This window comes from Oryzicola mucosus (assembly GCF_014534685.1).
GTDB lineage: Bacteria > Pseudomonadota > Alphaproteobacteria > Rhizobiales > Rhizobiaceae > Oryzicola > Oryzicola mucosus.
Genome location: NZ_JACVVX010000006.1, coordinates 1 through 55,038 on the forward strand (window position 1 = coordinate 1; position 55,038 = coordinate 55,038).

The 55,038-nt window shown below is 59.8% G+C and carries 62 protein-coding genes and 1 tRNA gene (1 of these 63 only partly in view); 15 read left to right on the top strand and 48 right to left on the bottom strand.

What is annotated here, in order from left to right; translation table 11 throughout:
* Positions 1–710 precede the first annotated feature (710 nt).
* The 4 genes from ICI42_RS17685 to ICI42_RS17700 are packed head-to-tail and all read right to left on the bottom strand — an operon-like array spanning position 711 to position 2,482.
* Positions 711–1,199 carry a hypothetical protein gene (locus ICI42_RS17685; protein WP_188165935.1) on the bottom strand — a complete coding sequence of 163 codons (489 nt, stop codon included), beginning with the start codon at positions 1,197–1,199 and terminating at the stop codon, positions 711–713.
* Positions 1,196–1,477 (bottom strand): hypothetical protein, encoded by a 282-nt coding sequence (locus ICI42_RS17690; protein WP_188165936.1) that lies wholly within the window; start codon positions 1,475–1,477, stop codon positions 1,196–1,198. The genes ICI42_RS17685 and ICI42_RS17690 overlap by 4 nt, the downstream gene beginning before the upstream one ends.
* Before the next feature lie 26 nt (positions 1,478–1,503).
* The gene (locus tag ICI42_RS17695; protein ID WP_188165937.1) at positions 1,504–1,677 is read right to left on the bottom strand and encodes a hypothetical protein; all 174 of its coding nucleotides are present in this window, start codon (positions 1,675–1,677) and stop codon (positions 1,504–1,506) included.
* Between the two features lie 22 nt (positions 1,678–1,699).
* Positions 1,700–2,482 carry an N-acetylmuramidase domain-containing protein gene (locus tag ICI42_RS17700; protein ID WP_188165938.1) on the bottom strand — a complete coding sequence of 261 codons (783 nt, stop codon included), beginning with the start codon at positions 2,480–2,482 and terminating at the stop codon, positions 1,700–1,702.
* 197 nt (positions 2,483–2,679) lie between these two features.
* Between ICI42_RS17700 and ICI42_RS17705 the strand changes: the two genes are divergently transcribed.
* Genes ICI42_RS17705 through ICI42_RS17715 form a run of 3 tightly spaced genes read left to right on the top strand, consistent with a single transcriptional unit; the run spans position 2,680 to position 6,803 of the window.
* Entirely contained in the window at positions 2,680–2,847 is a 168-nt protein-coding gene (locus tag ICI42_RS17705; protein ID WP_188165939.1) for a hypothetical protein, read from the top strand.
* A 57-nt stretch (positions 2,848–2,904) separates the two neighbouring features.
* Complete coding sequence (locus tag ICI42_RS17710; RefSeq protein ID WP_188165940.1) at positions 2,905–4,899, top strand: acyltransferase family protein; 1,995 nt, start codon at positions 2,905–2,907, stop codon at positions 4,897–4,899.
* Positions 4,900–4,943: 44 nt separating this feature from the next.
* Positions 4,944–6,803, top strand: coding sequence for an acyltransferase family protein (locus ICI42_RS17715; protein ID WP_188165941.1), 1,860 nt, complete (start codon positions 4,944–4,946; stop codon positions 6,801–6,803).
* An 11-nt stretch (positions 6,804–6,814) separates the two neighbouring features.
* On the opposite strand, the gene ICI42_RS17720 is transcribed toward ICI42_RS17715, so the two are convergent.
* From ICI42_RS17720 to ICI42_RS17830, 23 genes are all read right to left on the bottom strand, one after another.
* Positions 6,815–7,627, bottom strand: coding sequence for a hypothetical protein (locus tag ICI42_RS17720; protein ID WP_188165942.1), 813 nt, complete (start codon positions 7,625–7,627; stop codon positions 6,815–6,817).
* An 80-nt stretch (positions 7,628–7,707) separates the two neighbouring features.
* Positions 7,708–10,152, bottom strand: coding sequence for a hypothetical protein (locus ICI42_RS17725; RefSeq protein ID WP_188165943.1), 2,445 nt, complete (start codon positions 10,150–10,152; stop codon positions 7,708–7,710).
* A 22-nt stretch (positions 10,153–10,174) separates the two neighbouring features.
* Positions 10,175–12,769 carry a phage tail protein gene (locus ICI42_RS17730; protein ID WP_188165944.1) on the bottom strand — a complete coding sequence of 865 codons (2,595 nt, stop codon included), beginning with the start codon at positions 12,767–12,769 and terminating at the stop codon, positions 10,175–10,177.
* On the bottom strand, positions 12,762–13,169 hold the full coding sequence (locus ICI42_RS17735) for a DUF6950 family protein (protein WP_188165945.1): 408 nt from the start codon (positions 13,167–13,169) through the stop codon (positions 12,762–12,764). The genes ICI42_RS17730 and ICI42_RS17735 overlap by 8 nt, the downstream gene beginning before the upstream one ends.
* Positions 13,170–13,182: 13 nt before the next feature.
* Positions 13,183–13,767, bottom strand: a complete 585-nt coding sequence (locus tag ICI42_RS17740) for a hypothetical protein (RefSeq protein ID WP_188165946.1) — start codon at positions 13,765–13,767, stop codon at positions 13,183–13,185.
* Positions 13,764–14,453 (bottom strand): hypothetical protein, encoded by a 690-nt coding sequence (locus ICI42_RS17745; protein ID WP_188165947.1) that lies wholly within the window; start codon positions 14,451–14,453, stop codon positions 13,764–13,766. Before ICI42_RS17745 ends, ICI42_RS17740 begins: the two co-directional genes overlap by 4 nt.
* On the bottom strand, positions 14,453–17,836 hold the full coding sequence (locus ICI42_RS17750) for a tape measure protein (RefSeq protein WP_188165948.1): 3,384 nt from the start codon (positions 17,834–17,836) through the stop codon (positions 14,453–14,455). Before ICI42_RS17750 ends, ICI42_RS17745 begins: the two co-directional genes overlap by 1 nt.
* An 18-nt stretch (positions 17,837–17,854) precedes the next feature.
* Complete coding sequence (locus ICI42_RS17755) at positions 17,855–18,013, bottom strand: hypothetical protein (RefSeq protein ID WP_188165949.1); 159 nt, start codon at positions 18,011–18,013, stop codon at positions 17,855–17,857.
* A gap of 32 nt (positions 18,014–18,045) precedes the next feature.
* A complete protein-coding gene (locus ICI42_RS17760; protein ID WP_188165950.1) occupies positions 18,046–18,528 on the bottom strand; it encodes a gene transfer agent family protein in 483 nt (160 codons plus the stop codon).
* A gap of 2 nt (positions 18,529–18,530) precedes the next feature.
* Positions 18,531–18,968: a phage tail tube protein gene (locus ICI42_RS17765; RefSeq protein ID WP_188165951.1), complete on the bottom strand. Its 438-nt coding sequence runs from the start codon at positions 18,966–18,968 to the stop codon at positions 18,531–18,533.
* 55 nt (positions 18,969–19,023) lie between these two features.
* Positions 19,024–19,458: a DUF3168 domain-containing protein gene (locus ICI42_RS17770; protein WP_188165952.1), complete on the bottom strand. Its 435-nt coding sequence runs from the start codon at positions 19,456–19,458 to the stop codon at positions 19,024–19,026.
* A complete protein-coding gene (locus ICI42_RS17775) occupies positions 19,455–19,877 on the bottom strand; it encodes a hypothetical protein (protein WP_188165953.1) in 423 nt (140 codons plus the stop codon). Before ICI42_RS17775 ends, ICI42_RS17770 begins: the two co-directional genes overlap by 4 nt.
* A complete protein-coding gene (locus ICI42_RS17780; RefSeq protein ID WP_188165954.1) occupies positions 19,874–20,212 on the bottom strand; it encodes a phage head completion protein in 339 nt (112 codons plus the stop codon). Before ICI42_RS17780 ends, ICI42_RS17775 begins: the two co-directional genes overlap by 4 nt.
* Positions 20,196–20,516: a hypothetical protein gene (locus ICI42_RS17785; RefSeq protein WP_188165955.1), complete on the bottom strand. Its 321-nt coding sequence runs from the start codon at positions 20,514–20,516 to the stop codon at positions 20,196–20,198. Before ICI42_RS17785 ends, ICI42_RS17780 begins: the two co-directional genes overlap by 17 nt.
* A 14-nt stretch (positions 20,517–20,530) precedes the next feature.
* Entirely contained in the window at positions 20,531–21,046 is a 516-nt protein-coding gene (locus ICI42_RS17790) for a head-tail connector protein (protein WP_188165956.1), read from the bottom strand.
* Positions 21,047–21,107: 61 nt separating this feature from the next.
* Positions 21,108–22,286 carry a phage major capsid protein gene (locus tag ICI42_RS17795; RefSeq protein WP_188165957.1) on the bottom strand — a complete coding sequence of 393 codons (1,179 nt, stop codon included), beginning with the start codon at positions 22,284–22,286 and terminating at the stop codon, positions 21,108–21,110.
* A gap of 25 nt (positions 22,287–22,311) precedes the next feature.
* Positions 22,312–22,962: an HK97 family phage prohead protease gene (locus ICI42_RS17800; RefSeq protein ID WP_188165958.1), complete on the bottom strand. Its 651-nt coding sequence runs from the start codon at positions 22,960–22,962 to the stop codon at positions 22,312–22,314.
* Positions 22,925–23,998: a phage portal protein gene (locus tag ICI42_RS17805; RefSeq protein ID WP_210317342.1), complete on the bottom strand. Its 1,074-nt coding sequence runs from the start codon at positions 23,996–23,998 to the stop codon at positions 22,925–22,927. The genes ICI42_RS17800 and ICI42_RS17805 overlap by 38 nt, the downstream gene beginning before the upstream one ends.
* Positions 23,999–24,123: 125 nt before the next feature.
* Positions 24,124–25,908 carry a terminase large subunit gene (locus tag ICI42_RS17810; protein ID WP_188165959.1) on the bottom strand — a complete coding sequence of 595 codons (1,785 nt, stop codon included), beginning with the start codon at positions 25,906–25,908 and terminating at the stop codon, positions 24,124–24,126.
* Entirely contained in the window at positions 25,868–26,275 is a 408-nt protein-coding gene (locus tag ICI42_RS17815) for a hypothetical protein (RefSeq protein ID WP_188165960.1), read from the bottom strand. The genes ICI42_RS17810 and ICI42_RS17815 overlap by 41 nt, the downstream gene beginning before the upstream one ends.
* Before the next feature lie 80 nt (positions 26,276–26,355).
* Complete coding sequence (locus ICI42_RS17820) at positions 26,356–26,670, bottom strand: hypothetical protein (RefSeq protein WP_188165961.1); 315 nt, start codon at positions 26,668–26,670, stop codon at positions 26,356–26,358.
* The gene (locus tag ICI42_RS17825) at positions 26,667–27,059 is read right to left on the bottom strand and encodes a hypothetical protein (protein ID WP_188165962.1); all 393 of its coding nucleotides are present in this window, start codon (positions 27,057–27,059) and stop codon (positions 26,667–26,669) included. Before ICI42_RS17825 ends, ICI42_RS17820 begins: the two co-directional genes overlap by 4 nt.
* Before the next feature lie 11 nt (positions 27,060–27,070).
* The gene (locus ICI42_RS17830) at positions 27,071–27,265 is read right to left on the bottom strand and encodes a hypothetical protein (RefSeq protein WP_188165963.1); all 195 of its coding nucleotides are present in this window, start codon (positions 27,263–27,265) and stop codon (positions 27,071–27,073) included.
* A gap of 562 nt (positions 27,266–27,827) precedes the next feature.
* Between ICI42_RS17830 and ICI42_RS17840 the strand changes: the two genes are divergently transcribed.
* Both ICI42_RS17840 and ICI42_RS17845 read left to right on the top strand, forming a co-directional pair.
* A complete protein-coding gene (locus ICI42_RS17840) occupies positions 27,828–28,319 on the top strand; it encodes a hypothetical protein (protein ID WP_188165965.1) in 492 nt (163 codons plus the stop codon).
* 118 nt (positions 28,320–28,437) lie between these two features.
* Positions 28,438–28,764, top strand: a complete 327-nt coding sequence (locus ICI42_RS17845; protein WP_188165966.1) for a GrlR family regulatory protein — start codon at positions 28,438–28,440, stop codon at positions 28,762–28,764.
* A gap of 404 nt (positions 28,765–29,168) precedes the next feature.
* Here the strand turns inward: ICI42_RS17845 and ICI42_RS17850 are convergent, their stop codons facing one another.
* The 8 genes from ICI42_RS17850 to ICI42_RS17880 form a co-directional block, all read right to left on the bottom strand.
* Positions 29,169–30,029: a hypothetical protein gene (locus ICI42_RS17850; protein WP_188165967.1), complete on the bottom strand. Its 861-nt coding sequence runs from the start codon at positions 30,027–30,029 to the stop codon at positions 29,169–29,171.
* Positions 30,030–30,088: 59 nt separating this feature from the next.
* On the bottom strand, positions 30,089–31,198 hold the full coding sequence (locus ICI42_RS17855; protein WP_188165968.1) for a hypothetical protein: 1,110 nt from the start codon (positions 31,196–31,198) through the stop codon (positions 30,089–30,091).
* The gene (locus ICI42_RS24265) at positions 31,195–31,473 is read right to left on the bottom strand and encodes a DUF6074 family protein (protein WP_188165969.1); all 279 of its coding nucleotides are present in this window, start codon (positions 31,471–31,473) and stop codon (positions 31,195–31,197) included. The genes ICI42_RS17855 and ICI42_RS24265 overlap by 4 nt, the downstream gene beginning before the upstream one ends.
* On the bottom strand, positions 31,473–32,306 hold the full coding sequence (locus ICI42_RS17865; RefSeq protein ID WP_188165970.1) for a hypothetical protein: 834 nt from the start codon (positions 32,304–32,306) through the stop codon (positions 31,473–31,475). The genes ICI42_RS24265 and ICI42_RS17865 overlap by 1 nt, the downstream gene beginning before the upstream one ends.
* The gene (locus tag ICI42_RS17870; RefSeq protein ID WP_188165971.1) at positions 32,306–32,467 is read right to left on the bottom strand and encodes a hypothetical protein; all 162 of its coding nucleotides are present in this window, start codon (positions 32,465–32,467) and stop codon (positions 32,306–32,308) included. Before ICI42_RS17870 ends, ICI42_RS17865 begins: the two co-directional genes overlap by 1 nt.
* Positions 32,464–32,823, bottom strand: coding sequence for a winged helix domain-containing protein (locus tag ICI42_RS23715; RefSeq protein WP_230980432.1), 360 nt, complete (start codon positions 32,821–32,823; stop codon positions 32,464–32,466). Before ICI42_RS23715 ends, ICI42_RS17870 begins: the two co-directional genes overlap by 4 nt.
* A 70-nt stretch (positions 32,824–32,893) precedes the next feature.
* Positions 32,894–33,088 (bottom strand): helix-turn-helix domain-containing protein, encoded by a 195-nt coding sequence (locus ICI42_RS17875; RefSeq protein WP_210317346.1) that lies wholly within the window; start codon positions 33,086–33,088, stop codon positions 32,894–32,896.
* A 183-nt stretch (positions 33,089–33,271) separates the two neighbouring features.
* Entirely contained in the window at positions 33,272–34,618 is a 1,347-nt protein-coding gene (locus ICI42_RS17880; protein ID WP_188165973.1) for a tyrosine-type recombinase/integrase, read from the bottom strand.
* Between the two features lie 446 nt (positions 34,619–35,064).
* Between ICI42_RS17880 and ICI42_RS17885 the strand changes: the two genes are divergently transcribed.
* Positions 35,065–35,466: a DoxX family protein gene (locus ICI42_RS17885; RefSeq protein ID WP_188165974.1), complete on the top strand. Its 402-nt coding sequence runs from the start codon at positions 35,065–35,067 to the stop codon at positions 35,464–35,466.
* A gap of 39 nt (positions 35,467–35,505) precedes the next feature.
* Here ICI42_RS17885 and ICI42_RS17890 read toward each other — a convergent pair whose 3' ends face one another.
* Positions 35,506–35,811 (bottom strand): hypothetical protein, encoded by a 306-nt coding sequence (locus tag ICI42_RS17890; RefSeq protein ID WP_188165975.1) that lies wholly within the window; start codon positions 35,809–35,811, stop codon positions 35,506–35,508.
* Between the two features lie 349 nt (positions 35,812–36,160).
* On the opposite strand from ICI42_RS17890, the gene ICI42_RS17895 reads away from it, so the two are divergent.
* From ICI42_RS17895 to radC, 3 genes are all read left to right on the top strand, one after another.
* Positions 36,161–36,667, top strand: a complete 507-nt coding sequence (locus ICI42_RS17895; protein ID WP_188165976.1) for an SH3 domain-containing protein — start codon at positions 36,161–36,163, stop codon at positions 36,665–36,667.
* A gap of 145 nt (positions 36,668–36,812) precedes the next feature.
* Positions 36,813–37,640 (top strand): type I methionyl aminopeptidase, encoded by an 828-nt coding sequence (gene map, locus ICI42_RS17900; protein ID WP_188165977.1) that lies wholly within the window; start codon positions 36,813–36,815, stop codon positions 37,638–37,640.
* A 48-nt stretch (positions 37,641–37,688) separates the two neighbouring features.
* A complete protein-coding gene (gene radC / locus ICI42_RS17905; RefSeq protein ID WP_188165978.1) occupies positions 37,689–38,453 on the top strand; it encodes a RadC family protein in 765 nt (254 codons plus the stop codon).
* 83 nt (positions 38,454–38,536) lie between these two features.
* On the opposite strand, the gene tig is transcribed toward radC, so the two are convergent.
* Positions 38,537–40,021 (bottom strand): trigger factor, encoded by a 1,485-nt coding sequence (tig, locus tag ICI42_RS17910; protein WP_188166150.1) that lies wholly within the window; start codon positions 40,019–40,021, stop codon positions 38,537–38,539.
* 344 nt (positions 40,022–40,365) lie between these two features.
* On the opposite strand from tig, the gene ICI42_RS17915 reads away from it, so the two are divergent.
* Both ICI42_RS17915 and ICI42_RS17920 read left to right on the top strand, forming a co-directional pair.
* Positions 40,366–40,450 (top strand) — tRNA-Leu (locus ICI42_RS17915).
* Positions 40,451–40,746: 296 nt separating this feature from the next.
* Positions 40,747–41,541 (top strand): SAM-dependent methyltransferase, encoded by a 795-nt coding sequence (locus ICI42_RS17920; RefSeq protein WP_188165979.1) that lies wholly within the window; start codon positions 40,747–40,749, stop codon positions 41,539–41,541.
* On the opposite strand, the gene ICI42_RS17925 is transcribed toward ICI42_RS17920, so the two are convergent.
* Both ICI42_RS17925 and ICI42_RS17930 read right to left on the bottom strand, forming a co-directional pair.
* A complete protein-coding gene (locus ICI42_RS17925) occupies positions 41,538–42,116 on the bottom strand; it encodes a GDYXXLXY domain-containing protein (protein WP_188165980.1) in 579 nt (192 codons plus the stop codon). The two genes, ICI42_RS17920 and ICI42_RS17925, sit on opposite strands and share 4 nt — an antisense overlap.
* Positions 42,116–43,216 (bottom strand): DUF2157 domain-containing protein, encoded by a 1,101-nt coding sequence (locus ICI42_RS17930; protein ID WP_188165981.1) that lies wholly within the window; start codon positions 43,214–43,216, stop codon positions 42,116–42,118. The genes ICI42_RS17925 and ICI42_RS17930 overlap by 1 nt, the downstream gene beginning before the upstream one ends.
* A 222-nt stretch (positions 43,217–43,438) precedes the next feature.
* Here ICI42_RS17930 and ICI42_RS17935 point away from each other — a divergent pair, with 222 nt between their 5' ends.
* Complete coding sequence (locus ICI42_RS17935; RefSeq protein WP_188165982.1) at positions 43,439–43,579, top strand: DUF1127 domain-containing protein; 141 nt, start codon at positions 43,439–43,441, stop codon at positions 43,577–43,579.
* 37 nt (positions 43,580–43,616) lie between these two features.
* Positions 43,617–43,757 carry a DUF1127 domain-containing protein gene (locus ICI42_RS17940; protein ID WP_188165983.1) on the top strand — a complete coding sequence of 47 codons (141 nt, stop codon included), beginning with the start codon at positions 43,617–43,619 and terminating at the stop codon, positions 43,755–43,757.
* Positions 43,758–43,922: 165 nt separating this feature from the next.
* Here the strand turns inward: ICI42_RS17940 and ICI42_RS17945 are convergent, their stop codons facing one another.
* Positions 43,923–44,618: a hypothetical protein gene (locus ICI42_RS17945; RefSeq protein WP_230980433.1), complete on the bottom strand. Its 696-nt coding sequence runs from the start codon at positions 44,616–44,618 to the stop codon at positions 43,923–43,925.
* Here ICI42_RS17945 and trmFO point away from each other — a divergent pair.
* The gene (gene trmFO, locus ICI42_RS17950; RefSeq protein ID WP_188165984.1) at positions 44,617–46,029 is read left to right on the top strand and encodes a methylenetetrahydrofolate--tRNA-(uracil(54)-C(5))-methyltransferase (FADH(2)-oxidizing) TrmFO; all 1,413 of its coding nucleotides are present in this window, start codon (positions 44,617–44,619) and stop codon (positions 46,027–46,029) included. The two genes, ICI42_RS17945 and trmFO, sit on opposite strands and share 2 nt — an antisense overlap.
* A gap of 4 nt (positions 46,030–46,033) precedes the next feature.
* Here the strand turns inward: trmFO and ICI42_RS17955 are convergent, their stop codons facing one another.
* Genes ICI42_RS17955 through yajC form a run of 4 tightly spaced genes read right to left on the bottom strand, consistent with a single transcriptional unit; the run spans position 46,034 to position 50,213 of the window.
* Positions 46,034–46,891 (bottom strand): phytoene/squalene synthase family protein, encoded by an 858-nt coding sequence (locus ICI42_RS17955; RefSeq protein ID WP_210317348.1) that lies wholly within the window; start codon positions 46,889–46,891, stop codon positions 46,034–46,036.
* Positions 46,878–47,267 (bottom strand): Mth938-like domain-containing protein, encoded by a 390-nt coding sequence (locus ICI42_RS17960; protein WP_188165985.1) that lies wholly within the window; start codon positions 47,265–47,267, stop codon positions 46,878–46,880. Before ICI42_RS17960 ends, ICI42_RS17955 begins: the two co-directional genes overlap by 14 nt.
* 6 nt (positions 47,268–47,273) lie before the next feature.
* A complete protein-coding gene (gene secDF, locus ICI42_RS17965; protein WP_188165986.1) occupies positions 47,274–49,826 on the bottom strand; it encodes a protein translocase subunit SecDF in 2,553 nt (850 codons plus the stop codon).
* Positions 49,827–49,874: 48 nt separating this feature from the next.
* Positions 49,875–50,213 carry a preprotein translocase subunit YajC gene (gene yajC, locus ICI42_RS17970; RefSeq protein WP_188165987.1) on the bottom strand — a complete coding sequence of 113 codons (339 nt, stop codon included), beginning with the start codon at positions 50,211–50,213 and terminating at the stop codon, positions 49,875–49,877.
* 169 nt (positions 50,214–50,382) lie between these two features.
* Between yajC and ICI42_RS17975 the strand changes: the two genes are divergently transcribed.
* A complete protein-coding gene (locus tag ICI42_RS17975; RefSeq protein ID WP_188165988.1) occupies positions 50,383–51,255 on the top strand; it encodes an ATP-binding protein in 873 nt (290 codons plus the stop codon).
* 74 nt (positions 51,256–51,329) lie between these two features.
* On the opposite strand, the gene ICI42_RS17980 is transcribed toward ICI42_RS17975, so the two are convergent.
* The 4 genes from ICI42_RS17980 to serS form a co-directional block, all read right to left on the bottom strand.
* Complete coding sequence (locus ICI42_RS17980; RefSeq protein ID WP_407945183.1) at positions 51,330–52,550, bottom strand: peptidoglycan DD-metalloendopeptidase family protein; 1,221 nt, start codon at positions 52,548–52,550, stop codon at positions 51,330–51,332.
* A gap of 216 nt (positions 52,551–52,766) precedes the next feature.
* Positions 52,767–53,420 carry a protein-L-isoaspartate(D-aspartate) O-methyltransferase gene (locus ICI42_RS17985; protein ID WP_188165990.1) on the bottom strand — a complete coding sequence of 218 codons (654 nt, stop codon included), beginning with the start codon at positions 53,418–53,420 and terminating at the stop codon, positions 52,767–52,769.
* Entirely contained in the window at positions 53,417–54,175 is a 759-nt protein-coding gene (gene surE / locus ICI42_RS17990) for a 5'/3'-nucleotidase SurE (protein ID WP_188165991.1), read from the bottom strand. The genes ICI42_RS17985 and surE overlap by 4 nt, the downstream gene beginning before the upstream one ends.
* A gap of 4 nt (positions 54,176–54,179) precedes the next feature.
* On the bottom strand, positions 54,180–55,038 hold the 3' portion of the coding sequence (gene serS / locus ICI42_RS17995) for a serine--tRNA ligase (RefSeq protein ID WP_188165992.1). It continues 446 nt past the right edge of the window; only the last 859 of its 1,305 coding nucleotides appear in the window; its start codon lies beyond the right edge, outside the window — the gene reads right to left on this strand; it ends in the stop codon at positions 54,180–54,182.

Sequence of the window (55,038 nt, forward strand, 5' to 3'; positions counted from 1 at the left end):
TCTCGATCACGGAGAAGCACCCTATTGGGCGCTCTTCTCATCGGACGAGGAGTTCAACCCGGTCGAGTGGCGGCCTTCCTATCTGACGACCGACGAAATCTTGAAAAGGTATGGATAGCCATGACCGAAGTCGCGCAGCCGGAAAAGATGCCCGACGAAAAATCGTAAAAAGAAACGCGCCTTAAACCGAGGCGCGTTTTTAGTTAGTTCGCCGATAACGTCTCAAATCGGTCCATATTCGTTCCAAAACCACCCTCGGTTTGCGCTGCTACCTGCGTGGCTACTCGCAGGACCTGCTGATCTCCCGCCTCCGCCGCCAATATCGTGCGAAAAGGAGAGCACCGGCGGCTGCCCGGTATCAGGGGCAGTACCTGCTTGATGGGGGTTCGTTACCGGCTGCTGCTCGACAGGTGAAGCCTTACCCGGCACAACTGGATTGTTGTCGATGCGACTGTTTTCTGCCGCGTAGGATCCCGCAGCCGAAAGCGAAACGGCTGCCGCTAAAACTGTCCGGAGATATTTCATCTGAAAGCTCCCGAGAAACCGCCTTTGTTGGCGGAGTTTCAATCGAACATGTACCAGTGCCGATTTCGAGACAAAAATATGTTCAATTTGCGCCAACGCGGGGAAGCCATGCTACGGCTTAGGACCTTAACGAAAAAAGCCCGCCCCACCGAAGCGGGACGGGCCTGTTGCCTGAGATTGGATGCTTAATCACCTTCGCCCGGCGGTGGCAAGCCGAACGGCACCATCGAGACAGCAGCGGTCACACGAAACGGCACAGGCGGGCTTTCGACCTTAATCGGCCACCCCAACTGCTGGGCCAGATTGCAGATGTATTCGAGCCGCACGAAGTAGATTGCAGGCCCAACTGCAGCGTTCTGGGGAACGGTGATGGTGCGCTGATAGACCTCCCTGCCCTTCTTGCTGTTCGATCCCACCGTGTAGTTGGTGATAGCGTGCTGCACATCGTCGGCATCAACCAGATAGCGACGGACAGTCGAGGGGCAAATCTTGGTGCGGTAGACCTCGAACTCGACATCGATCGCTCCACCTTGGGGAACTGACGACTGAAGGGCACGAGCGCCCTCATAGGTGAGCGGTGGGACACGATCTGAAATCAGCAGCGCGAGCGACACTGACCCCAGCCAGGCGAGCGCGATAAACACCACGCCGAGACCTTTGTAGAGAACCCTCATTTTGCACCTTTGAACAGGACGATGAAGCGGATGACGCCTTCCCACAGCGCGACGGTTCCGAGGAACAGAGCGATGCAGCCCACGATCAGCCACTTGGTGAACTTGCCGACCGTTTGAGCGGCCTTGACCATCTCAAAGCCTTTCCGCACGTCATCGGCCGGAAGCTCGACAACGACCTTCAGGGTTTCGAGCTCGTCATCCCGGAGACCTGCGAGAAACTTTCGCGTGGCTTCTGGGAGTTCCGCCAGTCGAACGGCGGCTTCTGCGTTTTCGTCCATTCACTCGGTCCCCGCCGCTCTTGGGATTAGTTCGCGTTCTTGGGCGCGAGGTAGGTCAGAACGGCCGGCAGGCCGATGGTGATAGCGTAGAGCGCCAGATAGCCGTACCAGGGCGTCCCCTCAGGCATGAACGGGATGCCGAGCGTCCCGGTGGCTGCACCGCCGGCAGCGGCGGCAATGGCTTTCGATATCTTTTCCATGGGCAGTTCCTTTCGTTGAAAATCAGGGGTTGGTGTTCAGCGCGGCCCAGGTTGCCGACCCGGCAATGCCGTCGACAACGAGCCCCTTGGCCTTCTGGAAGGCGCGGATTGCTTTGTCGGTGGCTGGGCCTCTGATGCCGTCGACGGTGATCCGGTAGCCATGCACGACGAGGCGCTGTTGCATGGTGCGAACGGTGCGGTCCTCGACGGCGGGCATGGGTGTGGAAGCATGGCGCTTGTAGGCGGATGCCATCTTCGTGTCGTAGGCATTGGCCTTGTAGCCCGGCCCGTTGTAGCCGCGCGCAAAGGTGGCCCACTGCTTGGCCCGCAGCGCGCCGGCCAGTCCGGCCTTGTCGATGAAGCGCGCCATGACCTCGATCTGCCCGGCCACGTCGCGGCGGCACAGGTTGACCATCTCCGTCACGCTTCCAAAGCCGAGCCATGACCAGTGCGCGCCCATGACCTGGCCGAGCCCCCACGACACGCTTTCGAACGCGGCCTTCGCGTCGATCAGCGACGCGGCATTGAGCAGGCGCCAGCGCGTTGGCTGGGTGCGCGGGTTGGCGACGCCGCCGACCTTGGGCGAAGACAGACCTTGCGCCCTCGCCTTCTCCCGATCCTCGCCGGACAGACGGCGGTCGAAGTAATGGCCCTCGAAGCGGATCAGCGGTTCGCGCCGGCCGTCGATAATTGCGAAGGCACGGCCCGCGCTTTCGACTTCGGCCACGGCGAGCAGTGCGGCAGGATCTACATTCAGCCGTGCAGCAATAGCCGCCACGGCCAGCTTGGTAGGCTGGTCGAACATGGTGGTGCCTTTCCCCGGTCTCCCGGTGATTGCAGGGTGGTGGATTGGTGGTAGGTTGCGCCCGATGGAGGGCGCTGAATGAACGAAAAGCCGCTGCACTTCGACCGGTTGATATTGCGCTGCTGCTATGCCGCAATTGCTATAGCAGGGGTATGTTCGGCGCTCATTCTCGTAGCGGTGGCGATGAGATGGATTTGATGAACCGCTACGACGATCTAAACGACGACCCGGATTTCAACCCGGATGGAACCCCGGTCGAGCCGGACGAGTCGCCGTCACGCATGGGCAACCTCTTCGCCGCCGTCATCATCGTCTTCGTGATCGGCGGCGCGATTGGAGCGCTGGTGTTGCGCTGGGTGTATTGACGGGCAAGCAGGCTGGACTTACGGGAAACCCTAACGCTTTTACTTGGGGTTGCAGCATTGTCGTCCATCCGTGTTTTTCGCCCTGAAGTACAGGGGCTGAGAGCTCTCGCCGTTTTAAGTGTCGTCTTCTATCATCTCGGCTGGACTTGGATCGAAGGCGGCTTCGTCGGCGTCGATGTGTTTTTTGTCATCAGCGGGTTCCTGATCACCGGCATCATCAAGCGCGGGACAGAGGCCGGCAGGTTTGACTATTGGCAATTCAGCGTCGGGCGCGTGCGGCGGCTTTACCCCGCCCTTGTGGTCACCCTTGCGTTGACCTTCACGGTTGGCGCCTGCCTGCTCAGTCCAGCGCACTTACAGGAGTTCGGTCGCTCCATGGTTTGGGCGCTGGGCTCGTTGTCGAACTGGTTCTACCTGATGAGCAACGGTTACTTTGGAACCGAGGCCATCTATCAGCCCTTGCTGCATACTTGGTCGCTCGGCGTCGAGGTCCAGTTCTATGTGGTCTGGCCGGTCTTTATCTGGGCCGCTGTTAAGTTCTTGCCGACCCGCTTGGCGTTTGCGGCTGTCGGGCTCGCCGCGCTCGCTTCGCTTGGGCTCGCTGAATTCTGGATTATTTCGGACCACGCTGACGCCGCTTTCTTTCAGATGCCGGCCCGAATTGTTGAATTTGCCATAGGCGGGTTGCTGGTGTGGTTCATCGACCGGAAACCGGCTGACGCTCGCATTCTGGAGCCTTTGGCGACAGTCGGTGCAGCGATGATCATTTATTCCGTGCTAACCTATCGCGAGGAAATGCGCTTTCCGGGCCTGACCGCTCTTATCCCTTGCCTTGGATCTGCATTGATCATCTACGCAGGTAGTGCGCGCTGGGCAGGCTGGCTGTTCAGAACTCGTCCCGCCGTTTACATCGGCAACATCAGCTACGCATTGTACCTCGTGCATTGGCCCGTCATTGTTTTCTATAGCTATTACAAGTTTTTACCGCGCACGTTGGGTGACGACGCTATCATCTTAGCAATCTGCATTGCCATGGCAGCCGTTCTGCACGCTCTAGTCGAAAAGCCATTCCAGCAGAATACCGTGGGACGGCTGCACCTGAGCCAACCGGTTCTCTTGGGCGGTTTGGCTGCCCTCATCGTCGCCCTCGCCGTCCCTGCGCAAAGTGCCGGACACAGTGGATGGGGGTGGCGCCTTTCGGAGCAGCAGAACAAATGGCTGTCGCAAGTGGGAAGGCCTCCGACACATAAGAGCCCGAATGTCCGAGGCGACGTTACGAGCACAAAGCGTATTCTGGTTATTGGCGACAGTCATGCGATGCATTTGCTGCCCATGATTAGCCAATATTTCGGCAAGAAGAAGTATCAAGTCGTTTACTTAGGTTACCGGTGCGTTCCGCTTCCAGAAGTGACACGCTGGGTCGACGGACGACCTATGGGGCAATGTACAACCTTCCATCGAGATCTCACGAAAATCATCAAAGGCAAAAAGTATGACGCCATTATCGCCGCCGCACGATGGACCAGTTCTTTAACCGGGCGGCTAGATGATTTTGAGAAAGGCGTTGAAGGTCGCTCGTTCTTCCTTACAGATAAAAAAAATCCTCAAAAAACGGTCGCCAACTCTCACAGAGTTTTTGAAGATGGAGTGAGGCGACTTATTAAGGCTGTAGATCAGGCCAAAGTCCCTCTTTTGATTTTTGGTCAAGTGCCTCCAGCGGGTATAAACCTTGCCCCGTGTCTTCCACGAGCCGGTACAGGCTGCAAGCCGGCTTACTCAAAACAGCAAGTGTCAAAACGTCTACAATATTCGAATGCTTTTCTTTTCCGGGCCGCAAGAAAGAGCAAATACGCTTCATTTGCAAACCCATTGAAGACCATGTGCTCTAAAAGCAAAGATTATTGTCCGGTTTTTTTCAATGACGTTTTTCTCTTTTCTGACGCGCATCACCTGAGTTACGCTGGTAGCGTCGCTCTAACGCCTAAATTCTCCCACTACTTTGATGCGCTGCTGAAGCGCGTCCGGAAAACTCATAAAATCCCGCTAAATTAGATCGTTTTCAACGAAAATGAAATTCTTATTGGAGTATTAAATTGTTGTCTGCCAATACCTACAGGCCTGAAGTTGACGGATTGCGCACCATCTCGGTCATGGCGGTTTTGCTCTATCACTATGGACTTGGTCCGTTCCCGGGCGGCTTTGTTGGTGTTGATGTTTTCTTCGTCATCAGTGGTTATCTAATAACATCAATCCTATTTGCAGATATGCAGAAGGGTCGCTTCTCGGTTCTTGGATTCTATGACCGCCGCGCTCGCCGCATCCTACCTGCATCGCTCGTTACTATCCTGGCTACCGGAGTTGCCGGCTACTTTACCCTACTCCCGCGCGACTACGCGGCGTTCGGCTGGAGCGCTATCGCATCAGCCTTTGGTCTCGCCAACTTCCACTTCCTCGCCGACAGCGGCGGCTACTTTGACAGTGCTGCCGACCTTATGCCGCTGCTTCACATGTGGAGCCTCGGCGTTGAGGAACAGTTTTACGTCATCTGGCCGCTTGTGTTGTGGGCAGTCTTCGCGCTGTCAAAAGGTTCAGCCAAAGCAGCCGTAGCGACACTTGCGGTCATCGTTGCAGTAAGTTTCGCGGCGTCCGTTGCCATCACCAAGTCCGACCAGCAAGTCGCATTCTACATGCTGCACACCCGCGCATGGGAACTGGCTCTTGGTGCGGTCCTCGCCTTCGCGCCGACCATTCGAAACCGCACCCTCGGCGAGGCCATGCCTGTCGCTGGACTGGCGCTGATCGTCTATGCCATCTTTTTTCTAAGCTCCAAGATGCCATTCCCCGGTTGGAATGCGCTCTACCCTTGCATCGGGGCGGCTCTGATCATCTGGCCAAAAACCGCGGCGCCTCTTGCAGAATGGCCTTTGCGAACCCGCCCCTTCACCTTCATAGGCCTGATCAGCTTTTCGCTATACCTCTGGCACTGGCCTGTGCTGGTGCTGTATCGGCAGATTGGCATTGGCGAGATGCCGCCGCTACTCGATAGAGTTCTGCTCGCATGCCTCGCCTTCACCTTGGCCGTGCTGACCTATCGCTTTATCGAGACGCCGTTCCGCAATTGGCGGCCGGCCCATAGGATTTCCGTCAGTTTTGGCGCGGCTTCCATGGCTGCGGTCGCAGCAATCGCCTTTGGCCTGGTGTTCTTTGGGGGCCTGCCCCAGCGGCTGCCGGCAGAAGCGCGGTCTTTTGAGCAATTCAGGAACCACAAAGTCTCCGACACGGTCGATCAATCGTGTTTCATAATAGCGAGGACAGCGCACGATTATGATGCGAAGAAGTGCATTCTTCAGGATGACGGCCGCACCAGAGTGCTTGTCCTTGGCGACAGCCATGCAGCGCACTTTGTCTCCAGCCTCCGTCGGAATTTTCCTGAGACAGCATTCTCCGTGGCAACGACGTCCGGCTGCAAGCCTTTCGCGGGTGGCTACAACGACGATCGATGCGGCCGCATGCGAAAGATGGTCTTCGAAGACATTCTTCCGCGTGAACATTTCGACGCTGTCATCATCTCGGCGCGCTGGGGAAAGTTGAAGTCCGAGCGCATCACCAAGACGATCAAAGCCCTGAAGAAACGCGCCGACCGCGTAATCGTCTTCGGCTCATCCCTCGAATACGGCCATGAGTTGCCGCTCCTTCTGGCAAAGAGCGCCATCACCGGTCGAAAAGAACTCCTTGAATTTCACAATCTAGAACTGATCCGCAAACGCGAGCAAAACCTGCTGAAGAGCCTAGAGGGCGCCGAGTTCGTATCAATGATATCGGAGCAGTGCAAAGAAGCCTGCACCGCTTTGACACGCGACGGAGCGCCGATGATGTTCGACGGTACCCACTTCACCGAAGAGGGCGCAGACATGATTGTAAGAGGATTGAAAGAGGCGGGAAAGCTCAAGTTTTAATGGTTGGCTCCTCACGCCATGGGCGTGAAAGTTCCGCCGCCCACCGCCTGCCGCTCGGCCATCAGGTGGTTGTACCGCGCCTTGTACCAGTCCGATGATACGTCACCCAAAATCCAATCGTAGGCCCGCAGCTCCAGGTAGGCGACCTCGGCTGGGAAGCGATTGGTTTGGCTCGGAAGCAACTCTCCGAGCACGTTGGTCAGCAGCCGATTGAACAGGGTCAGATGAAAGCCGTCCTCGGCCGACCACGTTGGGATCGTGGTGCCGGTCAGGAGCGCGCTGGTCGCGATAGGTGAGACGCTGTTCAGCACCTTCGACTGAGCGAAGTTCTGCGTGTAGGAAAAGCCGAAGATGCCGGCATGCCAAGCGTCCTGGCCGGTGCTGCCCGTGATGGAAGTCACGTTGCTTTCTCCATCACCACGCCGCATCGTCGCGCGATGCTGCCCACCATTCTGGATTTGAGCAGCCAAGAGCGGCACACTGTCACCGTTCTTGGTGAGCGAGATGATGTCCTTCGTCGACCCGGTCTCGACGTACTTATGAACGACGCCTGCCGTCAGTCCGCCGATACCGGATATGATCTCAGGACGAAGAGCGATGCCGCCTGTGGAGATGTTGAAGGCCGTTGTGTTCAGCACGAGCTCGCCGTTTGCCAGCGACAGCGTCAGATGCTGTTCGCCTCCCGCCGAGACGAACGGGTCCATTTCCTCGCCGCGAGCCATATCGCGAAGGCCGGTGACGAGCCCACCTTCCAGCACCTGGCCGTGGCCTCGGAACATCAGGATGGTATCGAAGTAGCGGTCCAAGTCTTTTTCCTGCGGCATGGGGCATGTGACGGGATGCGCGGTTGGAGCGTCCTGTTTGCGAAAGGTTTGATCGGCCATTAGATTCGCTTTCTATGAGGTCAGAAGGAGAGGTCGACGATCTGGGAGACGCCAGTGTTCGCGGCGAAGCCGTTGTAGCGGCTGCCAATCCAGACGGAGGAAAGGTGGTCGGGCCGGCTGCGCTGATAGACGCCCGAGCGGTAGTGGTAGCGACCGGATTGCGGACGGGCGATGAACTTGTCCCGCACACAGATGATCTCACTGCGTACCCACGGCGCACCAACGGCGGCGCGGTTGTAGAGCGCGAGAATCGTCTTGTCCGGCAGTTCAGTGCCGCTGTAGACGGCCGAGATGGCGCGGTTGGCGTTGCCGCCGCCGCCATTGCCGGCCCAATAGGACGGGTTGGAGGTGGCCGGCGATCTGATCGTGATGCCGCCGTCCGCCGTCATCAGTGTTTCCGTCACAGCCGGGATTTGAAGCCCAGGCACGTACGGAGACTCCATGCGTGCGCCCAGATCGATGTCCAGCGTGAATTGCTGGCACGGGTGGTTGATGTTGGTGCCGCCCGTGTTGTCGCCGTCCGGCGACCTGCACAGATAGGCCGTGATCTTTCCCTGGCTCCATTCCGCCGCCTCGCACTGGCGGATCACCCAACCGGCCGGAGCCTGATAGAGTTTGCGGCCGAAGGCGAGCGGGTCGAGCATGGTTGTCCATGTGCGAATGTTGGCATTTGGCACCGGGACGTAGGCGTTAGGAATGGCCGGATCATCGACGTGCCACTGCCCGTCCCAATCGAGCACCGCCGTGACGAGGTAGTTGTGCGTCGTCTGCTGGGCAGGATTGGGGTAGCAGGTGAAACGGATACCGAACTGGTCGATCTGGTCGAATGGATCGAAGTAGAGTTGCGGCACGACCGAATCCATGCACATGGCCTGCCAGGCGACCTGACGCAGGATGAGATCGACCACGGTCAGCATCCACTGGCCATTGGTGTTGATCCGCGTCAAAACGTAGAGCAAATTCTGCTGAACCGGGTGCTGGCAAGCATAGGCATAGGTGGAACGCGGCCCGGCGATCCGCAGCGGCTTCGACGCGTTCCGGGCATCCTCATTGCTGCAGAACTGAATTTCCAGATAGTCGGTCAGCTCATTGTGGCCACCATAGATGATGACGCCCGACAGTCCGATTGTGCCGTCGCGATCGAGGATCGGGTGCTTGATTGCCTTATCATGGTCGTCATCGGCCCAATCGGTGCCATGCCGAATGATGGTCGCGAGCCCCGTCTCATAATTGAGGTATTGCGTGGCCAGCCGCATCTTATGGAGGCCGGTCTCCTCCTGCTGGGTCGACACCGACATATGATAGACGTGACCGCTCTGGGTCCGCACCAGGTGCTTGCCGTGCCAGCTTTGAATGGAGCGCGGGGTGTAGGGGTAGCGGAACCGCTGGGCGTAGTTCGGCCCGCGCCCTTGGTTGTCCAGGCCGAAGCCCAGCAGTGAGACCGGCAGGATCGAAAGCAGGTCGGTAAGATTAGGTTCAAGGATTGCCGAGTTCGTTCCAAGAACCGGCCAGTTGCCAGAGGCGGCAACATCAACCTCGGGAGCCGGTGCTGAATTTGTTGTAGCTGCCAGCTTCTGGCGCACTGTTTCAAAATCGATTACCGCCCCATCCGCACGCTTCCGCGCGCGGCTTACCCGCATCTTGCCCTTCGTGTCTGGCACACAGATGTAGTGCGAAAAATACTTAGAAGTCGGCGCCGGCTGCCATTCCATGTTGTCGACTGCCCATTTGAGTTTGGACAGTGACGTGGTGCTGTTGAAGACGATCTCTTTCCCGTTGTCGCGGCGGATCGCCTTGGTGATTCGGTACTTGCCAACTGTGTCGACCACACGCTGCTGGGCCAGAAAGAACGGGGACGCCGGGGTAATCTCCTCCCAGCCCTGGGAAGCAACTCCGGCCCGAATGGTGTCCAAGTTCGCCGCCAGATTAGGCTGACCCTGCCGGGCGGTCACAACCTCACCACTCACAGCGGGAGCGTTCGCCACCTTTTTGATGACAATCGCCGTAGCGCCTATCGTGATCTCTGTGTTTTCAACGAACCACGTCGAGCCGAGGTTACTGCCTGCATCGACGGTAAAGGAGGCCCGCGCCAACTCGGCACCTGTGTCGGCATCGGATCGGCGGATCGCTGGGCCGGTCGGTTGAAACTCAAAGATGCCACTGCCATTGGATCCGCCAGGCACCGCAACCGCCAAGCTTTCCCCGGCTGCAATCACCACTCCGTCATGAGTAGATCCTGCTGTCATCGCTGCCGGCGCCGTCGCGACAGTCACAAGAACCTTTACCGGGCTCTTTTTCTGGTCGCCCGCCGCAACAATGCCTTCGATGCGCGAGACTTCTGCATCGACAGCATCCACGAACGGAATGATGTCCGTCTTTTGCGGCTGGTTGAGCGGCGTGGCGGTATTGCCGTCAGTCTCATGTTTGCGCCACGCATAGCGGCCAAGGTCACGGATCAGGCCCATGAGTTTCTCCGTTTCAGAATTTTCAGATGACGAGGACGGTGACGGGGGGCGACATAGGACCCGGCAGGCCGGATGGGTTGATGCCTCGGGCGCGGTAGTCCCAGAGCCCAGGGGCGATACAGGTGTCGCTCTGGATGTAGGCGTACAGATATTCGAACGTTGCCGTCCGAGTTGACGATGAGGCAATGCCGATCTGGGTTTGAACGCTCGTTATCGGCAACGCGCCCAGCTTGACGCCGACCGCTGTTCCCAAGTCCTGTGTGTTGCCGCCGCTGGACGAAGGCGTTGTCCGGTTCAAAAGGAACATCGCGCCGGAGCCGTTGTTGGCGATGATGTTCGTGCCGTAGCGAACCACATCCCCGACCTGCGGCTGAATAGTCAGTGGCTGATAGATGCGCGATGTGGCACCTGCCGTGAGGACCGCTTGCCCGGCCGTCAGAGCGAAGTTTCCGTTGATCGTCCAGGCCGGCGCGGACAGGAACTCCGGGTCGTTGATCAGATTGACCCGCGTGCCGTCGCCGTCGATCCAATCGAAAGTCGTGCTTGGCGCCGCGCCGATAGGCGGCCCGATTACATCAGCATCCGTGTCGACAGCGGCACCGGACGGCGTGCGGAAAATCTGAATACGAGACAGGTTCGGGTCTGCGCGCGTGCCGAAACGCATCGCTACGCTGCCCAGATGAACGCCGGGCAGAATGTTGAACGAGGCGAGCGACAGCGGCGGTGTCGGGTTGAGGAGGATCGCGACCGTCAGCGGCGGCACGGGCTGCCAAGGCGAGCCGCGTCCGGTCGCAAGCATCGAGCGAACCTGCACCTCATAGGTTTCGTGGTCGCTGATGCCAACGATGTTCTGGAAGTTCTGCCCCACCGGAACGCTCATCGTCGTCCAGTTCCCCACCGGAAACTTCACGCGATAGCGGACCTGATGCAGGATGGTGTCGCGCGGTGGCGCATCCCATGTGACCTTGATCGAGACGGAGCCGTAATAGGGCTCGACGGTCGCCGCAATGTTCGCAGGGGCAGGGAAAGCGTCGTCGACCTCGATGCCGGTGCGCGCTGGCTTGGCGGGCTCTTCGACCGCCGAGTTGAACGCGAAGTCGGCAGCCTTGACCGAATGCGCTTCGACGGCCCAAGAGATACCATCGTCGGCGCGCTTGAGCTTGTCGATCTCAAACACCTCGTCGACGCCGGCCTCGACATGGCGGAGGCGGAAGAACCGCTTCTTGCGCAGCTTCACCGCGTGATACTTGGCAATGATCGATACGCGGTACTTGGCGCGGGACACCTCCAGCAGCCGCTTGGCGACGCGGACCGCCTGGTTATGGTTCGGTATCCAGTAGGCGGAAAGGCTGTCTTCCTCGTAGGGTTCGTTGGGTGCCTCGATAACGTAGGGAGCGCTGGCGTTCTCGCGATAGCCGTTCTCCGGCTCGCTGTACTCTATGGAAAACGCGTTCGTGATGTCGGTGCCGGACTGCCCTTCGGCATAGGAGATCGACAGGATGTCGTCGTCGGTGAGTTCAACGTCCGGTTCCATGTAGCGGCCGACATGGAAGCCGACGATGCCATCCTCGCCCTCATAGAAAAACGTGTCCGATGCAACGCCCATCTGGGCGCGGACGACTTCACGTTCATCCGCCGATGAATAAGCGCCGCCCAACTGCCACTTTTTGACCGGGTTGCCGTTGCGGTCGAGGATATCGATGTCAGACGCATCGGCCTCGACCTTCACCTGTTCCCAATCGACACGCCGGTTGAGACCGTCACGAGAGACAATCCAGTCCGCGATGATCAGCGCCGCATTGGTGGTGAACTTGTGGGTGAGCGGGTCGGTTTCCGATTGCGTGGGGTCACGCGGATCGAAGCACAGATAGCCTTCGATGATTGGCGCGATAGCCGGCTCGCGGCTGGTGGGCCAGACCTGATTGAAATCCTCCGCCTTGACGTTCTCGGCCACGGCAACAACATGGGCCAGGCCTTCCATGTCATGAGCCGCCGTCCACTGAGAAAAGTTGTCCATCAGAATGGCGGGAGCCACCTGTCCGACCGCGCCGAGAAAGGCAAAGAGCCTCAGTCGCGAGCGCCCCTCCGAATAGAAATCGCCGTTGAGTGCGTAGCCGTTCTCGTTGATCTCTGTGGTTCGCTCGTCGGCCATCCATTGGCGAATGCCGTTGATGCGTCGTGCCGCCAGAATGACATCGTAGAAGCGCTTGCCGTCCTTGGCCTGCCAGAAGGCAATCGGTCCGCCTTTGCGCACGACGCCGTAAGCGTGCTCGAACCAGGATACCGGCTGCCGGATGTTGACGAGGCGCGCGCCTGGATTGGCCGTCGGGATGGTCGGTTTCGGGCGCAGCAGAGAGACCAGCGCGGAGATTCCGATTGATATGGCAGCATTGAGGAGCGCGCCACCGATGGCCGAGACGGCAAAGCCCCAGCCGGCCGCGAAACCGCCAAGGGCACCCGCCCCACCAAGACCGACGATAGCCCCACCGATGCCCGTCGCCCCCAGCGCCGAGATGATGCCGCCGATGAAGCCCAGAACGGGCGGCATGGCATTCGCATGCGTCGGATAAAGCGCCGTACTGGCGAGCAGGATTGCGCCATACAGCAGTTTACGCATGGAACACCCGCCATGCTGCCACGACGCTGATCGGGGCGCCGATCACCAGGCGCTGTTCGCCGCGCACCGCCCAATTGTTGCCGAGACAGATCGCGCCGGTGGAAACCACCTTGCCGTCATCGGTAAACCGGATCACGCCGATATCGCCGCGTTCCGCTTGCTGGACGCGGGCAAAGCCAAGCGGTGCGACGCCCTCCTCGATCAGTCGGACCGGATCGTTGAGAAATCCGCTCACCCGCTGACACGTCAGGGCGCTGTCATAGGTGCCGCGCCACTTCGCTGCCGGGTCCGGGTGGCCGAGCGACATCACATAGTCGGCGAGCGACAAGATGCAGTCGGACTTGCCCCAGACGAATGGCTCCGCCATCCACCGGTGGAGGTGCGCGTAGAGATGATCCATGATGTCCTGATGCCTAGAGACCGAACAGGGATTGTTCGTCGGAGTTGTTGGTCGGCATGAACTCCAGTGACGGGTTCGGATGCCCGCAGCGGCGCGAGTGGTCGGCCGTATTGTAACGCCCGCCGACTGCTTTGCTCCGCAGGTTGAATGCACCCTCGACCGTCAACGAGAGCCGCCTGATCTGCGGTCCCTCAAAGGCGTAGCCGATGTTTTGCATCACGCGTGTCGTCAGCAACTGCGGCGCTGCGACCGGACGGAAGAACTCGCTCGTCGTCTCCAACGTCTGGATATAGAACCGGGCGTCCCTGCCCTGCACCGCCGCGACGCCCATCGCCTTGACCTGGGCAATCAGATCTTCCTCTTCCGGGTCTTGGATGAAAGAGAAGGTCAGTTCGGTACCGGGCGCTGTGCCGTTGATCGAGAACTCGATTTCAGAGCAGGCCGTCAGTTTCGAGCCTACCCAGATATTGCCATTGACATCCTTGAACCATCCATCTTGCCCCAAGATGAAACGGCAGATGCCCTCGGTGGTATCGAGCTCAATCAAGTCGATCACGCCGATGACTTCGGCGCGAAAATCGGTGTCGTCGATGCTCATGGCCGGTTGACCCATTCGACGAGGTTGAGCGTGGCGACACCGCGCTTGCCCATGTCGAGAGACATGCGACCCTCATCGTCTTTCGAGAACGCCATGAGCGCGGTCGCGGCCAGCTTGACGATACCGCCGGCGGGGATGTCTCGCCTCATGGGCGGTTCGATGGTATAGCGCGTAAGCCCGCCCGGCTCGTCGAATATACCCGTCACCAGATAGGGCCAATCGTTGTGCGAAAACCACTGCCCCACCTTCAGCGCATCGTTGAACAGCGAGGCATTGAACGTGACATCTTCTGCCCCGGCCTCAATGGTCGCCGGCGCGAAGAAGTAGTTCTCCGGCTCGTAACCGGTGCCGTCGCTGTGCAGCGTACCGTCACCGTAGGGCAAGCCCGGATCGAGCGGCGCGGCGATGCCGAGCTGCTTCCATGTCGTGCGGTGCATGTCGCAGAGCGGGACGCGCAGAATGTTCACGCGACCGCGCATCTGGGCCTTGATCGCCCGCCACGCCAGCACCTGGGCAGGCCGAAACCCACTCAGGTTCAAGGTGGCCTCCCACCGTGGTTGAACGCCGTAGTTGACCTGCTCCGAACCGGTGACGCCTTCGCCGGCCGAGCGACCGCGCGGATTGATGTTCCATTCCGAAACCAGCGGACCGAACATGCGAGGCAGGTCGATAATCTTCCGCTGCATCACATCGTCCCGCGCTTCTGATGGTTCTGGAGCTGGTTCGGCAGAGCCTTGCGTCCGACCTTGGTGCTCTGGACAACCGAGAACTCGACCAACGGTCCCGATGCCGTCTGGATACGCCGGTCGGCAATGTCAGCCATACGGCCTGTGTCGTCCTGAAGCTCGATCCGCAGCACCTCGCCAAAGCGGCCGGACCTGGCCGGCAGGGAAGGAATGGAGGGAGCCCGCACACCAGCCCAGCCACCCGCGCGCATTTTCGGGATCAGGCTATCGGGGAGAGTGCCGTTGTTGATGGCGTCAAGCAGCGGGGCGTACTTCTTCGCCATCGCAGCGCGCGTGACATGTTCGCCGTCGCTCAGAAGAGTGAGGATTTTGTCGCCGGTCGGGCCACCGGGGCCGCGTACCCTGCCGCCGCCCTTCATGCGTCGAGCCGGAGCGCCACCGGCGCGCTCATCACCCTTGCGGACAGTACCCCCGTCCCTTGCGAACAGCCACTTGAACAATCCGCCGAGCAAGCCGCCGCCCGATCCGGCGACACTGCCGTCAAAGATGCTGTTGAGTGCGACATCGAGCAGCCGGTCGGCCACCTTTTCGAGAGCGTCGGCCAGCGCCTCGGATGCTTTCTTGCCGGCCTTCAGGTCGCTGATGAACCCGCCGAGAATGTCCTTGCCGAACTGAGACGACTGCTTGAGGCTTTCTTGCAGCTTGCCTTGGCTCTCTGCAAGTTGGACGCCTGCGGCTTCCGCCTCGCCCGTCTTCTGGGCCAAGGTGCGCATGGCCTCGGCCTGGCTGCGCGCCTCCGCCGACAGCTTCGACAGATCGCCATAGAGAAGCTGTTGAACGTCCTTGAGTTCGCGGCCCGCTGCCGTGCCTTCGCGCTGCGCTGTCGTGAGCAGGTATTGCGCGGCCTCGACCGTCGACATGGCCTGCCCGTAATCGTTGATCAGCGGGTTGAGCGTCGTCCTGATCGCGGTCTCGGCCTGAAGCGAAGCGATATACTGCTTTTGCTCCTCGAGCGACTGCTGGAAGCTTTCGCGCCGCGCAACGCTGTCCTGCGCCATCGGGGACGCACCCGACAGGTAAAGCTCTGCCTCCTGGGTTCGCCGGTCGCGATTAACGCCTTTGTTGTCGCTTCCGAGCCCTTTGATTGCGGCATAGACCTGCTCGGATGAGCCCGTCCGGATTGCAGCGACGATGCGGTCGGGAAGAGAGCCGTAGTTATATGCGATGGATGTCAGCGCGGCTTGCTGATTATCCGACATCGCATCGAAGGTGCCGCCGCCGATCTTGGCGCGGATACCATCCTGAAACTCTCCGATGCGCCGAACAAGATCACGATTGGCATCGTTCACGGAAACGGAGATACCCTGCACGACCTTCTGGACCGTGCCGTCCGCCAAGGTGATGGTGTCGGAGCCGTAGCCAACCCGGTAGGCGTTCACATCCCAATACGGGTTTTCGCGAAACCCCTCAAATTTCTTGATGATGTCCGAGGCGGAACCGACTGCGGCAGTCGTCGCCTTGACCTGGGCTTCCGCAGCTATCTCGCCCTGCGCCTGTATGCGGGCAGCGGCTTCCGTCAGATTGACGCCGATGTCGTCGGCAGCCTTGAGAATGGCCTTGGTGCGCGTGTCGATGTCGCGCTGAAGGTCCGTGCGCATGGCATCAGCGTCGCGCTGGTCCAGAAACTCCTTCGTCTTGCGCTGATCTTCCGCCAGCGCGCGCCGGTCGGCCAGAAACCTGCCGCGCTCGTCGTCATTGACGCGGATCGATCCGACAGTCTTCAGCGCGTTTGCGGTGCCCTCGGCGTGCTTGCGCAAGCCCTCCATGTAAGGAAGAACCTTTCGCAGAACGCCGAACAGGCCTTCCATGCGGTCGGACACTTCGATCTTGGCAATCTCGTCGAGCTTCGCCCGCACCTCTTCAGAGGTCAGCGAGCCCTCTTTTGCTGCCTTGATCAGGTCTCTCAGACGGCGTGCAGCATCCTTGTCCGCCGCAGAGGCACGGCTCTGGGGCAAAAGGGTCGATCCGATACGGGTTTCCGCATCTGCCAAGGTCTCGATGCCGCCAGTGAAGACATTCGTCCAGCTTCGATCGTTCATCCGATCAAGCTCGTCGTTGATGTCCTTCAACTTCTTGCGGAGTTCATCAGCGGCCAAATCTTCCAGCGACTTGGTGACACCATCAATCTTCGGAGAGGTTTCCTCGGACAGGAGACCGAGATCCTTCATTTCCGTAGTCAGGCGCTCGGTGCGGTCGGCTGCCTCCAGGGCTTCCGATCCGAAATACATCGCAGCACCCGCCGCAACGGTGCCCAGCACGATCCCGATAGGACCAGCAGCGGCGGACAGTCCGCCGATGGCCGTGGCGGTCTGAGCGACCGTGCGCGCCGCGATCATCGCCTTCGTGAAGCGAAGGATTGCCGCTGTGCCCAAGCCCAAGCTGGAGATCATGCTGGCGATGGAACGACCGACCAGAGCGCCAGCAATGATGCCCGCGACGATCAGCGTGACATCGGCAACCTCGTCGAAGTTGTCGGCGAGAAGGTTGAGGCCGGCAACCAGGCGCTGCGAAGCGCCAAGCGCGCTGTCGGTCTGGCCGATGTACTTGGTGAGCGCGTTGGCCACCTTCGTCATGCCCTGGTCGATGGTTTGCGTGGCATTCGCCGCCATCTTCTCGACGACCGGCAGCCCGCGCAGAAAGGCTTGGAAGAACTGCTTTCCCGAGACTTCCCCGTCGTTGACCAGTTCCTTCAGCTTGGAGACTGATCCGCCGGCCGCATCGAGCCCGGCCGCGACAGCCATCAGGATCGGCCGTGCGCCCTCATTGACCGAGTTGAACTCTTCAGCCTGTACGCGAGCCTGCCCGAGCAACTGGCCCAGCTGCGTCAGCGCGCCGGACGCCTGGGCAGCACTCTTGCCCTCGACGCGCAGCGACGTTGCTACGCCGTCCGAGAACTTCAGCAGATCGCTCTGAGAAGCTTGAAGGTTGTCGGACGCCTGGGCGGCTTTGCCATAAAGTCCGGCCAAGGCGCTGATCGGCGCGGCATTCTTCTGCGCCGACTGATAGAGGCGGTCGAGAATGTCAGCCTGCTTGGTGCCTGTGACGCCGGCGACGGCAAGGCTGTTCTTCGCGCCCGTCCATGCGTCGGCGTAATTCAGGACTTCCCGAACCGACATTGCAGCCGCGACACCCGTCAACGGAACCACGAGACTGCGCGCCATGCTTTTGCCGACGCTGTTGAGCCTCTGGTTTGTCGCCCGCCATGTCGCTTCGACCTGGCGCGCCGACTTCGAGTTGACGCCCTGCAATTTCTGCAGTTCACGCTCGTAAGGCTTAAGCTCCAGGCGGAGCGTCGCGCGGAGTTCTTCGACGGTGACGCCCATCATGGTTTCCTTGGAGGGTCAGACTTTGACGGTCATTTTGTTGACCATCGCCTGGTGTTCGGCGAGCGAGGGTGCCTCTGGTTCCTGTTCGGGACCGTTGGCCTTCATCCATGCCGACTGGCACGCGGAGAATTCCCAGAGCGACATCCGGTCGATTTGATCGGGCGTGTAGCCCATCACGGCGCCCCAGCCGTAATAAGCGGAGAAGACTAGGCGCCCGTCGCCTTCGTCTCGGTCGTCTCCGCCGCCGATTTTCCCACCTTGTCGTCCTGCTCGCCCATCAGCGCGTGCAGAAGGATCGAGGCTGACAGGCCGATATTGGAGGTCCACTCGTCGGCCTGGTCGATGTAGCGCATCACCAGCCCGACAGCCTCCGTGGTTGTGGTGCCCGCGCCGATCAGCCCAAGCCGGATCGGTTCGCGCACATCGTCAACACGCCAATCGCCGCCGATCTGACGGGTGAGCGCGAAGATGTTCTGATCCGCTATGAAATCGGGGTCGGCCTCGCCCAACTGGTAGTTCTCGGGGCGCGGCCGCAGTGCGTCTGCGGCCTGGGGCTGGAAGGACATGAGCCGCGCGAGGACCGTTGCCGGCCCAGCGTTGCATTTCTCCTGCATCTCCCGAAGTTCGCCGATGCCAAGGCGGAAACTGCGCATGTCACCGGCGAAGGGAAGCTTGATGGTCTTTGCCATGATCAGGCCGCAGCATCCACCCAGACGATTTCGCCGTCGCTCTGTGCCGCGACCGACGAGGTGATATAGCCCTTGCCTTCCTTGGCGACGCCAAGCGAGGTCATGACATACCGGCCAACGTAGTAGCCGCCACCGGCAGCGAGCGGGAGATCGATCCGGACGCGGACGTTGAACGGTTCGCCGGAAAGCATGTGCTGCCGAAGCACGGCGTAGCTCAGCGGGTCAGTCGTGCCGGCGCCGTTGAAATTCGCCGACAGGGTGTCGACCGAACGCAGAACCCAGCCAGGCGCGTCGGGGAATTCGCAGTTCGGATCGGTCGCCTCGACGGTCGTCGCCTCGACGGTGAAGTCCTGTGACGTGTTGATCGTGCAGTTGTACTTAAAAACTTCCGGCGAAGCACCGTCGCCGAACTCAATAAAAAGCTTCTTCGTGGTGGCCATGGTGGCTCTCCAAGTCAAAGGCCGTCCACGCGGCCGGGTTGATGTGAGGTAGGCGTTAGGTGGCGGGCTGCGTTTCCGTCAGCACGAGCATGCGGGCTCGATGGGTGAGCCCATCCCGATCAATCAGATAGTCGATGCTCTCGACCCTGATGCGATCAAGGACGTGGCCGGCAATGGTCAGCGCCTGCTCGTTCTCATGCAGGGCGGACCGGATTTCGCCGGCGATTTTCTTAGCTTCCGGAAAGCCTGGTTCGCGGGACCAGACATCGATCTGGTGATAGAACTGCGACCGATCCCAGCATTCCTCGTCGATGGGAATAAGCTGCCCCGGCCCGACACTGATGTAGGGGAACGCAGCACCTGTATCGGCCGCGCGCTCTTCCGCTTCCGGAATGTCGTCATAGACCCGCTCGCCGGCTTCCGTTCCGAGACCGGTCAGAAGGGTGACGAAGGCCACTTGCAGCCGAAATTCGAGAAGCGGATCGCTCATTTACCGCCCTTTTTGAGCGTCATGCGCATGCCCTCGACCATCCGTTTCCGCGCCTGCTTTTTGCGCGCACGGTAGCCAGGCCAGAAGTAGGCGTTCGCCTTCATGTGCTCGTTGCCGTATTCCTGCTCGACCGCGTAGTCGATCTCGGGTGAGGTGCCCTTTTCAGAATCGCGGACCGGCTTTGTCGTCTCTGGCCCACCGGCGCGGATCGCGACGGCAGGACCGATGGCGTCGTTGATCGGCTCGGTTCGAATGGTGCCGCGCAGAACGCCGTCATCCTGCGGTGCAAGGGCGCGCTGGAGCATGTTGATCTCCCGGCCGGCAAGCATCAGGTCGGCCTGGGCACGTTTCTTGATGCTATCGGGGATGCGCGCCATTTTCCGGCGGAGACGTTCGAAGCCGACGAACTTCATGCTCATGGGGCAGACCCTCGCTCTACGACGAGATAAACCCATCGGCGATCTGTCTCGAAATCGACCTGCTTGACGTTGTACTCGGCGCCGGTCCGAACGTCTCTCATGCGCCAGTCCGACCGGATTGAGCGGGTTTGCGAACTAGACCGCAAACGAACCTTGACGACGCCGCGTCCTTCCAGCCGCGCGGCCATAACCGCCTCACCGCCGCCAGCGTACACGTACCCCGCCAGTTGCTTGAACTGCTCCTGCCAAGCGCCGCGCTTATTGCCCGCGCCGTCATCTGCCTTCGGTCGTTTGTCGAAGGCGACACGGTTTCGAAGCTCACTGGCTTCCGGCATCGTTGCCTTCCTCTGGGCTCAGAGGCGGCTCAGGTTGCCAAACGGGCTGCCCGACCTTTTCGTGTTGAACCCAGCCGTCTGGCCCCACCTTCTCTTTTGTCGCCTGGACCAGCGTTCCTTTGCCTGCCTTCGCCTTGGCTTTTCGCTCACGACGCGGCGGATTGATCTCCTTGGCGACGCCTTTGGCAATGGCCTCATCGGCGCACTCGCGGCGGACCGTTTCTTCCATGCCCTTCTTGTAAGCGATGGTCACGCCGAACCTGGGCCGATAGTCGAAGTCGTCAGTAAATCGAACGCGTGCCATGGTGTGGCTCCTCGTTAGAATGCAAAGCTGCGATGGTGGGCAACCATGGCTTTCACCCCGGCCGGAATGCCGTCGCCCGATTTGTCGTAGAAGGCCTCGGCAAGTTGAAGTGCTGCCTGGACCAACTTTGTCGGAATGTTGCCGGCGCCCAGGCCAGCCTCGAATAGGATGGTCACGGCGGAGACGGTCGGCGCATTCTCGACGATCAGGTATCCGTCCTTGATCTCAAAACCGCTGACTGTTCCCGGCGCTCCGAGTTCGTCGAGATAGGTGATCGAGGAAACCACGGGGTCGGGGTAGCCCTTGAAGTCGAGGGCGAAATCGGTGCCGGTCGCCTTAAACGCGGTCCTCAAGAGAACCTGCCCGCACACGTCCTGCACCCACTCAACGGCAGCATCGAGATACTGCTGAAGCAAGCCGTCATCATCCTCGGTGTAGACGCCTGCGTCGTCGGCGTTGCGCACCTGTTTCCGCAGTAGTTCGAGCGAGACAACCTCGCCCACCGGCTCACCGGACTGGACAATCTTCATGGGCTTGCCTCGCTGGGAGAGAAGAAGGGGGCCAAAACCCCCTTCCATATCCGTTCGTGACTTACGGAGTCGCGTCGGTCAGATCGCCGTAGACGATGCCTTCGGGGCGGAGCGTTTCAAGCTGGATACGCTCCTCCACGAGGATCGTGACCTTGTTCGCGATGAAGTTGTCGCGGTCTTCGGTCGAACGGCGGACCTCGATACCCTTGCGCTGCCACAGGATGGTGTTGCCGACGAAGCCGCCGACAATGAACTTGCCCTGTGCGAGGCCCTTGGTGCGCACTACAGGCAGGCCCCATGCGGTGTTGCCGGCAAAGGCCGGGTGCAGGTAGCGTCCGTCCGCATCCTTGGACAGGTCGAGCGCGGCGGCGTCTAGGTGGTTCATCACCACGGCGGTCGCCATCAGGTCGGCGTCGGACACCTGGGCAATGGCGATACGAATATCGTCCATCGCATTCACCGGTGTGACGGTAGGCACGATGGTATTATCGTAGGTCGTCGAGTTCGCGACCAGGCCGTCGACGCGGTTGGCTGTGCCGGGGCCGTTGAGGACTTCCAGTTCCTCCTTCAGCATCAGACCATAGATGCCGCGCTGGTTGATGTAGCCCTCCATGCCGTCCACATCGTCAAGGGTTTCCTCGTTGACGCGGAACCAGTGAGCCATCTTCACCATAGGGGCACTCTTGCCCGCGAAGGTGAGGTCCGACTGAGGCTTGAGGGCGCCTGCGGCAACGGTCGCGGCGTTGTTGGTGAAGCCGGTTTCCTGAAGATACTCGATCACCGCAGCACTGGTTGCGAGCGTCGGGATGATGTCCCGCAGGAACAGCGCCTGATTGACCGGATCGATCATCCGGGTGCCCTGACGCCGCGCGCCGGCCGGAAGGGTGACGTTGCCGAACGATGCCGAAGTGATGTCTTTCACCTCGATCCGCTCATTCGCCATGAGACGGGCGCCGAAATCCTTCTGTTCCGCTATGATGCGGCCGATGGACTTGGTTTCGTCGTGGCGGCTGTTCATCTTCTTGGTCAGGTCGGTGACGGCCTCGCCAAGCTCGGTCAGTTCCTTGCGGCTGGTCTCGACATGACCTTTGATATCGGTCAGATCCTGGCCGGCAGCCTTCTTCTCGTCCAGCACCTGAAGCTTTTCGGAAAGCTCGGTCTGGGACTTCTTCACCTCGGCAAGCTTGTCGCCGATTTCCTTGGTCGCGGCATCAAGCGCCGCCTTGATTTCCATTTCCATCGGGGTTTCTCCTGTTGATGGATCGTCAGATTTTGAAGCTGTCTTTGATGAGCTTCGCGATCTCCGAAGCGGATGCGTCACGCGATCCATCGCTCAGAGCTTGGGGAGCCAGCGCGGCTTGCGCCTTTGCCAGCCATGCCGGGAAGCCCGCGTCACGCAAGGCACCTTCCACGGCACGTTTGAGGGGAACGAAATCACCGGACTTCGCACCTGAAATGATGTCTTCGACGCCCTTCACCGCGTCGATGGTAGCCTCGGCCTGCATCGGAAAGGTCACGACCGAGACCTCGTGCAGGTCCAGTTCCTGAAGTAGGCGGGCGTTGCCGCGAATGTCGGATTTGCGCGTGATGTAACCGATGGAGAGGCCGTTGACGGCTCCCATCTTCATCAGTTCGTGCGTCTCGCGTCCCTTGGTGGTGGCCAGCGCCAGCTTGCCCTCGACGCGGAGACCAATGTTGTCCTCAAAAGCCTTGGTCCAGATGCCGATAGGCTCCCAGCCGCGATGCGACCACAGCATTTTCGGCATGCGAACGCCAAGGCTCTTGGCATAAGCCCCGGCCATAACGATGTCGCCACCGTCATCCTTGATCCCGAACCGTGTGGCGTAGCCGGCGAACTCGCCCGCTTCGCTCACCGCGTCAGGTTCGATCTTGCTGAACTTGGTTTCGATCTGCATTTCCGGCCTCATTCTTGGGCATGTCATCGCCGCCCTCGACAGGGTTTTTGCCCATGCGGGTTCGCACGTCGTTCTGAGTTTCCCAGGCGGTGTTGTTTCCGAGCGCCTTGGCGGAATATTCGCCCTGCGTCTTCAGGTCGCCTCGATAGAACTGTTCTTCGTCGAGGTTCACATATTCCCCGGCGGTCAACATCGAGAACGCAATCCCTTGCTCCCAACGGCGCGCCCACGGCGACAGGGTGACGGTGCGGTGGTAGTCCATCGCATCAGTGATGCGCGTGAGCGACTGGCCCGCCGCATCGTGAGCCAGGAAAATCGGGTGGATACCGTAAGCTCGCGCGATGTCCTCGATCAGGAATTTGCGGGTCGCCAGCAACTCCATCTCTGCCTGAGTAGGCACGATGCTTTTGTACTCGGCGCCACTGTCGAAGATCGGCGTGTTCGGCAGCTTGTCCTTGAGAGCGTCTTTGACGGACGCAGCGGCTTCCGGCGAAAGCTGATCGGCGGACGTGATGTAGCCGCGAACACCCTTTGCCTTGCCGTCATCGGTCTGCCTCTCTTCGAGCAGCGCGGAAAGCTTCAACACCTTCTTGATTTCGGCGGTGATGTCCAAGCCTTCGATGTCGAGCCAACGCGGGTTGCTGATCTCGATGAAGTCGCGCCGCGTCAGGTTCCCCATGCGGCCAAGGCCGGGAATGTTCGCCGAGTAGATAGCCTTGCCGGTTTCCGGGTCTTTGCGGACCTGCACGTTACCCTCATTGACGGGGATCAGGCGCCGGATAATCTTCTTGTAGCCCCGGTCGATGTACGCCCGGCCGACGCCCTCGAACACCGCGTGCAGCGTCAGGTTTTCGACGAACTCGACCGGCGTCATGTAGTCGTTCGGAGCCACAGAAAGCCGCTCGACAAGATCGCCCTCGATCATCGGCGTGCGGATCACGCGCGCCTGGCTGTCGTACTTCTTCGTACCGACGATGATGGGCAGCGCCGCAACCCCTTCAGCGATACGAAGGCCAGCAGCCAGCGCGGCGGTCACGCGCAGATGCAGGTTTGTCCCGTTGATCTGACGCTCGACGATGTACTCGTTGTAGAACCGATTGCCATTCCGGTCGTAATCGGCCGCCTTTTTCGAAAACGGCCACGAGAAGTCCAGTTGCATCCTCATGAGAACAAGACCCCGCTTTCCATGTAGCTGCGCTTGCCTTTGCGCTCAGCCTTGGAGGCGCCGACCGCCATGGCTTTCGAGACCATGCCGTCGATACGGCCACGGGAGCGGTTCTTGTCGAACATCGAATTTCCCATGCCATCCGTGTGAAGAACCGCGTTCGAAGCGCAGACATCAGTCATCTTGTTCGCCTCGATCAGGATTTCGCGGTTGAGGATTTTGTCGGTCATGCGGCTGATCGAGTGCGGCATGCACAACTGCCGGTCTTCGAAGGCGATTTTCGTGCCCTGGGCATGGGTGACAATCTTCAGGCCACTGCCTGCCGACTTGTCCGGTCCCATGTATCGCCAGACCGCCAATCCCACCTGTCCGCAGGCGTCGATGAAGTCGGAGACGTAGGCCGGATCGACAGTCAGGCTGTCCACCCGGTGCGATACGGTCATCGTCTTCACTTCCTGCGCGACGAAGGTGTAGTCGATGGTCTCGCTCTCGCAGATCGTGACATGACCCTCCTTGGCGTAAGCCTCGTAGGGTATCCGGTCCTCTGCCTCGCGGCGTTTCAGCCCGCCTCGCGTGGTCCAGTATTTTGTGCGCACGGTCAGCTTGTCGAAGCTGTCGCGCCAGCATGCGGAAAGCGCGGTCAAGTCGTTCTTTCGCGACAGATCGAGAGCGAGAAAGCAGGGAAGCCCCTTCAGTTTCTCCTCAAAAATCTGCCCCTGAACCGCCCGCCACGCGCTTTCATCTGAGAGCCAGAAACCGGACGATCCGACCGGGATGCCGAAATACAGGCGCTCAGTGGCCAGTCTCTCGGATGCGATGTGCTTTGCGGTCTTAACCCGAGTTCGGACGTTCTCAATCGGGTAGGTCACACCCAGCGCCGGCAAGGCTTTCACCCAGCAGCTTTCGTCCTCGAAGGGTTTGTCGTTCTTATCTACCCGAGCGATGTACGAGAACGCGCTGTCGTCCTCGATTACACCTTCGGCCACGCGCTGGTAGAACTCGGATCGATCGGTCGCGACTGCCTGGTCGGCTGCCGGCGTATTCGTACCGAGTATCATCAGCGGATCGCCGGACATCTTGTCGATAGCGGCCTTCCAAAGCTGGATAGCCTTGTCGGTCTTCATTTCGTGGATCTCATCACCGAAAACGGCGATGGGCTTCGGTCCCGAGATGCTGTCGGCCGAGGCAATCGGGAGGAACTTCGATCCCGTCGCAGGGTGTTCGATCTTCCAGGCGTTGTCGCCGACGCCGCGAATGATGACCTTGCCGAGGCTTTCGAGCGTATCGTCGCCGCGCTCTGGGATCGGAGCCCGGCACAATGCGACGGCATCAGCGAACAGCACCTTGGCCTGGTCGCGGTCGTTGGCGATTGCGTAGGCTTCCGCCCGCTTCACGCCGCAGTAGCCAATCATGTAGACGCCGATAGCACCCATAAGCGGCGACTTGGCTTGGCCCTTCCCGGTTTCGATCCAGGCATGTCGAAATCGCCGCCTGCCATCCGCATTCCGCCACCCGAACAGACTGCCGACCACGAAGGTCATCCAGTCGAGAAGGTGGAACGGCTGCCCCTCCTTTGCCCCGGCTGTCACCGTGAACATCGCAGGGAAGAACCGAAGGGCTCGCGCCGCTTCCTCCGTGTCGAACCGCAGTCCTCGCTTGTGCCCAGTCTTGAGGTCTTTCAGGTGACGCTTGCACGATGCGCGGACGAACCGGCCGGCAATGATCTCACCCGATACGACCCTATTGGCGTAATCCGTTGTTGGGTCCGAGGAATTCGTCACTAGGCGTTCTCCCGGTCCCAAGGTTCTTCTCGACCGGCTTGGAAACAGCCTCCCCGAACATCGCCTTTTCCAGCTTGAGCAATCGGTCGTTCAACTTTTCGACCGCCGACCATTCGAAACTGAACACGTCGCCGCCGTTTGGCCCGACCTTGACCGGACCCTTGGCAACCGCATCGGGATAGAGGTCTTCGTACTCAACCTTCGCCCGCACATAACGATCAGCCCGCGCTAGATTGGCGAGCGTCACGGCGTCGGCGTCGGTGAGAGCGGCAACCGTGTCCTTCCACAGCAGCTTTGCGAGCTCTGCGCGGGACTTGTTGCCCTTGAAAACCTGATTGTATCGGGGCTGGATTGGCGTGATCGGCATGACGAACCCGTACCCCCTCTTGCGGATTGATCTGGGTGAAAATGTTGGAGGGGCTCGGGTCTGGGGGTCGGAGGGGGTCTTTAAACTTTAGGGGGGTGGTCCGGGCTCTGAGGTGCCTTTTCGGTCCCCTCCCCGGTCTCTTGACCCTTCGATCCGGTCTTTCGGCCCTTTCGAGGCTTCGGTTCGGGTGTTGGCGTCTCTTGTGCTGTCTCCCCTTCGTCCCTGGCACTGTAGGTACCGAAGGCGATGGCATTGGCGAGTTCATGGTCGACGACCAGGCTGTCTGTCGGCTCACCCTTGATCTTCGCCTCTATGGCTTGGGCATAGACCTGTGCCTTTGGGTGGCGGTGCTTGCTCTTCCAGTAGGCGAGAGCCTTATCGAGTTCGGTGCTCATGACTTGTCCCCATGCGCCAGCGGATAGATGCCGATACGGACATCCCCCTCGCTCTCGTAGACGACATCGATAGATGATGCCCCACACTCACACGCCAAAGCCACCAGCTTGCGAACTTCCTCGTAGAGCATGTGGCCAATAACCTTCGCCTCTCGCTTTGCCTGATGCGTCCTGACCAGATCATCCACCGCCTGGGAGTTATTCCGCAGCAGCAGCTTGCGATAGAAGCCGCCGGGAGCGGGCTTAGGCGTACCGATCCGCCTATCGAACTCGGCCACGGCCTCGCTGTAGTTCTCAGTCAGCAGCCTGTTGCTATGGCCGTGGTCAGCCCATGCGTCCAGTTCGGCAGCGAGTTCTTCGTCGCTCCACTCAGCCAGTACGATATCCATGCTCGGGCCTCTTAGAAGAAGCCGCCCCAAACGAGGACGGCGAGGAAGATGATGTCGAGGATGCGGTTTGTGATGTTGCGGGCGCCGGGCGATACGGGCCTATCATCGAACGTGACAATCCCACTAGCAGCCGCGTAGCCAAGGACCGTGCGCACCGACAGCAGGAAGATGATAAGCCACTGCGCTCCGCCCCAATCGTCCATCATCAAGATCACCTATTCCAAGGGTGGCCGGGATCGATTGGCCTCCCGTCAACGTCATGGCCTGAGATGTAGCCCCGGTGTGTCATTCGCTGCGCGTCCCTGTCGTGGCACTCTTTGCAGGTCGACATGCAGTTCTCTTCGTCGAAGAACAATTCCAGATCGCCCTTGTGGTCCTCGACGTGGTGAACGACCGGCGCGTTCGGGGCATTGCCCTTACCGATGAGGGATCGGCCGCAGCCTGCCCACTGGCAGACATAGCCGTCACGGAGCAGGACACGCTTTCGGAGACCATGAGGGCCACACCAGCGCGGATCGGAATAAAGCTTGCGGTATTGCCCTGCGTCCTGGCTGCGGTAGTGCGGCCGGTTCAACGGATGAGAACTGACATGATGATTATTTGAGGTCCAGCAGCAAGATGCGGACAAACCTGCCGATAGTTGGCAAATCCGTTAGGGTAGACAGGACGCTGGCGCTATCAGCCTGCTGTTTGACAAGTGTGGCGGCAGCCCGGAATAATATAGCCTCCATTTTTGGGCATTTATTATCGCACGGCGGGGAGTTTGACATGCCTATGGCCGATCCTTTTGGCACTGCCTCTCATCAGGCCCAGAAAGTCAAAGATACGCTCTTGGAGATACAATCCGCAGCATACAATTCGGCATCCACTTACACGACCGTGATCATCTTCGGGGCTTACGCAGGCCTCTTCACAATTTGGGGGAACACCAGGGATTTCCTAAGCCAGTTCGCAACTCTGTCCGTTGCACTGCTGCTCGGGACCAGTGCGTTCTTCTTCGTTCTGTTCGAGGTCTTTAAGATGCTGATAGTATCCGCCAATCAGCTCAAAATCCGAAAGATGTTGATCGAACCCCTTCCAGCTGAAGAATTCCTGCGTCGCCACGCGGAGATCGCAAAAGATACCAATACTCTGGTGCAGAGGGTGGTCATGCCGGTCTGGATCGTAACGCTGGTTATCACCATCATATGCGGCTTTGGAGCAGCATTGATCCTATTCGGAGCGGTTTTGCGGAACCTGATCGATCCCCTTACGCCCTGAACCCTGCCGAAGCAGGGACTTTCTACGAGAGGTCTATCGCGCCCATCGTCAATTCCAGGATGATTCGACTCGTTACTTCGCTTGTGATCTGCTGGGCTGTGCAAACTGGGAGGAAGCAATGAAATCTGGTCTATATCGAGTGCATTTTCAAACGCCATTAGGGTCAGGCTCTGGCGTAGTTTTCGCGTCAAACGGAAGGCTGTGGGGCGGGGATGCGGGGATGTACTACGTTGGAACCTATAGTGAGGAGGGGAATAATCTTACAGCCGATATCTCCATTGATAGGCATACATCCAATGCTGGAGTAACTTCGGTATTTGGAGCTGATCAAGTCACCATCAAGATAAACGGACAAGTTGATGGCGACAACGTGAAAGCGTCGGGAACTTCACCCCAAGCACCTGGCATCACGTTCTCGGCCGTTATGAGTTTTATCAGCGAGTAGCCGTCCTGAGACGACACGTGGCGACCGACTTTTCATCTCGCTGCTTGCTCCAGACTTCATCTCTCATGGGAGAGTTAAAAGGAGAAACGAGATGATTAAGATCACAACGGTTATTGCTTTGCTGCTGGCCGCATACGCGTCATCGACCGCCGCCGCCCGTGCGGATTGCTACTACGCTGGCCAGCGTTATTCCAGTGGTGCTCGGATACCAGTGCAGGAGTGCCAGTCAAACGGGACGTGGCTACAGCGGTAATTTTGGTTTGATGCGTCATCCCAGAAATTGATTAAGCTCTGCAAAGAAAAGCCCGCTTGGAAAACTCCTTGCGGGCCACTGGCGCAGTTATTGAACTTGCCAAATTCATAAGCTGTTTCGCGCAGAACGTCAATTCGTTTCGGAGGCGAAACTATCCATGCTTCCCCAACATCTTGAAGCAGATTGCGCAGTCCTTCAGATCGCGATCCAGTATTTTGGCCATATCCCGTTCGGCCTCTCCATGCTTTTTGGCAATCTCGAATGAGGTCAGCCCGACGACGCAGTAGTCGATGAGCCGCTGTGCCTGCTCCCTGCCCATATCCTCGTGAAAACCGTGCAGCGCATCGATAGCGGCCACTCGCCCATCGGGAAGCCCCGTCTTGTAGCCCGATGACGTACCCCGGAGGAAATCAGCAGAACTGGCAATCGCGATGCCCGCCCGCTCGTAGAGCCTGGCAAGGTAGCTGCCGGCGTGGAACTGCGGAAGCTGCTTCTTCCCATACCGCCGCTCGAATGTGCCCGGCTTGGAGCGAAGCGTCTGAATGACGATGTGGCGGGTAGAACCGAGCCGTGCATTGACCTTCGTCACAACCGATCCTTCGGCGCCGCCGTCCGTCTTCTTTAGCTTTCGGACCCGGAAAGCAGATCGGTGCCGATCCGCGGCCAATTGCTCACCAGTTCGCTTAGGCTCTGGAGCCTTGCCGACCGCCATGCCTATCCCGGCCCTCTTGGCCTTGAGATTGACGCGCCGACCACCGTCAACACGGATTGCCGGCTTAGGCAGCGGCGCTGGCTTTTTCTTGCGGACCTGCTTGCCGCGCTTCATTCGGCGCTGGAGCCGCGCGGCAGCTTTGCGAATCTCGTCGAACTCGTCGGGTTGACCGCTAGCGTCTTTGCGTCGGCTCACCCAGCCCCAGCGATAGGAGGGCGAGCGCTCATCGCCGGGAACAGGCTCATAGGCCTTGTGTGCCTGATATCCGGCGTCGTATTCCTGTTGGTCATAGGCGAGCAAGTCGTTTGCGTCGCGCGGCGGGAAATGGAAAGCCGCTGTATGTGGCGCTGCGTGTTTGTTCATTTGCGCCTCGTGGTCAGAGAGTTGAGGGCCATTGCCTGGAGCCAGTCGGGCACTGCCGGAACTGGCTTGCGTGCGTCGGCATGAACGATGATGCGCGCGACTTGGTGTTGGCCGTAAGTGTGGCCGTTGACCTTGAGGTGGCCATCCTCGATCCGCAGCACCATGTTCGCGAAGGGCGAACAGTGGGAATACTCGTTGCCGTACTGCTCCAGCATGGCCAGATGATCAGCTTTTAGGAAAAGTTGGGCGTCCGCCACCATCGCCCACAGGTCCATGAGGCGTCGGGGTATCTGATAGATTTCCCGGCCTTCGCTTAGCAGCTTGGTTTCAGCATCCAGCTTCGCCGGGGTATTGCGCATGTCGACCCGCCAGACTGGTGGCTCTTCCATGCTCTCCACCAGCTTGCGTAGGCCGAGGTAGAGCGGTTCCGGCATGAAGTCCGGCTGCATCAGCCAGAGACCTTGCGCCTTGCCGAGTTCGCGCGGCTTCATGATGGTCTGGCCGGTCCGGTCTTTACCGACGTCATCTTTGACCATGATCGTGCCGGCGTTTTGCGACAACTCCCGAAACATGTTGCCCCGGAAGCTTGGAGCATACTGGTCGAGTTGTTCGGCGATACACTGGAGGAACCGGGCTTGGCTGCGCAGGCTATCCAGAATCACTTTCAGTTCTGCCGCGCGCGGATAGATTTCCTTCCACCGTCGAAGGTATTCACCCATCCGATTTTCAAACGAGAACCGCTTGTCGGCCAGCTTGTAGTCCTCGCCTAGTCGGCTCTGGGCACAGTCGCGGCCGACGAACCGCACAACCTTTTCATCCACGAACCAGATCATGCGGCCGACTTCGAATTTCTCGTGGCCAGGCGTACAGAGCGGACACGGCACACGCCGGCCGTTCAACCTGAGATGGACTGGCACCGTGATTTCCTCCGATAGCACCACAACGCCGCTTTTCATCGTCGGGCCGGCATTGGTCACAGTCGGATAGGTCTCAGGGTGGCCGGTGCTGTCGATATGGCGCCGCCATCCGTCCAAAAATTCTGCCGTAGGCCGGTCATCGAACAGCGCATGGACATCGAGGCCGATAATGGGGAGAGCTTTGGTCATAGGCCAGTCCCTCCTGCTTCGCTTCTCCACTCTTCCCGGATTGCACGCATCACTGCTGACGCGAAGGCATCTATCTGCCGATCGATCTCCGCCCTGTCTAACAACCCGCTATTGACCAGTTCCGCATCAAGGCGCGCTAGTGCCCGATGCCAGAAGCGATCCGCCGATTTCCCATGCCGCTTTAGGAGAATGTCGACAGTTTCACGGATGAGAGCCATCCGCCTCGCCACAGGGAAGACCACTATTGTTCCTGATATCCGCTGCTTTTGTTCCATCACATAGCTCCTCGGATGCGTGGGAGATTTTGTTCAACCCAAGCATCACGCTCGTTGATGTTGGCGATGGGGCTTCGGAAAGAAGTGGGTGGTGTTGGTGTTGGCGCTATGCTGGCGACCGTTGGGCGTGACACAAGTGTGTCGCCCACTTGGTTATAGATACCTACTCGCGACAGACTTGTGCCAAGACGGCGGTACCAAGTGCGACGGCTAATCCCTTCCGCCAACCAAGGCTGCGTTTTCGCCAAACTGCCCCCTTCATACGAGGCGCGATTCTGGCGACCCTCGGCCATGCGTTTCGCCCGTTGGCGCTCGCGGTCACGTTTCCGCTTGCGATTGGCCACTATGGCTTTGCGGATATCAGGCGAGATATCGCAGGCACCCACCGTGTTCAGCTCCAATCGGTCACGCTCATGGAAAGGAACCATCAGCAGAAGCGCAACGGCCTGAGCCGATAAGTCGTACTTCCGCCCCACAAGGTCCCGCAAAATCGGCCGAAGAATTTCGGCCGCTCGCGGCAGCGACCACGGCGCGAAGCGCGCGCACCATCCCCGTAGGGATGTCTCGACATCGGGGACTGCACCTGTTGCACCGCCATGCCCCGAGGCCTCATGCATAAGCCACCAGCAATGCCCGTTAATGGCGAAAGCGGCGGCTCTGATAAACGCATCGGCATCGTCGGTCTCAGGAACGAGCCCGCCATAACGAGCTTCGATGATGGTCTCGATTTCGCGAAGCCGCTTGATCTGCTTCCGAAACGCAGACTGTTCGGGCTTTTTAACTCGCCTGCGGATTTTGAGCGCACCCAAATTGTATTCGAACGACTCGGCCATTAGAGCGCCCTCGCCCTAATGAGCCCCGCCTCGCGGGCAGCGGCGCATGCCTGTTTCAGATCCAGCCCGAACTTACGCTGCAGGGTCGGGATGACCGGCGACGGTGGAGATTTCTCCGTCGCCAGCCACTGCGCTGCCTGGATGATGATGTCTTCGCTCATGCCGCCATACCCCTGTTCTCGAGGATGGTGACTTGGGAATGAAGGACATACCGAGCATGGTGGCCAGGGAATGCCCCACCGTGCGCCTCGTGGACTGTCTCGATCAGGAAGCCCAACCCACGAAGCTTGAAGACATAATGCGAGTGTCGGGGTGCAGGGTGATCGACAGGCCTAACGCCGCGCTGGCCGGCAGCGATTAGTCGCTCGAGCATCCAAGCATCGCGACCGACGACTTTAACCGTACCGCCATCCGGTTCGATCTTGGCAACCAACCTTAGTTGGCCGCGAGCGGGTTTTTTCTCGGCTGTGGCATTTTGTGATTTTCGAGACTCGGTGGTCCCTGCTATGGGTTCCATTAGCTGTTTCCTCTGTGGGGAGGTTCAGTTGTGGGGAATGGGCGGGTCCGGTCGCCAAACTAGAACCCGTTCATTCTCCGGCTTGAATAGTGGCGTCTCCCTTGGGCAGGTTCTGCAACCAAGCGTCTGCGTCATTCTTCGCGATCAACCGCCTGCGTCCAGCTTTGCGGAACGCGAGCAGCCCATCTTTCATCTGCGAATATGCGTAGGTCCGCTCAATTCCGTAGGCGGCACAAAAATCGTCGACCGAATAAGCCTGCTGCATCTCTCTTTCTCCATACGTGCGAATACTAGAGGCAAGAATACCATGCTTGCCGAGTGGTTCGCTACATCTTGTGGCCTCCATACCCGTAATTCACAGGCCCCTTTTCACAGCGAAAGCAGCATGTTGACTTCCGGTTATCCCCAATCGTTCCACAGCCGCATCAAACCGCTTGACACACAACATCTAGGTTCCGCTCCGCAGCGGAATGACTTTCTCTCCACCAGTTGAAATCAGGGGGATGACCGCGCCTGCCGCAAGGTCATCAAGCGCATCGACAATGGCGGCCGAGTAATGCGCCTCGACCATCGCCGCGCTGGTATCGTGTAGTGCCGCGACGAGGCGGACCGGGAGACCGCGCCGAAGCTGTCGGACGATGGACGAATGGCGCAGCGCGTATGGCACAACATCAGCCGGCAGGCCCGCCGCCTTCGTGATGTCGTGCCAAGGGCGGGCCATTTCTGCCGCGCGCCTCCAGGGGCCACGCTCGTCCCTCTCCCATCTGGGGGGTGTCGTGCCTGTGCCCTTAATCTGCTTGTGGCGCCACCGAAGTAGCAGCGGATCGGCACCACGCCGCCCGGCAATGGCAGGCCTCAACGCGGCTATGACGTCCTCGCCAACGCGAAAAGCGATATGTGAACTGGCCTTCGCTCCCTTGCCCTTCCGACTCGTCGGTATCATCAGGCGAGACTGGGCCGTCTGGACGTCCACGACTTTCATTCGAACGACTTGGGAAAACCGCGCTCCAGTTGCAGCAAGCACCGTCACCATCCGGGCTAGGTCGCCCTCCCAGCCACCATCAGCATCCACCCGGTGAGCCGCGTCGACAATGCGCCGAACGTCCGCATCCGATAAAGCTTGGTCGTCCCGAGCGACAGGCGACGAGTCCTCAGGCGCTGTCAGCCCGTTCTTGATGACGATGACCGTCTCTGCGGGAAGGTGTTCCCGGTGACGCTTTGCCTCCGCGTTCAACGCGGCTTTGAAATCGTTGATCAGGCGGCGGACAGTCGAAGCCGCAAGCTCGCTTGGCAGGCCGTCCCGCCAACTGAGAAGGTCGCGTTCTTTAAGATTGTGCAATTTGATGTCGGCGATTTCGGCTCCCATGACGTGCTTAGTCATCCGTTGCCGAGCGTCGCTCTTTTCCTGTGGGCGCCCCGACTGACCGGCTGCACGACTGTCTCGCACGATCAGGTAGGCATCGACCGCGGCTCGAACTGTGGCAACCGGCCCAGCTTCTGCCGCGGCCGCGTCCAACCTTCGCTGCGTCAGAAGCCGAGCAGCAGCCGCCTTAGCCTGCTCAAAGGTCAAGCAGTCCACGCCGTCCGCCTTGACCGCATCGTCTGCTGTGCCAATGATTTCCTGTTTGTACTTCTGATCCCCGACATACCATCGGGCAAGCCAGCGTCCGCCGCGCGCGCCCTTCCGGTAGCCCAGATGCAAATCTGCCGCTATGCCACGCCAGTGCATCCCCTCCGGGAGTTTTTTCCTAGCCGCAGGGGTGGAGATTTTTGCTTCTTGGACAGTCTTAGCCATGTGGGGAGGGTCCGATGCGTCAAATATCTGTCAAATATACGCCGACGAATACACCCGGACAACAGCGACCGAGCCAGAACACAGAGAAAACTTAAGCGGAACAGAAGGGGACACTAGCGGATTGTCGGCCTTAAAATAACGACCCTTTCACGGCGGTAACAGGGGTTCGATTCCCCTTGGGCGTACCAGGTTTTTCTCTCTATCTATTTCATATATTTCGAGGCGGAGGCTGCATTGAGGCTGTCTCTTTCGTCGATAGCTCTCTTCGCCGCTCAAGCCGTTTCAGGTGCAAGCAGCCCTTGTCAGCGGTATCAGTTACATTCGATACTGCCTCACGCTTTGCCCAGCATTCCGCCGTTACATCGGAACTTATAAAGCACGTCCTCCATAAGCGGCGCGCACAAGCGCGCAGCCTTGAATGAACTCTCTATCGGACGGAGGTGTCCATGCCTGCAATCATCGAATCGTTGCTGCGCGCAACGTGGTTCGGCTATCTCGCGCGAATCGTTCTTACGTATATGTTCTGGGCCAGCGGCCTTGCGAAGCTGATCGACTTCGATGCCGGCGTCGCGGAGATGGCACATTTCGGCCTTGAGCCGGCGGTGTTTTTCAACGTTGCCACACTCGCTGTGCAGTTGGTCGGCTCAGTCCTCATCATCTTGAACAAGTGGACCTGGCTTGGCGCCGGCGCGCTTGCCGTGTTCACGGCACTGACCATCCCCATCGCCCATAATTTCTGGGCGATGGAGGAGCCTATGAAAACCTTGGAGTTCTATGTCGTCATGGAGCACATAACCGTCATCGGCGCTCTGATGGTGGTCGCCTACGCCTCCGTGCGCAAATCATGACGGAAGACCGCCGCGTGGGGCTCGCGCGGCTCACATTCGTCAGTCGTCTCGCCTGATCATCTCGTAGGAACTGTCGAGCCCGCCGGGAACCTCATCGGGCACGACCAGGGCGAGCTGTTCGCGGTCGAAAATTTCGAACCAATCGTCCCACTCGACCAGATCATATCCGCCGGCGTTCGGTGGCCGTTCAGGACGGTCCTGATCCTGATAGGCGGCCTGGTCGAAGACGATCCGGAGCATCGATTGCGTGCCGCTTTCAGGCGAAATGTCGACGATCGCTGGTGACCCCATACGCGCTGCGGCCCAGGTTCTGACGGCTTCGTGGTCGGTCAGGGTAACGGACATGATGTTTCCTCTAAAATTTCAGAATGGGCCGTGATCGGCCCATTATACAAGCGCCGCAGACGCAAAAGGCTCCATGCGTCTAACTATTTCAATACTGACCTCCTTCCACAGACAAGAGCCATTTCCGGTCTCCATCAACCGAGCCTTAAGCGATTGGGTGCACACTCCCATCATGATCGGACTCGGATTGCCAAAACTGAGATGGTTGTTGCTGGGCGCGCTGGCCGCCGGCGGCTGGGCGATGACCCAGGATCCACCTTCGAGCTTTCGGCCGAAACCCGTCAATCGCAATGCAGCAGTAGAAGCTTCTGCCCGCCCTGCTCCTAAACCGGCGGGATCCGTGCAACGCATGCCGACGCCGCCAACTCCGGCGGCGAAGCCTAAGGCTGCCGCGACCACCGACAAAACCGGCGTCGCCGCCCGCCCGGCGAGACCTGTGCCGCAGACCGCGCCGAGAAAGCCCATCGTTGCAGAGCGGCGACCGCAGGAGGCTGTTATTCGCCAGGCCATGCCACTACAGACGGTGCCTGCGCCGCGACCACAGACCACGGCGTCGATTGCTCCATCGAAACCCGTCCCACGCCCATCGGCGAAGCCGGCTTCGACTGCCGAGATTGTCTATGCCCGCACAGCCGTCAATCTGCGGCAGCGCGCCAATACGTCGTCGCCGGTGCTTGCCCGCTTGCAAAAGGGTGCGGCGGCAACTGTCTATGCGCGGGATGGAAAGTGGCTTTTGGTGTCGACCGGCGATGGCCGCGGCTGGGTTCATTCAGACCATCTGCTCACACCCGACCCCGATGCGCCGAGACCCAAGAAAGCTCTGTCCGCTCCCTCCCGCCCCGCTTCGGCAGGCTAGCGCAACGGCGATGTGAGCGTGGAACCAGTCAAAGTGGCGGGTTCAAGACGCTTGTGGGTTGAATCCCGCCACAGACAATGCCAAATCTCTAGTAACAGTTAGCGGATTTTCCGCGCGATCCCTTTCTCATCCCGGCATTGTATCCATGGTCACCTATCTCGACGCCGACACGGCTCCGCTTCGCAACACCGGCCAGATACGGCTTTATGGCGCCGAGGCCTTCGAAGGCATGCGCAAGGCGTGTGCGCTCACCTCGCGATGCCTTGACGAGCTTGCAGCAATCGTCGCGCCCGGCGTGACTACGAACACGATCGACCGCTTCGTCTTCGAGTTCGGCATGGACAATGGCGCGTTGCCTGCCACGTTGAATTACCGCGGCTACACGAAGTCGACCTGTACCTCCATCAACCATGTCGTCTGTCATGGCATTCCCGACGACAAACCGCTGCGCGACGGGGACATCGTCAATATCGACGTCACCTATATCCTCGACGGCTGGCATGGCGACTCGAGCCGGATGTATCCGGTCGGTACGATCAAGCGCGCGGCCGAGCGCCTGATGGAAGTCACCCATGAATGCCTGATGCGCGGCATCGCCGCGATCAAGCCAGGCATTCGCACAGGCGCCATCGGCGCCGCGATCCAGACCTATGCCGAAGCGGAGCGCTGCTCGGTCGTGCGCGACTTCTGCGGCCATGGTGTTGGACGACTGTTCCACGACGCGCCGAACATCCTGCATTACGGTACGCCCAATGAGGGCGTCGAGATGCGCGAGGGCATGATTTTCACCGTGGAGCCGATGATCAATCTCGGCCGGCCGCATGTGAAAGTGCTGTCGGACGGCTGGACCGCAGTCACGCGTGACCGTTCGCTGTCCGCGCAATACGAACACACGATCGGCGTGACCAAGGACGGTTGCGAGATTTTTACGCTCTCGCAAAATGGGCTCGACCGACCGGGCCTGCCCTCTTAAGATTGCAGGGCGCCGGCTATCTCGGCGCTTGCGCGAGGGGCAAGGCGCATGAGCGAAGGCGACGAGGACGAGCGCGGTTTCTTTGGCGAACGCTTTGCCGTGCCAACGCCACTTCCAATCTCCCAGCCGCCGGAAGCACCCAAGCCGCATTATCTTGGACACCGCGACCGTTTGCGGGAACGCTTCGCGGCTGTCGGCGCAGAGGCCATGGCCGACTATGAACTGCTGGAGCTTTTGCTTTTCAGATTGATCCCTCGCGCCGACACCAAGCCGGTTGCAAAGGCCTTGCTGATGCGCTTTGGATCGATTTCCGAAGTCCTGGGCGCCCCGGTCGCCTTGCTGCAAGAGGTGAAGGGCATCGGACCATCGGTCGCGCTGGATTTGAAGATCATCGCAGCCACCGCGCGCAAGATGGCACGGGGCGAGATCGCGAAACGCGAAATCCTGTCCTCATGGACGCAGGTCCTGGAATACTGCCGTACGGCCATGGCTTTCGAGCAGCGCGAACAATTCCGCATTCTCTTCCTCGACAAGAAGAACACGCTGATCGCAGATGAGGTGCAGCAGACCGGAACGGTGGACCACACGCCGGTCTATCCGCGCGAGGTCATAAAACGAGCTTTGGAATTGTCAGCGACGGCTTTGATTTTGCTGCACAATCATCCGTCAGGGGACCCGACGCCCTCTCGTGCCGATATCGACATGACCAAAACCATCATCGACATAGCAAAGCCGCTCGGCATCTCCATTCACGATCATATCATCATCGGGCGGCACGGCGTGGCAAGCATGAAAGGTCTGCAGCTCATCTGAGCCAGACATTCGTAAGTTGAAACTTACAAACAAAAAGCCCGCCGGTTTCCGCCGACGGGCTCTTTTCTAAATTGAATTGACGCTTATTCGGCGTCAGCGTCCTTGGCTGCCTTTTTCTTGGAAGCAGCCTTCTTCTTGGGCTCCTCGCCTTCGGCCGCTTCGGTCTTTTCAGCTGCTGCCTTCTTGCCAGCCTTCTTGGCCGGCTTGCTCTCTTCGGACTCAGCTGCGTCGTCGTCCTCGGCCATCAGCTGTTCCTTGCTGACCTTTTCGTCCGTGACGGCAATCTGCGACAACAGGTGATCGACGACTTTTTCCTCGAACAGCGGCGCGCGCAGGTTGACCATGGCCGACGGATTGTTGCGATAGAACTCGAACACTTCCTGCTGCTGGCTGGCCGGATAGCGGCGGATCGTCTCGAACAAGCCGCGCTGCATTTCCTCATCGGAAACGGTGACGCCAGCTTTCTCGCCGATCTCGGCAAGCACGAGTCCGAGACGGACGCGACGCTCTGCCAAGCGCTGGTATTCGGCGCGGGCTTCTTCCTCGGTCGTCTCTTCGTCTTCGAAAGTACGGCCGGCGGCCTCGAGATCGCGCGACACCTGCGACCATATGTTGTTGAATTCGGCTTCGATCAGCTTGGACGGCGCTTCGAACTTGTAGGCTTGATCGAGTTGGTCGAGCAGCTGACGCTTCACCTTCTGGCGGGTCATGGCGCCGAACTGGTTCTCGATCTGGCCGCGCACGATCTCGCGCAGCTTCTCGAGCGATTCGAGGCCCAGGGTCTTGGCGGTCTCGTCGTTGATTTCCAATTCGCCCGGCTTGGAGACTTCCTTGACGGTGACTTCGAAGGTGGCTTCTTTGCCCGACAAATGCGTGGCCTGATAGTTCTCCGGGAAGGTTACGGTGACGGTCTTCTCGTCGCCGGCCTTAGCGCCGATGAGCTGCTCTTCGAAACCGGGGATGAATTCCTTGGAACCCAGCACGAGCGGCTGGTCGGACCCTGCGCCGCCGTCGAAGGCAACGCCGTCGATCTTGCCGAGATAGTCGATGGTGACGCGGTCACCCTCTTCGGCCGCGCCGTCCTTGGGCTCGAACGAGCGGGACGATTCGGCAACGCGCTTGACCTGTTCGTCGACTTCGCTCTCCGGCACGTCGTAAACTTGGCGTGTAACGCTGATCTTCGACGCGTCCTGAATCTCGATCGCGGGGATGACTTCGTAGGACAGCTCGAATTCGAAATCCGCGCCGCCGGCCAGGATCTTCTCGGCTTCCTTCTCGTCCTCGGTCATCTTGACTTCAGGCTGCATGGCAGCCTTCTCGCCGCGCTCGGCGATGATGTTGCGGGTCGAGTCGCTGAGGATCTCGTTGACGACCTCAGCCATGAAAGATTTGCCGTACATCTTGCGGATATGCTGCAGCGGCACTTTGCCAGGACGGAAGCCATTGATCTTCACCTTGTCCTTGGCGTCGGTAAGCCGCTTGGCAAGACGGGCTTCCATATCGCCAGCAGGCACGGTGACCTTGATCTCGCGCTTGAGGCCGGAATTGAGCGTTTCGGTGACCTGCATCATAAAACCTTTGTTATCGTCAACTGGCGCGGCGAAATCGGCTCCTGCCGTTCAGCCTGCCGGAATTCCTTTGCCGGGGTGGCTTCGAAGTCGTAACCAGAAATCCGGATTCGCTGCAAAGCTCACCGGCATCCCACTGCAACGAAAAATTCGATAAGTGCTTGTTATAGCTTGTTTTTATCGCAGTCTTCTGATTGCAGGCAGTTACAATCCTCCGTCTTCGACTGGCCTTTTGTCATAGACGTTGCAAATTTTCAACCATCTTCGACTTTTCAGCCCGTTTCCCGCAGATTTCCGCCCCTACATTGACAGAATGATGGCGACATGAGATTGGGCGTCACAATGCGGATGTGGCGGAACTGGTAGACGCCCTGGATTTAGGTTCCAGTGCCGAAAGGCGTGTAGGTTCGATTCCTATCATCCGCACCATTTTCCCGTCTTTTCTTCCGACTAACAAATTGTTTTAATTACACAATTACTCATGCCGTTTTGTTAAGGCGTGCGTTTTCTGGTTTTGCTGGCCACAAAAGGCGGTAAAGACGGGCCACAATACCCTCATTCAGCGCTCCATAACGATCGCATCGACACCGTTCATCCGCCTGAGTAGCCTCGAAAGTACCGTTCGGTGAACTGAGAGACGACCTATCGCCGCATAACTACCGATTAAAGGTAAGTTGCTTTACCAGCGACTGATGTGGAAGAAATTATAGCGACATATCAGATGGTTGTACCCCGGCGACAGCTCCCATGATGATTTGCGGTCGTGTGCCGCCTCAGCCGACTTGCAAGGGCCTATGCAAATCTCGGTACTTCTTCAGTCCGTTTTACAGTCTGTCCGCGATAAAGGTTTGCGCCACACCGTCCGGCGGATTGTTGCTGCGCCAGGCGAGTGGTTTCTGGCTCGGCGCAAGATTGTCTCGACCAGCTCATTCCCGGCCAACGGAATCGATACCGATGGCGTGGTGCCCCTATGGACGCTGGATATAGACAGCCCGAACCTCGTGCATGGCGTTCGGTATCAGGCTGCCAATGCGGATGCCGTGAGAGCCGACCTCGATGCCTTGCCGATCCGTCATAACGAATTTTCTTTTGTCGACCTGGGCGCCGGCAAAGGCCTGGTCTTGGCGATCGCCTGCGACTATAGGTTCACCGAAGTCATCGGCGTCGAGTTTTCGCGCGAACTTTCGGCTGTCGCCAACGCGAATCTGCAGAAACTTTCGGATGAACATCGCGGCGGCTATGCCGCAGGCTGCATCCATGGCGACGCGGCAGATTACCAATTCGAAAACCGGGACACCGTAGTGTTTCTCTACAATCCGTTCGGTGAAGTCGTGATGCGCAAGGTCCTCGACAATCTGGCCGCGACCTTTGCCGATGCTGAACATCGGCTGTTCATCGTCTACCACAACCCGGTTCTCGCGGGCCTTTTCGATGACAGCCCGTATCTCGTTCGAACCGCGTTGCCCAGCAAGGGCGTCGTCTACGCCAACCGGGCCGCAGCGCCGCAGCTGCCCGCTTAATAGAGCGGCTCTTCGAACAGCATGGTGTCGCCATCCATCAAAGCCTTGATCTGCGACGCACCATCGGCGGCAACGGCTGCCTTTACGCCGAAATTGCGGGTGCGCATGTCGCGCTCTATCGCCAGCCCCTCGCCTTCTGGCAGATAGAATCGCTCAAGCCCATAGTCAATCGACACGACCTGATTGTCCTCGCTGCCAAAAAAGCCGCTGGTTGCCTTGCCGGAGATGTCGACGGCATCAGTGGAAGCGGCATCCGTGGGTTGCCCGATCCAGGCATCCGTTGCGTGCCAAAATCCGTCGTTCCGGCGTGAAAGCCGGACCGTGACACTCGCATCAGGCCTAATCCCGGTATCGTCGAGATTGCGGAAAAGATTGGCTGGGATGGACGATATCTCATAGCCGAGCCGCACATAGTCGCCACGCAAGAGGTCGCGCGGATCGACGGGCTCCACCTTCAGAAGCACCTCGCGACCATCGCGCAGCACCGCGGCGCGCGCCATGATCATCCAGCTCAGAAATCCGATCTGGGCCAGCGCAACAACCAATGCAGGCAGGAGAGTTGTCTTTTTCAACATCAGGCCGCTCCTTGCATGGAAGGCTTCATACGTTTTTCGATCCGAATGATGACGAACGCCAGCAAAGCCAGGATCAGCGCCGCGACGAGGAAAAAGCCCGCAGTGCCCACCATTGAGCCGACCATGACGAGGTAGACGATGGCCAATTCGATGGCAAAGCCGAGATAAGCGAGCCAGCGCAGCGCCCTGCTCTCTCGCCCGCCCAGAACCAATGTCGCCGCGATGACAGTGAGCGCGGAAATTGCCGCCAGGACGAATCCGCCGTCGTCAATACGGTCTATCTGAATGACGGAGATACCAGTCATGAAGCCGATCAACCCATGCAGCGGCAGATAACCGCCAAGCTGAACAAGGCGATCCGTTCGCTCCGGCATCAGAAGCGACAGCGCCAGAAGCGCAACGGACACCATGGCGATGACCATGGCTGGCGCGAAAACATCGCCCTCCAATGCCCAGACAACGCCATAAAAGAGCAGCGTCAGCAGGATCACATGCCGAGCCGGCTGGCTTCGAGTCCAATAGGACAGTGCCCAGAAAGCCACGAGAAACAACAGAAAGATGTGCGGCAAGGTGTGGGCGCCAAACAGATCGAAATCGCTGACGAAAAGCCACGCGATCGCAATTCCGACGCCAAACACGGTGAGCATGCTCGAGCGAAGCGCTGCGGCTGCAAGCCCTGTGCCCACCATCCAGACGAGCAAGGCAGCCGCTTCGTCGCCCGACATGTGGTACATCTGTCCTATCAAAGCGATCGTGCCGCCGAACGCCGCGGCACCGACGATCCAGCACGCCTCGCCTATCGCCGGATGGTCGCGCAGCTTGAACCAGGCGCCACCCATATAGGCGGCGAGGATAAAGGCGAACAGCATCCCTACCCTGGCCAAACGCGGAATGCCCTCCCAGTTGGCAGCCACGAAGATCAGGATTGCCGCACCGAACAGCAACGCTGCCAGAACAGCCAGGATCGAGCCAAAGTTGAGCGCATTGCGGTCGCGTCCTTCGATATCGAGAGCAAGCTGCTCAGCCACAGCCGAGGTGATGAGCCCGCCTTCGACCCAACGCGTGATGTCTTTCTTTACCCGTGAGGCGTAGCTGGCCATGTCCGTCCCTCCCTCCTCCCATGCTGAAAATTTCCATCACATGCCTTGGCATTGGGCACAGCCCCAATTCCACCCCACAGCTGAATGGTCGTTAATGGTGCATTGCACAAAACGCAGGGCTGCCATTCCACATTGTTGCTTCAAATTTGGACCCAATGCTCATATTTAAGCCACGTACAAAGAACGAATGAAAATCGAAACAAAGACGAAACGAGCAATATCATGAACCTGATCCGCAATTACCGCAACTGGCGCAGCTATCGTCAGACCATCAACGAACTGAGCCGTCTGTCGAACCGCGAACTCACCGATCTCGGCATCAACCGCGCTGAAATCCCTTACGTCGCCCGCAAGACCGCTTAATCAGCGGCTATTAGATAGAACCGAAAAGAGAACCAAAATGAACCTGATCCGCACCATCCGTAATTGGCGTTCCTATCGCCAGACGGTCGATGAGCTGGGTCGCCTGTCCAATCGCCAGCTTGCTGACGTAGGCGTCCGGCGCGATGAAATTCCGTCGCTAGCCCGCCGCGGACTCTAAGAATAAGAGGAATTCCGGCTGAACCTGTCTCCTCCCAAGGGTTCAGTCGGCTGGTCGGCTCTTCCTCCTCCTCCCAAAAGCCGACCCTTTTTGCGACACCCGCCGGTTCCTCCCCCGGCGGGTGTCTCTGTTTGAGGCATCCCTTTCCTTGGGCGCGTGAACCTCTCAGCCGTTGGATAGACGCTTGTTCTTCCAATCTTGCAGAGGAAGAATTTCTGGCCGTCCCCCCATCGGCTCGACCCACGAATCCACCGACCAGCTCGCACCGGAATTTTCCCGAAGCACCGCCGTCCAGTGCGGATACCTGCCGTCGAGAAGAAAGCCTCGTGAGGTATTCGGAGCAACCGTGTGATGCCTGAGCAACCCGCGCTTTTGCAGATACAGCAGCAGGCCACGTGTGTTGGTTGATTCGTCGATGCAGTCCATCTGTCCACGGATTTTTGAAGCGGCAAATCTCGACTTCGCATCGTCTCGAACGCCCGTCATCTTGAGCGCAAGGGTCTCGTAATGCTGAACCGCTTTGGCGACCGCTGCGCGTTCGGCAGCTGGCGTGGCGCTGCCCTTTGCCATGATCGTCGCAAAACGCGCAGAATCGGCTGAGGTCAGGTTGAGCTTGGAGTGGAATGCGCAGCCATAACCATGGCAAATCTCCAACATTCGAACGGAGATCCCCTGCGCCTCGGCGTTCTGTGCCGCGCCTGCAAGCAGTGCCGAGACCAGGATGACGGAGACTGAGGGTACTCGCGAGATCATCCCAGCTTTATGGATAAGCGGCGCGTCGTTCACAACTGGCCTGTTGAAACGTAGTAAACGCTCGCCGCGATTGCTTTCGCGGCCGCAAAGCCTTATTTCGGCGCGCATGACACACAAGCCCATTCACATCATCGGCGGCGGTCTCGCCGGGTCGGAAGCCGCCTGGCAGATCGCTCAGGCCGGCGTGCCCGTCATATTGCATGAAATGCGCCCCGTGCGCGGCACCGATGCGCATAAGACGGACGGTCTGGCCGAACTCGTCTGCTCGAACTCTTTCCGCTCAGACGATGCGGAGAGCAATGCGGTCGGCCTGCTGCACGCCGAAATGCGACTTGCCGGCTCGCTGATCATGGCCTGCGGCGATGCCAACCAGGTTCCAGCCGGCGGCGCGCTCGCGGTCGACCGCGACGGATTTTCCGATGCCGTGACGCGCAAGATCGAATCGCATCCACTGATCTCGCTGGCGCGCGAGGAAGTGACCGGCCTCCCGCCCGAGGAATGGGACCAGGCAATCATCGCCACCGGCCCGCTGACGGCGCCCTCGCTCGCCGCAGCCATCGGCGAGGCCACCGGCAAGGATGCGCTGGCTTTTTTCGATGCCATTGCTCCCATCGTGCATTTCGACAGCATCGACATGGATATCTGCTGGTTCCAGTCGCGCTACGACAAGGTGGGTCCCGGCGGCACCGGCAAGGACTACATCAACTGTCCGATGGACAAGGAACAGTACGACGCGTTCATACAGGCGCTTCTCGACGGCCAGAAGACCGAGTTCAAGGACTGGGAAGGCACCCCCTATTTCGACGGCTGCCTGCCGATCGAAATCATGGCCGAGCGTGGACCTGCGACCCTTCGCCATGGTCCAATGAAGCCGATGGGATTGACCAACGCGCACAATCCAACGGTAAAGGCCTATGCGGTGGTGCAGTTGCGCCAGGACAACGCGCTGGGCACGCTTTATAACATGGTCGGTTTCCAGACCAAGCTGCGCCATGGCGAGCAGACGCACATCCTGCGGATGATTCCAGGCTTGCAGAACGCGGAATTTGCCCGGCTGGGCGGGCTACATCGCAACACCTACATCAATTCGCCTATACTGCTCGATCCGACGCTACAGCTGAAAGGCCGCGATGGGCTGCGCTTTGCCGGCCAGATCACGGGCTGTGAAGGCTATGTCGAGAGCGCTTCCATCGGGCTGCTTGCGGGGCGATTCGCCGCTGCGGCGCGGCTTGGTGAAACGATCGCGCCACCTCCGCTGACAACGGCTTTCGGAGCCTTGCTCAACCACATCACCGGCGGCCACATCACCTCCGATGAAGAACCGGGCAAGCGCTCCTTTCAGCCGATGAACATCAATTTCGGCTTGTTTCCGCATGTCGAAACGCCGAAATCCGAAGGCAAACGCCTGCGTGGCAAGGAAAAGACGCTTGCCAAGAAGAAGGCGATGACGTCGCGCGCACTTGCAGATTGCAGGACATGGCTTGGGCTTCCGGCGCAACAACAGGCAGCGGCCGAGTAAACGCCTACCAGCCGCGCCATGCGCGGCGGAACATAAGCGCATGGCGGCGGACCATCGATATATCCGTCGCAGCCGGTGCGGAAGATGGCCCAGCTTTATCCAAGCGATCGAGATAAGCGCGCGTCAGCGCCAGCGGCAAAAATGCCGGCCGCAGGACCTGGGGCAGATCCCTTGCGCCGCGCTCGAACGCGGCCAAGTGCTCACGCGCCAGCGCCCGCATCGCTGCCAGCGCCATGCGGGAAGACGGCGACGCAGCGTCCTCCAGGAGCTCATCCACCGACGTTCCAGCGGCGGCAAGGATGTCTGTGGGCACATAGCATTGCCCACGCCGCTGGTGGATCGGCTGCAGCCGCAGCAAGCCGGTGATGGCTTGCGCGCAGCCGGCATGGCCTGCCAGTTCCGCCACGGCTCTTGCCGCCGAAGGGTCCAGTACCATAGCGGCGAGTTGGATGAAGACCGACGCGGTTTCCCCGCAATAGCCCTCGAGGTCGGTGCGGCTCGGCATGGGATCGTCGTAGAGATCGAACAGCCTCGCCTCGAAATAATTGTCGAAGGCCTCGCGCGGAAGACGGTGCGCGCGAATCGTCGAGATCAGCGAAACAGCCAAAGGGCTGCCGCCGGCGCCCTCGATATTGTCAGCCGCGATCAGGTCACGCCACCATTGCAGCCGGATTTCGCCGGGCAATGGTTCGCGCACCCGTTCGCGGACGGAGGCTATTTCGGCGTTGAAGGCGTAAAGGGACAGAAGTGCATTCCGCTTCTCCTCAGGTGCATAGAGCACCGAGATATAGCGGTCGCGATCCGCTTCGCGGACGGCTTGCTGTAGGGAATCGACGGACTTGTCCACGTCAGTCGACGGCAATCAGAGCGGCTGCGACCGAGCGATCTTCGGCGAGCAGAACATTGTAGGTTCTGACAGCCGCACCAGTGGACATGGGATCAGCCGCGATTCCGGCAGCGCGAAGAGCGGCGCGCAACTCGGCTGGCAAAGGTTGAAGACTAGGCCCCATACCGACCAGCAGTATCTGCACAGCGTCGGCTTCGGGAAGCAGCCGATCGAAATCCGCAACCGTCAAGCTGGCGGCTGAAACCGGCTGCCAGCCATAGATTCCGGACGGCAGGCACAGGATCGAGCCGCGATGCGACATATCGGCAAAGCGGAAGCCTCCATTGCCATAAGCCTCGATCGGCGCCCGCCCTGGGAAATGCGCTTCGCGTATGACGAGCCCCGACCCCATCTTTGCCTACGAGCCGGAAGGCTGCGCGGTTGCAGCAATCGCGGTGCTTTTTTCGTTCTCGAACATGTCCGGCCGCAGCTTGAAGAGGATCAAAAGCGGACCGGCAATGAACAGCGAAGAGTAGGTGCCGACGAACACCCCGACAATGATGGCAAAGACGAAGGACGAGATCACTTCACCACCGAAGAAGTAGAGCGCTATCAACGCCAGAAGCACGGTAAGGCCGGTCAGGATGGTGCGCGACAGCGTCTGATTCAGCGAGATGTTGATCACCTCGTCGATCGGCATCTTCTTATATTTCCTTAACGTTTCCCGTATTCGGTCGTAAATGACTACGGTGTCATTGATCGAATAGCCGATAACAGTCAGGATCGCGGCGATACTCGACAGGTTGAATTCCAGCCCGAGGACGACATAAACGCCGACGATGATGATGACGTCGTGAGCGGTCGAAATGACGGCACCAAGGCCGAACTGCCATTCGAAACGGAACCAGATGTAGACCAGCAGTGCCAACATGGACAGCGTGATGCCGATCGTGCCCGTCCAGGCGAGTTCGCCTGAAACTGTAGGCCCTACAACCTCGATCCGACGGAAATCGAAATCATCCGACAATTCCATCCGCACCTTGTCGACCACCGTCTGCTCAGCGTTATCGCCGCCCTCCTGCGTTGGCACACGAACCATCAGTTCGCCCTGCTCGCCGAATGCCTGGACCTGTACCTCCCCAAGATTGAGTCCACCAAGCCGGTCGCGCACCTCGCCGGGCTTGGAGACGTGATCTCTGGACTGCATCTCGATCAGTGAGCCGCCCTTGAAGTCGATGCCGTAATTGAAATCCGACACGAACAGCAGTCCGACGACGGCGATCGAAGCAAATCCCGACAGCGCGAAACCATAATTCCGGTAGCGCATGAAGGGAATCCTGGGGTTCAGCGGTAAATACTGAACGAGGCCCTTCGGAAACTCGAGCGGACGCCATTTGCGGAACCATACGGCCACGAGCCAGCGCGTCAGCGTGAAGGCGGTGAAGACCGTGGTCACGATACCGATGCCGAGCGTAACGGCGAAGCCGCGGACTGGTCCCGTCCCCATATAGAAGAGGATCACGGCAATGATCAGGGTTGTGAAGTTCGCATCCACCACCGTTGCAAGCGCTCGCTGGAAACCGCCATCGAAGGATTGCACCATCGAGCGTCCCTGATTTCTTTCTTCGCGGACGCGCTCGAAAATGATGACGTTGGAATCCACCGCCATGCCCATCGTAAGCACGATTCCGGCGATACCAGGCAACGTAAGTGTTGCCCCCAGCATTGTCAGGACGGCTATTATCAATGCAACGTTGGCTGCGAGAGCCAGATTGGCGATAAGCCCGAGCTTGCCGTAAACGAGCAGCATGCAGCCGACGACCAAGGCTGCGCCGACCAGCGACGCGAGCTTGCCGGCAGCAATGGAATCGGCGCCGAGACTCGGGCCGACGGTGCGCTCTTCGACGATAGTCAGGTCGGCCGGCAACGCACCCGCGCGCAGAAGAACCGCCAGGTCGTTGGCGCTCTGCGTCGTAAAATTGCCGGAAATCTGGCCGCTACCGCCGATAATCGGCTCGTTGATGCGCGGTGCTGAAATTACCTGATTGTCGAGGACGATCGCGAAAAGACGGCCGACATTCTGCTGCGTTGCTTGGCCAAAGCGACCCGCACCACGAGCGTCGAAACGGAACGACACCACAGGTTCGCTGGTCTGCTGATTGAACGTCGCCTGTGCATCGACCAGGTTTTCGCCTGAAACGATGATGCGGTTCTCGATCAGATACGGCACGGGGGGGTCGTCGGTCGAATACATGACTGTCGACCCAGCCGGCGGGCGGCCATTGATCGCTTCCTGTACCGGAACGGACTGATCTACCATCTGGAAGGTCAGCTTGGCGGTTTGGCCGAGAATTTCCTTCAAGCGCTGCGGGTCTTCGAGGCCAGGCACCTGAACAAGGATACGGTCCGCGCCGGAGCGCTGGATGACGGGCTCGGTGGTGCCGAGTTCATTGACGCGACGCCCGATCACCTCGATCGACTGCGTAACTGCGCTGTTCACGCGGTAGTTGACGCCCTCGTCGGTCAGCGTGAAGCGCAGCAGGCCGGGTTCCGGCTCCCCGAGGCTCAGTTCGGTGATGGCGTTGCCAAGCACGCCCGACGATACGGGCTGGGTCAGAGGAGCGAGCGCCGTTCTGGCCTTTTCCGCGTCCGCCGCATCGCGCACTCGCACTTGAACGCTTCGGCCCGTTCCCGTCAGGCCGGTGTAGCCGATGCGGGCATCGCGCAGCAAAGTCCGGATGTCGTCACGCGTGGCGTTGAGCCGCTCGTTGACGAGGTCCTGTCGGTCGACGGCCAGAAGGATATGCGAGCCGCCCTGCAGGTCGAGACCGAGCGTCATCGTCCGCTTGGGCGCCCAGCCTGGAAGACTGTCGAGCGTAGACTGGGGCAGAATGTTGGGCAGCGACAGGATCACGCCCAGCGCAACCACAGCCCATATCAGTATCGTCTTCCAGCGGGAAAAATATAGCATCTGGCTCTTCCGTTCAGGCCTTTGAGGTGCGTTCGGCCCGGAATGCGGTTATTTCTTGGCGTTCTGATTGGCGACAGGCTCGCCCTTGACGCGGACATCCGCGAGCGTCGAACGCAAGGCCGTCACCTTCACGCCAGCGCCGAGATCGAGTTCGAGCTCGTCGTCGGACACTTTGGTCACCTTGGCGATCAAACCCCCGCCGGTAACGACGGTATCGCCGCGGCGAACCGCGAGCAGCATCTGCTGGCGTTTCTTCAACGCGGTGCGCTGAGGACGAATGATCAGGAAGTACATGATCACGAAGATCAGGATGAAGGGCAGAATGCTGACGAGCATGTCTGCTCCGCCGCCAGTTGCTGCCTGCGCGTATGCTGGCGTCACGAACATATAAATCTCCCGAGAAAACGCGCTCCGCAGCGGAGCCCTGAAATTTCGCCGGAATATAGTCGCTGGCACCGCCAATGCAACTGCGCAAGCGCGGCAACACAACGCTTTTCGGCAACCGTACCGCGTGGTACACCGCCGCCCATATCAATGACGGACTTTGGACAGGCCTATGAGTGATGCAACGATCGAAGCGCTGAACGCGAAACTGGAACGGCTGATCGAGGCCGTAGGCCGTCTGGCCCCACCGCAACCGGAGCCCGCGGACCTGACCGCGGCCGACTGTTTCGTCTGGAATGCGGATGGCGGCATTCTTGAACCCGTTGCCCGCGTCAACCGCGTCGAGATCGGCCTAATCAAGGGTGTGGACCGGGTTCGCGACATTCTGGTGGAGAACACGGAACGCTTTGCCGCAGGCCTTCCGGCCAACAATGTGCTGCTCTGGGGAGCGCGGGGCATGGGCAAGTCCTCGCTGGTGAAGGCGGCTCATGCAAGCGTGAATTCAGCGCGTGCCGCTTCAGGACTGAAGCTGATCGAAATCCACCGCGAAGACATCGATACGCTGCCCAAGCTGATGGCTATTCTAAAGAACTCAGCCTACCGTTTTGTCCTGTTCTGCGACGATCTGTCCTTCGATCATGACGATACCTCATACAAATCGCTCAAGGCGGCACTCGAAGGTGGCGTCGAAGGACGTCCGGCCAATGTGATCTTTTACGCGACGTCCAATCGGCGTCATCTGTTGCCGCGCGATATGATCGACAACGAGCGGTCCACGGCGATCAATCCGTCGGAAGCCGTGGAAGAAAAGGTCTCGCTGTCCGATCGTTTCGGGCTGTGGCTTGGCTTTCACAAATGCTCGCAGGACGACTATCTGGCGATGATCCAGGGTTATGCCGAATATCAGGGTTTTTCGATCGACCCTGAGGTTCTGCGCGCGGAAGCGCTGGAATGGGCGACGACCCGAGGCAGCCGCTCCGGCCGAGTCGCCTGGCAGTTCACGCAGGACCTGGCAGGACGCCTTGGCCAACCGCTGCGCGACTGAGCGTCGAACACGGCTCAAAAGCAAAAAGGCCGGCGGAGCGATCCGCCGGCCTTTTGAATTCCAGTGGCTAAATCCTATTCCAGGAACGTCGAAGGATCGACCGGCGCAGAATTCTTGCGCACTTCGAAGTGCAGCTTCGGAGCGTCAGTCGTGCCGCTCATGCCGGACAGCGCGATGTCGTCGCCGCGCTTGACCTTCTGACCGCGCTGGACCTTGATCTCGCTGGTGTGGCCGTAAACGGTGACGAGACCGTCTTCGTGGCGGACGAGCACAGTATTGCCGAATTCCTTCAGGCCGTTGCCGGCATAGATGACAACGCCGTTTTCTGCGGCCTTGATCGGCGTGCCTTCCGGAACAGCGATGTCGATGCCGTCGCTGGCAGCACCACCGCCCTTGCCATAGCTTGATATCACGCGACCACGAACCGGCCAGCGCATTTTGCCGATTCCGGTGGCGTTCGGTGCATCGGCGGGCTCCAGCGAGGCCTGCTCGACGAGCTTCTCGCCCTTCTTGGGCGGCGTATAAGCGGCAACCGTCGCGGGGGCTGAGGCATCGGGTTTTGCCGGTGCTGTCGCCGCGGTCTGCGTCTTGTCGACCTTCGGCGCCGCGGCAACGACCGGAGCGGCACCTGAAGCCGGGACGGTCAGCGTCTGGCCGATCTTGAGCGGCGAATCCTGAAGGTTGTTAGCCTGCTTGAGCGCTGCGACGCTCACGCCGGTCTTCTGCGAAATGCGCGAGAGGGTATCGCCCTGCGCGATGGTGTAGCTGCCGCCAGCGGAAACGGTCGCCGGCTTGGTAGCGGCGACTGGCGCAGGCGCGGGTGCCGTCGCGACCTGCTGAGGCGCTGGCGCTTTCGTCGAAGGAACCGGTGCGCTCTTGTCCGCGGCCAGGAACGGGGTGTTGTTCGCAGGCGCCGCCTGAACGGGCTTTGCGGCCTGCTGAGGGGCCGGCATCGGCGCAGGCTGTGCAGCGGCGACAACGGGCGCCGAACGCGGCGTTGGTGCTGCAGGCGGCGGCAGCTGGGATGCGGAAGGCTGAGCGGCTGGTGCCTGGGCCATCATGGGCTGGGATTGGCCTGCGACTGGCGAGAGCGCGCCGCGACTGACCGACCCGGAACTTGCGGGTGCAACCGGTGCTGCGGCCATGGTCTGGTCGCCAGGAAAAGCCTGAGAACTGCCCTGCCCGTTTATCACCTGCTGTTGATTCGACGTCGATGCCGTAAAGACATCGTCGACGCCATTGAAGCGGGACACCTGGCTGCTGCAGCCGGCCGCCAGGCTCGCGAGCAAAAGCATCGCTCCGCCATTCACCAGCTTGCGTCTGTCAGAAATCAAAATATCGAATCGCATCGCTGTCACTCGCATACCCACTCCAGATACGCATGATTAAAGCGCGTTAATCTTACCGGGCCGTTAAACCGTTAAGATGCTTCGAAACTTTTCTTAAAATAGCCATCAATCGAGCATTACGCGGACCACCGTCGCGAACAGGCCGAACACTGGAAAAAAGGATCAGATGATAGCGGCCAGATGCCGCGCTACTGGCTGGAAGCGCACCACGCCAATGTCTTCACGCTCAAAACGGCTGCCGATCTTGGTCAACTTGGCAAGCGTCTGCTCGCCCTCGTCGGGTCCGATCGGCGCAATCATGATGCCGTTCATCGACAACTGATCGACGAAGCCTCGGGGAAGTTCCTTGAAGGCCGACCAGATGACGATGCGGTCGAAAGGACCTTCGCTATGCATGCCTTCGGCGCCATCAAACTGACGGACGATGACATTGTTGATGCCGATGGATTCAATGCGCTGACGCGCATTCTCAACAAGGGTCTTGAAGCGGTCGATGGTGAAGACCCGGCCGGCGAGGCGGGCCATGACGGCCGCCGTGTAGCCCGAGCCGGTGCCGATCTCGAGCACGCGGTTGCCTTGCTCGATATTCAGCGCCGCGATGACGGCCGCCTGAAGGTCCGCGCCCTCCATGGCCTCGCCGCACTCGATCGGAAGCATCCGGTCGCTCCAGGCGAGCGAATGAAAATGACCGGGGATGAAATTGCGCCGGGGCGTCGCCTCGAAGGCGGCAATCAGATTCTTCGGCACGATCCCCCTGCCCCGCAGACGCAACAGGAAAGCTGCGAAGCCTTCCCGATCCTCGGGCTGCTCGATCATGCAATGGCCTTTGCAAGCTGGTCGCGCAGCTCATGAGCGGTGTAGTCGAGCTTGAGCGGCGTCACCGAAACGTAATTGCCGCGCACCGCATGCACGTCGGAGCCGGCGACAAGGCCCAGCTCGTCTCGGCCGAAGCGCAACCAGTAGTAAGGCAGGCGCCGTCCGTCGCGGCGCTCGTCGACGGAAATGCGGTAGGACACCTTGCCCTGCACCGTGACCTTGGCCCCCAGCGCTTCCGCAGGCGCGCAGCTCGGAAAATTGAGATTGATCAGCACACCGGCCGGCAGCGACATGGCGACGATCTTTTTCAGGATATCGGGCGCAAGCGCTTCCGCGGTGCCATAGGGCACATGGCGCTCTTCTTCCTCGAAGATGTAGGCCTGGCTGAGCGCCACCGACTTTATGCCCAGAAGCGTACCTTCCATCGCGCCCGCCACGGTTCCGGAATAGGTCACGTCGTCGGCGACGTTCAAACCGGAATTGACGCCAGACAGGATGAGGTCGGGCGCGCCGGGCAGGATTTTCCGAACGCCCATGATCACGCAGTCGGTCGGCGTGCCGTTGACCGCGAAACGCTGGTCGCCGATCTTACGGATGCGCAGAGGATGGGAGATAGACAGCGAATGCGCGAAGCCCGACTGGTCGGTCTCGGGCGCCACCACCCAGACATCGTCGGACAGCTGCCGCGCGATTTTCTCTAGACAGGCCAAACCTTCAGCGTGAATGCCGTCGTCGTTCGTCAGAAGAATGCGCATGACTTCAGGCCCGCTCGATCTTTGCCAGTCCGCCCATGTAAGGACGCAAGACTTCAGGAATGGTTACGCTGCCGTCCTCGTTCTGATAGTTCTCGAGCACGGCGATGAGAGCGCGGCCGACAGCCGTACCGGACCCGTTGAGGGTGTGCACGAAGCGGGTGCCCTTCTCGTCTGCTTTACGGTAGCGCGCATCCATGCGGCGGGCCTGGAAGTCACCACAAACCGAGCAGGACGAGATTTCGCGATAGGCGTTCTGGCCGGGTAGCCAGACCTCAATGTCATAAGTCTTGCGCGCGCCGAAACCCATATCGCCGGTGCAAAGCACAACAGTGCGGAACGGCAATTCGAGCCGTTTGAGCACCTCTTCGGCGCATTGCGTCATCCGCTCGTGCTCCGCAACGGAGCTTTCCTGGTCGGTGATCGAGACCAGTTCGACCTTATAGAACTGATGCTGGCGCAGCATGCCGCGCGTGTCGCGCCCCGCCGAACCCGCTTCCGAACGAAAGCACGGCGTGAGCGCGGTGTAGCGCAGCGGCAATTGCTCGGCGGCAAGGATTTCCTCGCGCACGAGGTTGGTCAACGGCACCTCGGCGGTGGGAATGAGACCAAGCCGCGCTTCGCCATGCGGCACGAAAAACAAATCTTCCTCGAATTTTGGCAGTTGGTTCGTGCCGAACAGCACCTCGTCGCGGACCAGAAGCGGCGGCTGCACTTCGATATAACCATGTTCGGTCGTGTGCAGGTCGAGCATGAACTGCCCGATAGCGCGTTCCAGCCGGGCGATCTGGCCCTTCAGCACCGTGAAGCGCGAACCGGACAGCTTGGCGGCACGCTCGAAATCCATCAGGCCGAGCGCCTCGCCG

Coding starts and splice junctions, on each gene's coding strand:
- ICI42_RS17685 (WP_188165935.1), bottom strand. CDS start 1,199: ATGAGGGTTCTCTACAAAGGTCTCGGCGTGGTGTTTATCGCGCTCGCC.
- ICI42_RS17690 (WP_188165936.1), bottom strand. CDS start 1,477: ATGGACGAAAACGCAGAAGCCGCCGTTCGACTGGCGGAACTCCCAGAA.
- ICI42_RS17695 (WP_188165937.1), bottom strand. CDS start 1,677: ATGGAAAAGATATCGAAAGCCATTGCCGCCGCTGCCGGCGGTGCAGCC.
- ICI42_RS17700 (WP_188165938.1), bottom strand. CDS start 2,482: ATGTTCGACCAGCCTACCAAGCTGGCCGTGGCGGCTATTGCTGCACGG.
- ICI42_RS17705 (WP_188165939.1), top strand. CDS start 2,680: ATGAACCGCTACGACGATCTAAACGACGACCCGGATTTCAACCCGGAT.
- ICI42_RS17720 (WP_188165942.1), bottom strand. CDS start 7,627: ATGCCGCAGGAAAAAGACTTGGACCGCTACTTCGATACCATCCTGATG.
- ICI42_RS17725 (WP_188165943.1), bottom strand. CDS start 10,152: ATGGGCCTGATCCGTGACCTTGGCCGCTATGCGTGGCGCAAACATGAG.
- ICI42_RS17730 (WP_188165944.1), bottom strand. CDS start 12,769: ATGCGTAAACTGCTGTATGGCGCAATCCTGCTCGCCAGTACGGCGCTT.
- ICI42_RS17735 (WP_188165945.1), bottom strand. CDS start 13,169: ATGGATCATCTCTACGCGCACCTCCACCGGTGGATGGCGGAGCCATTC.
- ICI42_RS17740 (WP_188165946.1), bottom strand. CDS start 13,767: ATGAGCATCGACGACACCGATTTTCGCGCCGAAGTCATCGGCGTGATC.
- ICI42_RS17745 (WP_188165947.1), bottom strand. CDS start 14,453: ATGCAGCGGAAGATTATCGACCTGCCTCGCATGTTCGGTCCGCTGGTT.
- ICI42_RS17750 (WP_188165948.1), bottom strand. CDS start 17,836: ATGGGCGTCACCGTCGAAGAACTCCGCGCGACGCTCCGCCTGGAGCTT.
- ICI42_RS17755 (WP_188165949.1), bottom strand. CDS start 18,013: ATGGGCTACACGCCCGATCAAATCGACCGGATGTCGCTCTGGGAATTC.
- ICI42_RS17760 (WP_188165950.1), bottom strand. CDS start 18,528: ATGGCAAAGACCATCAAGCTTCCCTTCGCCGGTGACATGCGCAGTTTC.
- ICI42_RS17765 (WP_188165951.1), bottom strand. CDS start 18,968: ATGGCCACCACGAAGAAGCTTTTTATTGAGTTCGGCGACGGTGCTTCG.
- ICI42_RS17770 (WP_188165952.1), bottom strand. CDS start 19,458: ATGAGCGATCCGCTTCTCGAATTTCGGCTGCAAGTGGCCTTCGTCACC.
- ICI42_RS17775 (WP_188165953.1), bottom strand. CDS start 19,877: ATGAGCATGAAGTTCGTCGGCTTCGAACGTCTCCGCCGGAAAATGGCG.
- ICI42_RS17780 (WP_188165954.1), bottom strand. CDS start 20,212: ATGCCGGAAGCCAGTGAGCTTCGAAACCGTGTCGCCTTCGACAAACGA.
- ICI42_RS17785 (WP_188165955.1), bottom strand. CDS start 20,516: ATGGCACGCGTTCGATTTACTGACGACTTCGACTATCGGCCCAGGTTC.
- ICI42_RS17790 (WP_188165956.1), bottom strand. CDS start 21,046: ATGAAGATTGTCCAGTCCGGTGAGCCGGTGGGCGAGGTTGTCTCGCTC.
- ICI42_RS17795 (WP_188165957.1), bottom strand. CDS start 22,286: ATGGAAATGGAAATCAAGGCGGCGCTTGATGCCGCGACCAAGGAAATC.
- ICI42_RS17800 (WP_188165958.1), bottom strand. CDS start 22,962: ATGCAGATCGAAACCAAGTTCAGCAAGATCGAACCTGACGCGGTGAGC.
- ICI42_RS17815 (WP_188165960.1), bottom strand. CDS start 26,275: ATGCCGATCACGCCAATCCAGCCCCGATACAATCAGGTTTTCAAGGGC.
- ICI42_RS17820 (WP_188165961.1), bottom strand. CDS start 26,670: ATGAGCACCGAACTCGATAAGGCTCTCGCCTACTGGAAGAGCAAGCAC.
- ICI42_RS17825 (WP_188165962.1), bottom strand. CDS start 27,059: ATGGATATCGTACTGGCTGAGTGGAGCGACGAAGAACTCGCTGCCGAA.
- ICI42_RS17830 (WP_188165963.1), bottom strand. CDS start 27,265: ATGATGGACGATTGGGGCGGAGCGCAGTGGCTTATCATCTTCCTGCTG.
- ICI42_RS17840 (WP_188165965.1), top strand. CDS start 27,828: ATGCCTATGGCCGATCCTTTTGGCACTGCCTCTCATCAGGCCCAGAAA.
- ICI42_RS17845 (WP_188165966.1), top strand. CDS start 28,438: ATGAAATCTGGTCTATATCGAGTGCATTTTCAAACGCCATTAGGGTCA.
- ICI42_RS17855 (WP_188165968.1), bottom strand. CDS start 31,198: ATGACCAAAGCTCTCCCCATTATCGGCCTCGATGTCCATGCGCTGTTC.
- ICI42_RS24265 (WP_188165969.1), bottom strand. CDS start 31,473: ATGGAACAAAAGCAGCGGATATCAGGAACAATAGTGGTCTTCCCTGTG.
- ICI42_RS17865 (WP_188165970.1), bottom strand. CDS start 32,306: ATGGCCGAGTCGTTCGAATACAATTTGGGTGCGCTCAAAATCCGCAGG.
- ICI42_RS17870 (WP_188165971.1), bottom strand. CDS start 32,467: ATGAGCGAAGACATCATCATCCAGGCAGCGCAGTGGCTGGCGACGGAG.
- ICI42_RS23715 (WP_230980432.1), bottom strand. CDS start 32,823: ATGGAACCCATAGCAGGGACCACCGAGTCTCGAAAATCACAAAATGCC.
- ICI42_RS17875 (WP_210317346.1), bottom strand. CDS start 33,088: ATGCAGCAGGCTTATTCGGTCGACGATTTTTGTGCCGCCTACGGAATT.
- ICI42_RS17880 (WP_188165973.1), bottom strand. CDS start 34,618: ATGGCTAAGACTGTCCAAGAAGCAAAAATCTCCACCCCTGCGGCTAGG.
- ICI42_RS17885 (WP_188165974.1), top strand. CDS start 35,065: ATGCCTGCAATCATCGAATCGTTGCTGCGCGCAACGTGGTTCGGCTAT.
- ICI42_RS17890 (WP_188165975.1), bottom strand. CDS start 35,811: ATGTCCGTTACCCTGACCGACCACGAAGCCGTCAGAACCTGGGCCGCA.
- ICI42_RS17895 (WP_188165976.1), top strand. CDS start 36,161: ATGCCGACGCCGCCAACTCCGGCGGCGAAGCCTAAGGCTGCCGCGACC.
- map (WP_188165977.1), top strand. CDS start 36,813: ATGGTCACCTATCTCGACGCCGACACGGCTCCGCTTCGCAACACCGGC.
- radC (WP_188165978.1), top strand. CDS start 37,689: ATGAGCGAAGGCGACGAGGACGAGCGCGGTTTCTTTGGCGAACGCTTT.
- tig (WP_188166150.1), bottom strand. CDS start 40,021: ATGCAGGTCACCGAAACGCTCAATTCCGGCCTCAAGCGCGAGATCAAG.
- ICI42_RS17925 (WP_188165980.1), bottom strand. CDS start 42,116: ATGTTGAAAAAGACAACTCTCCTGCCTGCATTGGTTGTTGCGCTGGCC.
- ICI42_RS17930 (WP_188165981.1), bottom strand. CDS start 43,216: ATGGCCAGCTACGCCTCACGGGTAAAGAAAGACATCACGCGTTGGGTC.
- ICI42_RS17935 (WP_188165982.1), top strand. CDS start 43,439: ATGAACCTGATCCGCAATTACCGCAACTGGCGCAGCTATCGTCAGACC.
- ICI42_RS17940 (WP_188165983.1), top strand. CDS start 43,617: ATGAACCTGATCCGCACCATCCGTAATTGGCGTTCCTATCGCCAGACG.
- trmFO (WP_188165984.1), top strand. CDS start 44,617: ATGACACACAAGCCCATTCACATCATCGGCGGCGGTCTCGCCGGGTCG.
- ICI42_RS17945 (WP_230980433.1), bottom strand. CDS start 44,618: ATGCGCGCCGAAATAAGGCTTTGCGGCCGCGAAAGCAATCGCGGCGAG.
- ICI42_RS17960 (WP_188165985.1), bottom strand. CDS start 47,267: ATGGGGTCGGGGCTCGTCATACGCGAAGCGCATTTCCCAGGGCGGGCG.
- secDF (WP_188165986.1), bottom strand. CDS start 49,826: ATGCTATATTTTTCCCGCTGGAAGACGATACTGATATGGGCTGTGGTT.
- yajC (WP_188165987.1), bottom strand. CDS start 50,213: ATGTTCGTGACGCCAGCATACGCGCAGGCAGCAACTGGCGGCGGAGCA.
- ICI42_RS17975 (WP_188165988.1), top strand. CDS start 50,383: ATGAGTGATGCAACGATCGAAGCGCTGAACGCGAAACTGGAACGGCTG.
- ICI42_RS17980 (WP_407945183.1), bottom strand. CDS start 52,550: ATGCTTTTGCTCGCGAGCCTGGCGGCCGGCTGCAGCAGCCAGGTGTCC.
- ICI42_RS17985 (WP_188165990.1), bottom strand. CDS start 53,420: ATGATCGAGCAGCCCGAGGATCGGGAAGGCTTCGCAGCTTTCCTGTTG.
- surE (WP_188165991.1), bottom strand. CDS start 54,175: ATGCGCATTCTTCTGACGAACGACGACGGCATTCACGCTGAAGGTTTG.